This window comes from Paenibacillus sp. MER TA 81-3, from assembly GCF_023713585.1.
GTDB lineage: Bacteria > Bacillota > Bacilli > Paenibacillales > Paenibacillaceae > Paenibacillus_B > Paenibacillus_B profundus.
The window spans coordinates 115,344-173,014 of the sequence record NZ_JAMAWB010000011.1 but is presented as its reverse complement, the minus strand read 5'-3'; the positions used below and the strand labels follow the sequence as shown (position 1 = coordinate 173,014).

General features: G+C 50.1%; 47 protein-coding genes, 1 other RNA gene and 1 pseudogene (1 of these 49 only partly in view). 32 read left to right on the top strand and 17 right to left on the bottom strand.

Annotated features, from left to right (window positions below; genetic code table 11):
* A protein-coding gene (locus M3650_RS17925) for an MFS transporter (RefSeq protein ID WP_019424234.1) crosses the window boundary here: on the bottom strand, positions 1-1,210 show its 5' portion. Its footprint begins 2 nt before the window's first position; 1,210 of the gene's 1,212 nt are visible here — the first part of the coding sequence; it begins with the start codon at positions 1,208-1,210; the stop codon is cut by the window's left edge — 1 of its three bases falls inside, at position 1.
* A 567-nt stretch (positions 1,211-1,777) separates the two neighbouring features.
* On the opposite strand from M3650_RS17925, the gene hemE reads away from it, so the two are divergent.
* The 4 genes from hemE (at position 1,778) to M3650_RS17905 (ending at position 7,105) form a co-directional block, all read left to right on the top strand.
* A complete protein-coding gene (gene hemE, locus M3650_RS17920; RefSeq protein WP_251576773.1) occupies positions 1,778-2,824 on the top strand; it encodes a uroporphyrinogen decarboxylase in 1,047 nt (348 codons plus the stop codon).
* A 36-nt stretch (positions 2,825-2,860) separates the two neighbouring features.
* Complete coding sequence (hemH, locus tag M3650_RS17915; protein WP_251576772.1) at positions 2,861-3,805, top strand: ferrochelatase; 945 nt, start codon at positions 2,861-2,863, stop codon at positions 3,803-3,805.
* Between the two features lie 28 nt (positions 3,806-3,833).
* Positions 3,834-5,300: a protoporphyrinogen oxidase gene (gene hemG, locus M3650_RS17910; RefSeq protein WP_251576771.1), complete on the top strand. Its 1,467-nt coding sequence runs from the start codon at positions 3,834-3,836 to the stop codon at positions 5,298-5,300.
* 524 nt (positions 5,301-5,824) lie between these two features.
* Complete coding sequence (locus M3650_RS17905; RefSeq protein ID WP_019424240.1) at positions 5,825-7,105, top strand: molybdopterin molybdotransferase MoeA; 1,281 nt, start codon at positions 5,825-5,827, stop codon at positions 7,103-7,105.
* 220 nt (positions 7,106-7,325) lie between these two features.
* Here the strand turns inward: M3650_RS17905 and M3650_RS17900 are convergent, their stop codons facing one another.
* Both M3650_RS17900 and M3650_RS17895 read right to left on the bottom strand, forming a co-directional pair.
* Positions 7,326-7,505 (bottom strand): hypothetical protein, encoded by a 180-nt coding sequence (locus tag M3650_RS17900; RefSeq protein ID WP_251576770.1) that lies wholly within the window; start codon positions 7,503-7,505, stop codon positions 7,326-7,328.
* A 454-nt stretch (positions 7,506-7,959) separates the two neighbouring features.
* Positions 7,960-8,205 (bottom strand): annotated as a pseudogene (locus M3650_RS17895) (hypothetical protein); the annotation flags it as partial.
* A 266-nt stretch (positions 8,206-8,471) separates the two neighbouring features.
* Between M3650_RS17895 and M3650_RS17890 the strand changes: the two are divergent.
* Entirely contained in the window at positions 8,472-9,548 is a 1,077-nt protein-coding gene (locus M3650_RS17890; RefSeq protein WP_251576769.1) for a ThiF family adenylyltransferase, read from the top strand.
* On the opposite strand, the gene M3650_RS31995 is transcribed toward M3650_RS17890, so the two are convergent.
* Entirely contained in the window at positions 9,536-10,288 is a 753-nt protein-coding gene (locus M3650_RS31995; protein ID WP_285848521.1) for a molybdenum cofactor biosynthesis protein, read from the bottom strand. The two genes, M3650_RS17890 and M3650_RS31995, sit on opposite strands and share 13 nt — an antisense overlap.
* A 150-nt stretch (positions 10,289-10,438) precedes the next feature.
* On the opposite strand from M3650_RS31995, the gene M3650_RS17875 reads away from it, so the two are divergent.
* The 6 genes from M3650_RS17875 (at position 10,439) to M3650_RS17850 (ending at position 16,671) form a co-directional block, all read left to right on the top strand.
* Entirely contained in the window at positions 10,439-11,698 is a 1,260-nt protein-coding gene (locus tag M3650_RS17875; RefSeq protein ID WP_251576768.1) for a CapA family protein, read from the top strand.
* Positions 11,699-11,727: 29 nt separating this feature from the next.
* Positions 11,728-12,390 carry a fumarylacetoacetate hydrolase family protein gene (locus M3650_RS17870; protein ID WP_251576767.1) on the top strand — a complete coding sequence of 221 codons (663 nt, stop codon included), beginning with the start codon at positions 11,728-11,730 and terminating at the stop codon, positions 12,388-12,390.
* 48 nt (positions 12,391-12,438) lie between these two features.
* The gene (locus M3650_RS17865; protein WP_251576766.1) at positions 12,439-13,290 is read left to right on the top strand and encodes a DUF92 domain-containing protein; all 852 of its coding nucleotides are present in this window, start codon (positions 12,439-12,441) and stop codon (positions 13,288-13,290) included.
* A 91-nt stretch (positions 13,291-13,381) separates the two neighbouring features.
* Positions 13,382-13,972 (top strand): TetR/AcrR family transcriptional regulator, encoded by a 591-nt coding sequence (locus M3650_RS17860; RefSeq protein ID WP_251576765.1) that lies wholly within the window; start codon positions 13,382-13,384, stop codon positions 13,970-13,972.
* Positions 13,973-14,125: 153 nt separating this feature from the next.
* Positions 14,126-16,048, top strand: coding sequence for an ABC-F family ATP-binding cassette domain-containing protein (locus M3650_RS17855; RefSeq protein ID WP_251576764.1), 1,923 nt, complete (start codon positions 14,126-14,128; stop codon positions 16,046-16,048).
* 95 nt (positions 16,049-16,143) lie between these two features.
* Positions 16,144-16,671, top strand: coding sequence for an STM3941 family protein (locus M3650_RS17850; RefSeq protein WP_251576763.1), 528 nt, complete (start codon positions 16,144-16,146; stop codon positions 16,669-16,671).
* A gap of 139 nt (positions 16,672-16,810) precedes the next feature.
* Here the strand turns inward: M3650_RS17850 and M3650_RS17845 are convergent, their stop codons facing one another.
* The 3 genes from M3650_RS17845 to M3650_RS17835 all read right to left on the bottom strand — a co-directional run bounded on the left by M3650_RS17845 (position 16,811) and on the right by M3650_RS17835 (position 19,394).
* Positions 16,811-17,818: an oxidoreductase gene (locus tag M3650_RS17845; RefSeq protein ID WP_251576762.1), complete on the bottom strand. Its 1,008-nt coding sequence runs from the start codon at positions 17,816-17,818 to the stop codon at positions 16,811-16,813.
* An 88-nt stretch (positions 17,819-17,906) separates the two neighbouring features.
* The gene (locus M3650_RS17840) at positions 17,907-18,980 is read right to left on the bottom strand and encodes a M42 family metallopeptidase (protein WP_251576761.1); all 1,074 of its coding nucleotides are present in this window, start codon (positions 18,978-18,980) and stop codon (positions 17,907-17,909) included.
* A 57-nt stretch (positions 18,981-19,037) separates the two neighbouring features.
* The gene (locus M3650_RS17835) at positions 19,038-19,394 is read right to left on the bottom strand and encodes a LapA family protein (protein WP_019424254.1); all 357 of its coding nucleotides are present in this window, start codon (positions 19,392-19,394) and stop codon (positions 19,038-19,040) included.
* A gap of 177 nt (positions 19,395-19,571) precedes the next feature.
* Here M3650_RS17835 and M3650_RS17830 point away from each other — a divergent pair, with 177 nt between their 5' ends.
* On the top strand, positions 19,572-21,155 hold the full coding sequence (locus M3650_RS17830; RefSeq protein WP_251576760.1) for an FAD-dependent oxidoreductase: 1,584 nt from the start codon (positions 19,572-19,574) through the stop codon (positions 21,153-21,155).
* A 61-nt stretch (positions 21,156-21,216) separates the two neighbouring features.
* On the opposite strand, the gene pepF is transcribed toward M3650_RS17830, so the two are convergent.
* The 3 genes from pepF to M3650_RS17815 all read right to left on the bottom strand — a co-directional run bounded on the left by pepF (position 21,217) and on the right by M3650_RS17815 (position 23,729).
* The gene (gene pepF / locus M3650_RS17825) at positions 21,217-23,010 is read right to left on the bottom strand and encodes an oligoendopeptidase F (RefSeq protein WP_251576759.1); all 1,794 of its coding nucleotides are present in this window, start codon (positions 23,008-23,010) and stop codon (positions 21,217-21,219) included.
* A gap of 292 nt (positions 23,011-23,302) precedes the next feature.
* The gene (locus M3650_RS17820; RefSeq protein WP_251576758.1) at positions 23,303-23,482 is read right to left on the bottom strand and encodes a phosphoethanolamine transferase CptA; all 180 of its coding nucleotides are present in this window, start codon (positions 23,480-23,482) and stop codon (positions 23,303-23,305) included.
* Positions 23,483-23,495: 13 nt separating this feature from the next.
* Positions 23,496-23,729 carry a hypothetical protein gene (locus M3650_RS17815; RefSeq protein WP_019424258.1) on the bottom strand — a complete coding sequence of 78 codons (234 nt, stop codon included), beginning with the start codon at positions 23,727-23,729 and terminating at the stop codon, positions 23,496-23,498.
* Between the two features lie 199 nt (positions 23,730-23,928).
* Between M3650_RS17815 and M3650_RS17810 the strand changes: the two genes are divergently transcribed.
* Complete coding sequence (locus M3650_RS17810) at positions 23,929-24,126, top strand: cold shock domain-containing protein (protein WP_019424259.1); 198 nt, start codon at positions 23,929-23,931, stop codon at positions 24,124-24,126.
* A gap of 165 nt (positions 24,127-24,291) precedes the next feature.
* Here M3650_RS17810 and M3650_RS17805 read toward each other — a convergent pair whose 3' ends face one another.
* Positions 24,292-27,504 carry a glycoside hydrolase family 2 TIM barrel-domain containing protein gene (locus tag M3650_RS17805; protein ID WP_251576757.1) on the bottom strand — a complete coding sequence of 1,071 codons (3,213 nt, stop codon included), beginning with the start codon at positions 27,502-27,504 and terminating at the stop codon, positions 24,292-24,294.
* Between the two features lie 198 nt (positions 27,505-27,702).
* Between M3650_RS17805 and M3650_RS17800 the strand changes: the two genes are divergently transcribed.
* Entirely contained in the window at positions 27,703-28,572 is an 870-nt protein-coding gene (locus tag M3650_RS17800) for a helix-turn-helix transcriptional regulator (protein WP_251576756.1), read from the top strand.
* A gap of 236 nt (positions 28,573-28,808) precedes the next feature.
* Here M3650_RS17800 and M3650_RS17795 read toward each other — a convergent pair whose 3' ends face one another.
* Positions 28,809-29,459, bottom strand: a complete 651-nt coding sequence (locus M3650_RS17795; RefSeq protein WP_251576755.1) for a nitroreductase family protein — start codon at positions 29,457-29,459, stop codon at positions 28,809-28,811.
* 197 nt (positions 29,460-29,656) lie between these two features.
* Positions 29,657-30,853, bottom strand: a complete 1,197-nt coding sequence (locus M3650_RS17790) for an MFS transporter (protein WP_251576754.1) — start codon at positions 30,851-30,853, stop codon at positions 29,657-29,659.
* A gap of 397 nt (positions 30,854-31,250) precedes the next feature.
* Between M3650_RS17790 and M3650_RS17785 the strand changes: the two genes are divergently transcribed.
* The 4 genes from M3650_RS17785 (at position 31,251) to M3650_RS17770 (ending at position 38,799) form a co-directional block, all read left to right on the top strand.
* Positions 31,251-31,568, top strand: a complete 318-nt coding sequence (locus tag M3650_RS17785) for a hypothetical protein (RefSeq protein ID WP_019424265.1) — start codon at positions 31,251-31,253, stop codon at positions 31,566-31,568.
* A gap of 106 nt (positions 31,569-31,674) precedes the next feature.
* Positions 31,675-32,757, top strand: a complete 1,083-nt coding sequence (locus tag M3650_RS17780; RefSeq protein WP_483311756.1) for a tetraprenyl-beta-curcumene synthase family protein — start codon at positions 31,675-31,677, stop codon at positions 32,755-32,757.
* Between the two features lie 21 nt (positions 32,758-32,778).
* Positions 32,779-33,750, top strand: coding sequence for a 6-phosphofructokinase (gene pfkA / locus M3650_RS17775; RefSeq protein ID WP_019424267.1), 972 nt, complete (start codon positions 32,779-32,781; stop codon positions 33,748-33,750).
* A 1,422-nt stretch (positions 33,751-35,172) separates the two neighbouring features.
* Positions 35,173-38,799 (top strand): glycosyl hydrolase family 18 protein, encoded by a 3,627-nt coding sequence (locus M3650_RS17770; protein ID WP_251576753.1) that lies wholly within the window; start codon positions 35,173-35,175, stop codon positions 38,797-38,799.
* 129 nt (positions 38,800-38,928) lie between these two features.
* Here M3650_RS17770 and M3650_RS17765 read toward each other — a convergent pair whose 3' ends face one another.
* Positions 38,929-39,312, bottom strand: a complete 384-nt coding sequence (locus M3650_RS17765; protein WP_251576752.1) for a DUF3899 domain-containing protein — start codon at positions 39,310-39,312, stop codon at positions 38,929-38,931.
* A gap of 477 nt (positions 39,313-39,789) precedes the next feature.
* On the opposite strand from M3650_RS17765, the gene M3650_RS17760 reads away from it, so the two are divergent.
* The 8 genes from M3650_RS17760 (at position 39,790) to M3650_RS17725 (ending at position 49,035) form a co-directional block, all read left to right on the top strand.
* Complete coding sequence (locus M3650_RS17760; protein ID WP_251576750.1) at positions 39,790-41,565, top strand: peptide ABC transporter substrate-binding protein; 1,776 nt, start codon at positions 39,790-39,792, stop codon at positions 41,563-41,565.
* Positions 41,566-41,637: 72 nt separating this feature from the next.
* Positions 41,638-42,585 (top strand): ABC transporter permease, encoded by a 948-nt coding sequence (locus M3650_RS17755; RefSeq protein ID WP_251576748.1) that lies wholly within the window; start codon positions 41,638-41,640, stop codon positions 42,583-42,585.
* Complete coding sequence (locus tag M3650_RS17750) at positions 42,585-43,718, top strand: ABC transporter permease (protein WP_233697628.1); 1,134 nt, start codon at positions 42,585-42,587, stop codon at positions 43,716-43,718. The genes M3650_RS17755 and M3650_RS17750 overlap by 1 nt, the downstream gene beginning before the upstream one ends.
* An 18-nt stretch (positions 43,719-43,736) precedes the next feature.
* The gene (locus M3650_RS17745; RefSeq protein WP_019424273.1) at positions 43,737-44,786 is read left to right on the top strand and encodes an ABC transporter ATP-binding protein; all 1,050 of its coding nucleotides are present in this window, start codon (positions 43,737-43,739) and stop codon (positions 44,784-44,786) included.
* A gap of 1 nt (position 44,787) precedes the next feature.
* Positions 44,788-45,741 carry an ABC transporter ATP-binding protein gene (locus M3650_RS17740; RefSeq protein WP_251576746.1) on the top strand — a complete coding sequence of 318 codons (954 nt, stop codon included), beginning with the start codon at positions 44,788-44,790 and terminating at the stop codon, positions 45,739-45,741.
* 978 nt (positions 45,742-46,719) lie between these two features.
* Complete coding sequence (locus tag M3650_RS17735; protein ID WP_251576744.1) at positions 46,720-48,138, top strand: sulfatase family protein; 1,419 nt, start codon at positions 46,720-46,722, stop codon at positions 48,136-48,138.
* 109 nt (positions 48,139-48,247) lie between these two features.
* On the top strand, positions 48,248-48,478 hold the full coding sequence (locus M3650_RS17730; protein WP_019424276.1) for a DUF3906 family protein: 231 nt from the start codon (positions 48,248-48,250) through the stop codon (positions 48,476-48,478).
* A gap of 17 nt (positions 48,479-48,495) precedes the next feature.
* Positions 48,496-49,035, top strand: a complete 540-nt coding sequence (locus M3650_RS17725; protein ID WP_233697623.1) for an NADPH-dependent FMN reductase — start codon at positions 48,496-48,498, stop codon at positions 49,033-49,035.
* Positions 49,036-49,179: 144 nt separating this feature from the next.
* Here M3650_RS17725 and M3650_RS17720 read toward each other — a convergent pair whose 3' ends face one another.
* A complete protein-coding gene (locus M3650_RS17720; protein WP_251576742.1) occupies positions 49,180-50,007 on the bottom strand; it encodes a YitT family protein in 828 nt (275 codons plus the stop codon).
* 271 nt (positions 50,008-50,278) lie between these two features.
* On the opposite strand from M3650_RS17720, the gene cshA reads away from it, so the two are divergent.
* The 4 genes from cshA (at position 50,279) to M3650_RS17700 (ending at position 53,903) form a co-directional block, all read left to right on the top strand.
* Positions 50,279-51,877 carry a degradosome RNA helicase CshA gene (gene cshA / locus M3650_RS17715; RefSeq protein ID WP_251576740.1) on the top strand — a complete coding sequence of 533 codons (1,599 nt, stop codon included), beginning with the start codon at positions 50,279-50,281 and terminating at the stop codon, positions 51,875-51,877.
* A gap of 280 nt (positions 51,878-52,157) precedes the next feature.
* Positions 52,158-52,982, top strand: a complete 825-nt coding sequence (locus M3650_RS17710) for a YesL family protein (protein ID WP_251576738.1) — start codon at positions 52,158-52,160, stop codon at positions 52,980-52,982.
* Between the two features lie 196 nt (positions 52,983-53,178).
* Positions 53,179-53,361, top strand: a non-coding RNA gene (ssrS, locus tag M3650_RS17705) — 6S RNA.
* 146 nt (positions 53,362-53,507) lie between these two features.
* A complete protein-coding gene (locus tag M3650_RS17700) occupies positions 53,508-53,903 on the top strand; it encodes a DUF1499 domain-containing protein (RefSeq protein ID WP_019424281.1) in 396 nt (131 codons plus the stop codon).
* 161 nt (positions 53,904-54,064) lie between these two features.
* Here the strand turns inward: M3650_RS17700 and tpx are convergent, their stop codons facing one another.
* A complete protein-coding gene (gene tpx / locus M3650_RS17695; protein ID WP_233697620.1) occupies positions 54,065-54,583 on the bottom strand; it encodes a thiol peroxidase in 519 nt (172 codons plus the stop codon).
* 168 nt (positions 54,584-54,751) lie between these two features.
* On the opposite strand from tpx, the gene M3650_RS17690 reads away from it, so the two are divergent.
* On the top strand, positions 54,752-55,348 hold the full coding sequence (locus tag M3650_RS17690; RefSeq protein ID WP_019424283.1) for a rhomboid family intramembrane serine protease: 597 nt from the start codon (positions 54,752-54,754) through the stop codon (positions 55,346-55,348).
* A gap of 37 nt (positions 55,349-55,385) precedes the next feature.
* Entirely contained in the window at positions 55,386-56,333 is a 948-nt protein-coding gene (gene gltC / locus M3650_RS17685) for a glutamate biosynthesis transcriptional regulator GltC (protein ID WP_251576736.1), read from the top strand.
* Positions 56,334-56,859: 526 nt separating this feature from the next.
* Here gltC and M3650_RS17680 read toward each other — a convergent pair.
* Positions 56,860-57,540, bottom strand: a complete 681-nt coding sequence (locus tag M3650_RS17680; protein WP_019424285.1) for a zinc metallopeptidase — start codon at positions 57,538-57,540, stop codon at positions 56,860-56,862.
* Positions 57,541-57,671: the final 131 nt, after the last annotated feature.

The following is a 57,671-nucleotide window of genomic DNA, read 5'->3' as shown; positions in this document are numbered from 1 at the left end:
ACGGACGGTGCGTCGCACGGTTCCGACCATATAGAGAGAAGCGGGCCCAAGCTGTATTGATAAGCAGAAATACTCCAGACATAATGAAAATGCCTTGAATGCCAATGAAGCCGGAAACAGCCCCGCCCATAATAGGACCGATCATATTTCCTAGAGCGAGTGTACTGCTGTTAAAGCTATAGGCACGGCTCTCCATCCCGTCAGGCGTATATTTCCGAATGAGCGCGTTGACGGAGGGCAAGAGACCGCCCATAAACATACCCAACATGAACCGTATGGCGACAAGCTGCCATACTTTACTCACGAAGGCTTGCGGAATGAGCGTACACGCAGCCCCGATTAAGCATACCGTTAAGATGCGGTGGGAGCCGATCCGATCGCTGAGCCGGCCCAGTATCGGCGAGCAAATCATGTTCGACATCCCCGCCACTGCACTAACAAAGCCGGCGAGGAGCGCCAAGTTCTGCTGTGATCCATGCAGCTCCTGCACATAAAGCGGCAGCAGGGATGCAGGGCTCATCATCGCGAATTGCAGCAGAAATGTGACCGCAAACAAAGCAAGCAGCTGCGGAATGCCTGCCAGCTGCTTAAATCCGGCCATGACGGACATTTGTGGCGTCTCGGCCGCCTTCTCGCGGTCGAACGGTTCCTTAACCATAAGCATAGTGAGCATGGTCGCGAGGAAGAGCAGCGTACCGGTAATGTAAAATATCGGACGGTAGCCTACCATATCCGCTAGAACCCCGCCGATAAGCGGGCCTAGAATCGTACCAGCGACGACACCGGACTGAAGGATGCCCATCGCGAAGCCCATGCGTTCTTTCGGTGTCGTTGACGACACGAGCGCGACGGCAGCCGGGTTAAAGCCTGAAATGGTTCCGTTCAACATGCGCAGGAGCAATAGATGCATAGGCGTCTGCGCCAATCCCATTAAAGCCGTTACCACCGCCATGCCGAAGCCAGAACGCAAAATCATAATTTTGCGGCCGTATTTATCCGCGAATTTGCCCCATATCGGCTGAAATATGAATGAGGTCAAGAAATTCGCCGCGAAAATTAGGCCCGACCAGACGGCGATTTCATGTTGATTGCTCATTCCAATGTCGTGCTGCAAATAAAGCGCCAAAAATGGCGTTACCATGGTCATGCCTGCCATGGCTAAAAATGACCCGAACCATAGGATGATTAGATTTACTTTCCATTGCTGCATTTCCCTATTCACCACTTTCTCAGGTCACGGTCCGTCCGATGCGCCAGCAACTGGTGTTCATTATATCATACTTTTACTATATCGATTGTGTCATATGACATAAACGGAGGTATGCGCTATAACGTTCAATGTCCTTCTGCAATCCCTTTTATTACCTGAATATGTTGCGTAAATATTGTTTTTTTATGACAGCAACAAAGAAGCTTGTACGGCCGAAGAGCAGCAGGGCAAGGATGACGATCAGGATTATGCCGATATTACCGATACCCATACGCTCACCCCCTTATCATGTGAAGCCGGTCCCTTTTTCCAATGATAATGAAGAAGTTGATCGTGAATGTGTTTAGCTCGTCACTATAAAGGTAAAAGTTACTTGTAAGCGGGGAGATCGGCATTTTAAGAATTTGTGTGATAAAATGTCAGAAGTTGTTCACATCTGGGTGATTTTTGTCAACAGATTGTCATAGCTTCGTAGGAAGGTCCGGTTGTGGCAAGACGAGAAAAGGGGCATAATGGAAGCGGTAGGTTGTAACAAATTGCACAATGCCGTCAAAGTGGGGGTTATTGATGAATTATAATGATCGTTTCTTGCGTGCATGCCGAGGAGAGCAAGTAGATCGGCTGCCTGTGTGGTACATGAGACAAGCTGGACGTACTGATCCTGATTATCGCAAAATTAAAGAGAAATACAGTTTGCTTGAAATATGCCGCCAGCCCGAATTGGCTGCGGAAGTCACCATGATGCCGGTGAACAAGCTTGGCGTCGATGCGGCGATATTGTATTCCGATATTATGAATCCGGTTGCTTCCATTGGTGTTGATTTCGATATCGTAGCCCAAGTCGGGCCTGTTATTCACAATCCGATTCAAAGCGCTGCCGATGTCGAGCGGCTGAAGCCAGTTGATCCGGAAGGGGATCTGGGACATGTTTTGGAGACGATTCGCATTTTGGATGCGGAGCTGAAGGTTCCGCTCATCACGTTTGCGGGAGCTCCATTCACCATCGCCAGCTATCTGATCGAAGGGCGCCCGTCCAAGTCGTATATCCGTACAAAGACAATGATGTATGAAATGCCTGAAGTATGGTTTGCCCTGATGGATAAGTTGGGCGATATGGTCATCACCTATATTCGTGCTCAAGTTAAAAATGGAAGCAAGGCGTTCCAATTGTTTGACAGCTGGGCAGGTTCTTTGTCACCGCGCGATTTTAAGCGCTTTGTGCTGCCGACGATAGAGCGCATTTATGCGGAGCTGTCTGATTTGGCTGTGCCGAAAATTTACTTCCCGGGTGTAAGCTCGGGCGAGCTTCTGCCGTGCTTGCATGAGCTGCAGGCTGATGTGATTGGCTTAGATTGGCGCGTGTCGATACAGGAAGGACGCCGACGTCTGGATGGCCGCTTTGCGGTACAGGGCAACTTAGATCCTTATTTGCTCACAGGACCGATGGATGTCATTAAGCGCGAAGCGGCTCACATCATGGATGAGGGCATGCAGGAGCCGGGGTATATTTTCAACCTCGGTCACGGGCTGTTCCCGGAAGCATCGCTAGATAAATTGAAACAGTTAACGGAGTTCATCCATTCTTATTCCAGCGAAGCACTCGCAAAACAATAGAATAGAACGTATTGGAGACAAGAGGGAGGCGAAGAGATGGGTAAACGCAAAGTAGGAGTTCTCGTGATGTCCTATGGGACACCGCGCAGCATGGAAGAAATCGAGCCGTATTATACGCATATTCGCCGTGGAAATCCGCCTTCAGAAGAGCAACTGCAGGAGCTTACAGAGCGCTATGAAGCGATTGTGGGGGGAGTATTCCCGCTGCGCGAGCATACCGACCGTCAAGTCCAAGGATTGCAGCGCATGCTTGATCGTGCGGCGGAAGGAACGGACGTGCAATATGTGTGCTATCAAGGCTTGAAGCATGTCGATCCGTTTATTGAAGACGGCATTGCAGCGATGGCGCAGGATGGCATTCGTGAAGCGGTCAGTGTGGTGTTGGCGCCGCATTATTCCGTAATGAGCGTGGGAAGCTACAACAAACGCGCGCAGGAAGCGGCGGAGCAGCAGGATATCGTGCTGAAATGCGTGAATAGCTACCATCTGCATCCCGATTTGCTAGATGCGTTGACAGAGCGTGTTCAAGAACAATTAGATGCTTATGTGTCGGAAGGCGCGCCCCGTGAAGAAGTGGAAGTGCTGTTCAGTGCGCACAGCTTGCCGGCACGCATCTTAGAAATGAATGATCCGTATCCGGACGAATTGAATGCGACCGCTTCCGCCATTGCGGAGCGCTGCGAATTGAAGGAAGGACAATGGCGCTTTACCTGGCAGAGCGCCGGACGGACAGCTGCGCCGTGGCTGGGACCTGATATACTGGATACGCTTGATTCGTTGCGTCAAGAAGGTGTGAAGCATGTGCTGTCCGCACCGATCGGATTTGTATCTGATCATCTGGAAGTGCTGTATGACTTGGATATCGAGGCGACTCAGGCGGCAGAGCGTATGAACTTGAATTTTAAACGCATTCGCATGCTGAATGATGATCCGAAATATATGTCAGCGCTTGCGGATGTCGTTATGACATTGGATCAATAGTGAGCTTGACAGAAAGAAGGGGCACATCATGAATGGTTCGCGGGATCTTGTCATTATCGGCGGAGGAATTACGGGACTATCTGCCGCCTATTATGCGGTGAAGCAAGCGGAGGAGCGCGGACAATCGCTGTCCGTCACCATCGTTGAATCTGCTTCGCGCTTGGGCGGTAAGATAGAAACGTTGCGCAAGGAAGGCTGCGTCATTGAGAAAGGACCAGACTCTTTTCTTGCTCGCAAGCTGCCGATGATTGATTTAGCACGCGATTTAGGATTGGAATCGGAGCTCGTGGCGACGAATCCGCATGCCAAAAAAACATATATTGTACGGCGGGGCAAAATGTATCGCATGCCGCCGGGGCTCGTGCTTGGCATTCCGACGGAGTTGGGACCGTTCGCCAAGACGGGCCTTATCTCCGTCTTCGGAAAGATGCGCGCGCTGATGGATTTGGTGAAGAAGCCCCGCACCTCGTCGGATGACGAATCGTTGGGATCGTTTCTGGACCGGCGACTAGGCAAGGAAGTTACCGAGAATGTGGCAGAACCGCTCTTGGCCGGCATTTATGCGGGGGATATGAGCAAGTTGAGCCTGCAGGCGACATTCCCGCAATTCGGGGAAGTGGAGCGCAAGCATGGCAGCTTAATCCGTGGGATGCAGGCGAACCGCAAGGCGGGGCAATCGCTGCCCGGACTGCCGGATGTGGCGAAGGGATCGATGTTCTTGACGTTCCGGAACGGCTTGACTTCGCTTGTCGAGAGATTGGAAGAAGTGCTGAAGGACCGGGTCGAGCTTCGGGTAGGCGTCGGTGCGGAACGGTTCGACAAACTGGAAGATGGCCGCTACCTCATTGCTCTGCAGGATGGCAGCACGCTGGAGGCGTCTTCCATCGTCGTGACGACTCCGTCTTATCATGCGGCATCGTTCCTGAAGGGACATGTGGATGTAAGTGCGCTTCAGGCCATCAATCATGTGTCGGTAGCGAACGTCGTCAGCGTATTCGATCGCAAGCAGATTAAGATGCCAGTGGACGGAACCGGCTTCCTCATTTCCCGTAAGGAACGAAGAGCCATTACCGCGTGTACGTGGACTTCGATCAAATGGCCTCACACGAGCAGCGAGGACAAACTTATCGTTCGCTGCTATATCGGCCGTGCCGGTGATGAAGAACGTGTGGAGTGGCCGGACGATGCATTGAAACGAACGGTGAAAAATGAGCTGCGCGATCTGATGAGTATTGAAGCCGAGCCTGAGTTCGTGGAGATTACCCGCTTAAGGAATTCCATGCCGCAGTATCCGGTTGGACACGTGCAAGCGATTAGCGCGCTGCGCGATGGCGTCCGTCGCGATCTGCCTGGCGTATATTTGGCTGGTCAGCCATATGAAGGAGTCGGTATGCCAGACTGCATTCGCAGTGGCAGAGCGGCGGGAGAAGACGCGTATTCGTACTGTGCAAGCCGTAACAATGAATTGGAGCCCGTCTATACGACAACTGGGTGATATCGAATAGTTTTTTCTAAGAAGGCCGTGCTGCGGCCTTCTTTGTGTTATTAGGGTGCTTGCCTTGACATGTCTGCTAATAACCGTGTATATGTATTTGCAAAGACGATGTTCATTGATGATAATATCCTGTCAATGAGCAGATGCATTTTATGGAGAGAGATGCTGTCCATTTTAATTGAAATAAACGTGTTAGAGCTAGTCCGGAAGGGGGGATGCCGGGAAGCAAACATTGATCGACGGTCATGGGCGTGTGTGCTCACGATTATATGCGAATCTCTGTCACAGATCGTTGCAATCTGCGGTGTGTCTGCGCCTTATTGAGTATATGCTCATGGGCGGGCGGCAAACAGGTCATTCGCACTTATATAGGCAATGAGGCCGCGCTGGCTGAAGCGATGCTCGATCGCTCGATGCGAAGCCGCTCAACCATGAGATGGCGCACGAAATGTCCGGCCAATCGTTATCGCATCAACCGACGGAACGTACGATGTCCCAAATAGGCGGTTAGAAGGAGGGCGCAAATGACGAAGCCCAATACGTATACATCAGATCCAAAATTTAATCGCACAATTATATCCGTGCAGGAAGCGCAATCCATGGTCATGTCGCGAATGAAGGCGGGAGGGGTGGAATACATCCCGCTGGAAGAAGCATACGGCAGACATGCGGCGGCGACCGTGCGCTCAGATGTGCCGGTGCCGCATTTTCGCCGGTCCATCATGGACGGTTATGCCATCCGTGCCGCAGACATTACGCAGGCTTCGCTGGAGAAGCCAGTTCGACTGCGCGTGACGGAGGAGGTAGCGTGCGGCACGGTTGCAAGCCGAGCGTTGCTTCCGGGGGAAGCGGTGCGCATTATGACGGGCGCACAGGTTCCGGAAGGTGCAGATGCGGTCGTCAAGCTGGAGGAGACGACGGAATACGGCACAGCCGACCAGCGGGAGCTGGAGCTGCAGCAGCCGGTGAGGGAAGGCGACAACATTTTGCCTGTCGGCATAGAGATTGCGCAGGGCGAGCTGATGGTTGGCAGCGGCTGCCGTATCGGTGCAGGCGAAATGGCCTTGCTCGCCATGTTTGGCTGCGCGACCGTTCAAGTGCACCGCCGTCCGCGTGTAGCTATCTTGTCCACCGGACACGAGCTGCTCGATGTCTCTGCGCCACTGGAGCCGGGCAAGATTCGCAACAGCAACAGCTTCATGCTGGCCGCTCAGGTTCGGGAAGCAGGTGGAATCCCACACATGCTGCCGCATATTCCCGATGAACTGGAACGGGCGAAGGCAGTCATCATGGAAGCGATAAAGGAATTCGACGCCGTCGTTACGACAGGAGGCGTGTCTGTCGGTGACTACGATGTCATGTACGATCTGACAAACAATTGGTCTGGTGAGTTGTTGTTCAATAAGGTTGCGATGCGTCCAGGCAGTCCGACAACCGTCGGCTTCTTGCACGGCAAGCCGCTCTTCGCCTTATCCGGCAATCCGAGTGCTTGCTATGTCGGGTTCGAAATGTTCGTCCGTCCGGCGCTGCTTCGCATGCAGGGGGCACATGAACCGCTTCCTCATCGCATGACGGCGATGCTTCTTGAGCCGTTTGCGAAGCAGGACCGCTTTGAACGGTTCGTCCGCGGCAATTATGCCGCTGATGAGAATGGCAATCTTACGGTACGGCTGGCTGGGATTGATATGTCCAACGCTACGATTACGATTCGCGATGCGGATTGTCTCATCTGCATTCCGCCGACGAGCGCGGTCATGCCTGCAGGAACACGAGTCAATATCATTCCGCTGCGGCTGAGGCGCTAAGGCGTCTGAAGGCGACATCGCAGTGGCGAAGCCGACAGGTGGATGGATAGCTGCGATGGGATGATTAGAAAACGAACTGAAAATATAAATTTTTGCTTATGGCCAAAGGACACAGGGGAGTTCTTCTGCTGAATGTTCCTTAGACCCATTCTCCCGTACAGTCAGGAAGGGTAGTGCCGTGGCGAAGATAAGGTACATGCCACCTTGTATAGATACCATGTCAAGAAGCTGCCGTGAAGCGGCCAATCAGGATGGGAGTTAGCTTGACGGCGTCCAGAATCGCGAATGGGCGTGCCGCCTTCTGATGGAAGGGGAGAATGATGCAAAGGGGCTGATGAAGCGAATCACCTACAGTCTGAACGCGCCCCTGCACTAACGCAACGTTTTCCCATGGTGTCACTTTACCCTTCCCAGAGAAGGTATGCCCGTTCGATTCTTCGCATCACTCTCCCCTCTATTTAGAACATCAGCAACTCATTCCCTGCAATGAGCATCTTTCATAAGAATAGAAAACGAACTGAAAATATAAATTTTCACCCATCGTTACTCATTCCAGGGCAGCAAGCGCGGATCGGGATCGAGAATCGATTCGTACTGTGCCATTGAACCCCATGTTCCATCTGGATCCAAGCAACGTTAGAGATCGTATTTAGCGCAGCGATCTTCCGCTTGCGGACAATCATGGAAAGTGTTAATCGATATGGTCTGGAACGCATCGTAAATGAGAACCCCCCTTTGTCAGCAAAGGCTTTGAAGTATCTTTGAACGCTTCAAAGGCATGCAAATACCTTGTGATTTGCTTAATTAGGACCATGCTCGCCGCCTTCCGCATAGTGTTGCGATGTGGCGTGCAAATAAGCGTCAACCCCCTGCAGGTTCGAGGGACGATAGATGTGGTAGGCCGAGCGGCGCGTATCGACAAACAATGGAAAGCCAAGAGCTGCCGCACGGATACAGAAGTGCCGATCCTCTCCCCAGAAGGACACGTTGCGAATTTCAGCGAAACGAACACCAGCGCGAATCGCCTGTCGGCTAATTAAGGTGCAGGCACCGAGACCGCCGACTTCATAGATGCCAGGTTCTCTTAGCTGCTGCAGGAAAGCGTGCAGCCGGCGGGTGGATCCGATAAGCACACGCGGGGTGGGCATGGCTTCACCTCAGTAAAATATAATAGGGCTCAAGCGGTCGTTCACCTATATTGTATGAGCGATACGAGACATTCAACACAAGAAGAAAGCGATATTAATGAATGGCCCTCGTATGGAAGAGATGAAGTAGGCTTTTGCATCGCATTCATGTAAAATAGTAGTGATGATATGTAAGAGGTTAGCAAGCAGCTACGCGTAATATTTTAGGAGGCGACGACATGCAGGAAACGACAGCGACGGCTGATTCGGACGTGACAATAGACAATGGTTCGAACCATGATCGCTACTCCCGTCAAGAACGTTTCCAGCCTATCGGCCCGGAAGGGCAGCGTCGGCTGAAGGAGAGCTGTGTTCTCATCGTCGGTGCGGGAGCGCTCGGATCAGGCACTGCCGAAATGCTAGTGCGTGCGGGAGTAGGAACGGTGACGATCGTGGACCGGGATTATGTGGAGTGGAGCAATCTGCAGCGCCAGCAGCTGTACGTCGAAGCGGATGCGCTTGAGCGCCTGCCGAAGGCGGTTGCTGCCGAACGGCGTTTGAAGGCGATTAATAGCGACGCTAACGTGTGCGGGGTCGTCGCTGATGTAACGGTTGACGAATTAGACGCATTAGCGGGCGGGGCGCAGCTGATTATGGATGCGACCGATAATTTCGATACGCGTCTTTTGCTTAACGATTATGCGATGAAAAAAAGCATACCATGGATTTATGGCGCTTGTGTGGGCAGTTACGGCATGTCAATGATGTTCGTGCCGCAGGAGACGCCGTGTCTGCATTGTCTGATGGAAACGGTGCCGCTTGGCGGGGCTACATGTGATACGGCTGGAATTATTGCCCCGGCTGTACAGATGGTGGTCTCTTATCAGACGGCAGAGGCGTTGAAGTGGTTGACAGGACATCGTGAAGCGCTGCGTCATACATTGGTCTCGTTCGACCTGTGGACGAATCAGCATACGGCGATCGGAGTGAAGGACGCGAGACGGGTCGATTGTCCATCTTGCGGGATAAAGGCCACGCATCCGTATCTTAGCGCAGCCCATCACCGCAAGACAGACATTCTGTGCGGACGGGACACCGTTCAAATACGGCCTGCTCATCACATAGAGCTTGATTTGGACGATATCGCCCAGCGATTTCATTCTGCACAGCATGGAGAGGTGCGGGTCAATCCGTATTTAGTATCCTTGCAGGCCGATGCGCACCGCCTGGTCGTCTTCCGTGACGGAAGAGTGCTGGTGCACGGCACAAAAGATCCGGTCGAAGCGCGCATCATACATGACCGTTACTTGGGTTGATAAGGCTCCGTCATCGGATTCCAGAGTTCGGCCCCGAGCTGATGCCCGACCCATTTAGAGCCATCTTCCCATATTTCTTTTTTCCAAATGGGCACGCGCTGCTTCAAGCGTTCGATGGCATATCGGCTCGCATCGTAGCAGCTTGCGCGATGGGGAGAAGATACGGCGATAACGACGCTTGCTTCTCCCACAGGAACTGTGCCTAATCGGTGGGTAATCGCCGTTAACGTGCCAGGCCAGCGTGCGGCGATCTCTTCGCCGATGGATTGGAGCATCTTGAGCGCCATCGGAACGTATGCCTCATAATCGAGCTGGATCGTGCGCTTGCCGTTCGTGTGCTCACGAGTCGTGCCGATGAACAGCAGCGCTGCACCATGGTCTGGATCCGCGACTGCGCTGGAGACGGCTTCGACTGCAATGGAATTATACATAAGCACAAATCGGCCATCATTGGAACGGGCGCCTGTCTCAGTGGAGACCGAAGAGGTACCGTCTCCGCCGGATACCGGCGGGATTAAGGCCAATTCATCCTGCGGCACGATCATGCGGTCGTCAGCGGCATATTGTTGATTGACGGCCATGAAGGCGCGCAGAATCGCTTGCGCCGCATGCGGATATCGGACAGCCATTATACCTTTCAGCTCTGCTACGGAAATGGTGGAACCATGGGCTTCCACCGTTGCGACGGCTTGTCCGATCAATTCGCCCAATCCGGCAAAGCATTGCACATGATATAGCATTTTATAACCTTCTTTCTCCCATTGTTGCGATGAACACATTTTATCTGAACCCATCTTACCATAGGACTCAGGTAACTACCTAGTTTCCTGCAGGCTGGAAAAAGAACGTTAAAATAGAAGTCATTCAGTGACCGAGATTGAGGAGAAACTATGACATTATCGAGAATGGATCGAGCTAAAGAGGAGCGGGAACAACGTAAAAAGAAGAAGCGGCATCGTCTGTGGGGAAATGCCATTCTGGGCATTATCCTCATTGCGGCCGCTATCTACGGCTGGCAAAGCGGATTAATCGGCGGATCGGCGCCTGATGTGAATGAGTTGACTGTCGAGCCGGCAACCGGACCTTCATCGGACGGCGCGGATGCGAATAAGGAGCAGGACGATGCGAGCGGCCAACGTGGCGATGGAGGCGATTCAGAGAGCACCCAGCCCGTGGATCAGGATTCCGCCGGGAAAGAGCCGGTGGTGCGCCTCACATTTGTCGGGGATATGATGATGGCGGGCAAAGTAGAGGGCGTCGTTCAGGAGAAGGGGTACGACTTTCCATTTCAATACGTAAAAGGGTTGTTGCAAGCAGCGGATCTGTCTATCGGAAACTTGGAGACGCCGTTGACGACGGATGGCGTTCCAGCGGAGGAGAAGGACTTCGTCTATAAGACATCTCCGCAGGCGGCTCAAGCCATAGCGAATGCAGGTATTGACATCGTCAATCTGGCCAACAACCATACGATGGATCAAGGCGAAAATGGACTGCTTGATACGTTCGAAGCGCTCAATAAGGCGAAGGTGAAGTATGTCGGGGCAGGGAAGGACAGCAAAGAAGCTTACAGTCCCGTCATTGTAGAACGCCAAGGCATCAAGATGGCAATTCTCGGCTTTACCCGCGTCATTCCTGACTCAAGCTGGTATGCAGGGAAGAATAAGCCGGGGGTCGCAACCACCTATGAAGGTACGAAGGAGCAGGCGGCCGCGGCGATCAAGGAAGCGAAGCAGCAAGCCGATCTCGTAATTGTCATTGCCCATTGGGGCAAAGAGCGGGAGGATTATCCCCTCGAGTATCAAAAAGAATTGGCCCAATTATATGTCGATTCTGGTGCCGATCTGATTGTCGGCGGTCACCCGCACGTGCTGCAAGGCTTTGAGCAATATAAAGATAAGTGGATTGCGTACAGCGTGGGCAATTTTGTGTTCACACTCAATGAACTGCCGAAGACGTGGGATACGATGGTGCTGCAGGCGGAATGCACGAAGAGCGGCAAATGCGAGCTGCAGATGAAGCCGTTCTTTACCGAGCTGGGGCAGCCGGTACCGCTTGAGGGAGAGAAAGGCACCGAGCTGATGAAGCACGTCGAAAGCATCTCCAACCGTGTATCTATTGACGGACAAGGACGTATCGCATCGAAATCATAAATAAGTTGCCATGAGGGGAGACATAAACGATGAACGCAGACCTAAAAGTAAACTTTGACCCATCCGCCGTACGCAATGTGTACTGCATTGGACGCAATTATCGCTTGCATGCGGCAGAGCTCGGCAATGACGTGCCTACGCAGCCGATGGTATTTCTGAAGCCTTCCCATGCTGTATCGCTGATTGCCGATGGGACGCAGCTTCCTCTGCCGCTTCATACCGGTGCGGTTCACCATGAGATTGAGCTTGTGCTTCGCATTGGCCGCAAGGTGACCCCAGGCATGACCGCGGACGAAGCGGTGGATGACTATGCGTTAGGCATAGACTTTACGCTTAGAGACGTGCAGGATGTGCTGAAGCAAAAAGGACATCCGTGGCTTGCGGCAAAAGGAGTGCTGAATAGTGCCCCCATTACGCGCTTTGTGCCGTTTCCGGGAACGGCTGAGCTTGAACGCATCCCTTTTTCGTTAGTGAAAAATGATGAAACCGTACAGATTGGCAGTGCAGAAGAGATGATTTTTTCGCTGAATACGCTCATTTCATACGTCGCTCAGCATTACGGCTTAGGTGAAGGAGACTTGTTGTTTACCGGTACGCCTGCAGGAGTCGGTCCTGTACAGGCGCGGGATCGATTGGCCCTTTGTCTGCGCGAAGAGGTGCTCGGTTCCTGCATTATTACGGAGCAGGGTTAGAATGATCGGAACAGAACTGGCTTGGTGGAGTCTCGAGGAGGGACGAATTTGTTTCAAGAGTGGATGAGGCTATTGGGCAGCATCAGTCCTTGGTTGATTGGCTTCGCGGGAAGTCTGCTGGTGGCAGGCGCAGCGTGGTGGAAGCGATCGCTGACAAAATCGGGTGCCGCTGCAGCTGTTATCATGGGGACGATATATTATGGGAGTGGCGACCTTCTCTGGTTCGGATTGCTGTTGACTTTTTTCGTTACGTCAACTGGCTGGTCCAAGTGGAAAAAGCGAATGAAGGTGCGCTTTGATGAACTGTATGAAAAAACAGGAGAGCGCGATGCAGGGCAAGTGTTGGCGAACGGCGGCATTGGCATGATTCTCTGTCTCTTGAATTACATTGCTCCGAATTCGATATGGATGTGGTTGTTTATCGGGGTAATGGCTACGGTCAATGCGGATACGTGGGCAACGGAAATCGGCAGCCTCAGTCCTAAGCCTCCCCGTTCTATACTGACAGGCCGTATAGTTCCCGCGGGAACATCAGGGGCTGTATCGGTCATAGGCACACTAGCTTCTGTTGCGGGGGCGCTGACCATTGGCATTGCAGCCGTCGTTTTTATGCTCATTTTGAACGAACAGCATAATTGGATTGATTTAGGGGTGATCATTGGCGCAGCAGGAATAGGCGGTGTGGCGGGAGCCATGCTCGATTCCTTATTCGGCGCTACCGTCCAGGCGAGCTACCGCTGCAGCAAGTGCGGCGCGGATACGGAACGAACCGAACATTGCGGCATCCCGACCGTGCTCGTTCGCGGGGCAGGCTGGATGAACAATGATAGAGTCAATATGATTACTTCTTGCGCCGGCGGTGCTGCTTCTTGTCTTGTTTTGTTGTTATATGGAATGTAACAAATCGACAAGCAATCGAACTCGTGATATATTCGAACAAAGAATGTCAGGCATAGGTCATGGCTTGGGCAAATGTGGAGGAGGTGGGCCGATGAGTTACGGTTATGGCGATAAGCTGCACCTCATTTTAGATGCGGCATACGAGCTCTTCGGTTCCGATGGCTTTTACGAGACGAAAATGTCTGATATTGCCGATAAAGCAGGCATTGCCAAAGGAACACTTTATTTATATTTTAAGAGTAAGGAACAATTGTTCACCGCGATGACGGTGCGTGATTTTGAACAATATTTGCGCGAACTGGAATTCGGTCTGAATCAACGCCTTTCGTTGGAGGAACGGCTGCGATTTATTGCTGACCATCATTTGCGCTATTACTATAACCGCAAAGAGTATACGAAGCTGTTCTTCAAGACACCGAATAATGACCCGGACATGATGGCTGCGCTTCGAAACTTCATGCACAGCTATATGCGTCTTATTTCGGAGACGATGGAGGCTTACGGGTTGCCGGAAGCGACACTTCATGCCAAATCGTACGCAGGGATGTTGGATATGATCAAGATGGATATTTTGTTCTCGCCTACATTTACGGAACGAGATTTGCAGCAGCGCATTCGATTTGTTGCCGATTTGTTCATGAATGGGTGTGCCGCGAGTCATGAAGAAGCCGCCGGGCAGTAAGAGGAGCGACTTAGCCAAAGGTGCCGCCGGGCAGTAAGAGGAGCGACTTAGCCAAAGGTGCCGAAAGTGTATAAAAGCAAGGGGAGAACCTCGGGTTCTCCCTTTTTGGGCAAATTATGCGAATTTGCTTGCGAACCGAATGGAGGATTTATGATGCATTTAATGACGATAGATCAGCTTGGCAAAAGCTACGGAGAGAAGACGCTGTTCAAGGAGGTAACCTTCGGAATTGAAGCTGGGGACCGCTTGGGCATTGTCGGTGTAAACGGTACGGGGAAATCAACGTTTTTGCGCACTATCGCTGGAGTGGAACCATTGGAAGAAGGGCAAGTGCTTATCGGAAATCGGGTGACCCTGCAGTATGTGTCGCAGGAGCCAGTCTTTGATCCGGAGGCTGCCGTTCTCGATCAAGTGCTTGGCGGAAATGCGCCCGAGATGGTCGCTGTCAGGAAATATACGGAATGCTTGGAAGAAGCTCGCCGCAAGCCTGACGATGAAGCCGTACAGATGAAGCTTGTGCGCGCAAGCGATGATATGGAGCGGCTGCAAGCATGGCAGCTCGAAAGCGAGGCGAAGACGATTCTGTCCAAGCTTGGCATTCAACAGTTCGACGCCAAGATGGGAACCTTGTCCGGCGGACAGCGCAAGCGTGTTGCACTCGCCTCTGCGCTCATTCATCCGTCAGATATTTTGCTGCTGGATGAGCCGACGAACCATATCGATAACGATACTGTCGCATGGCTGGAGACGCTGCTGCAGAAGCGATCGGGTGCACTGCTTATGATTACGCACGATCGTTATTTTCTCGATCGGGTTGCCAACCGCATGATGGAGCTTGATCGAGGATGCGCTTTCTTCTATGAAGCGAACTATACCCGTTTTTTGGAGCTGAAGGCGGACCGTGAAGCAAGGGAAGCGGCAACCGAAGATAAACGACAGAACCTGCTGCGTCAGGAGTTGGCTTGGATCCGGCGTGGTGCGAAAGCGCGGTCGACGAAGCAGAAGGCGCGCATTCAACGGTTCGAAGATCTGCAAGCGGACGGACCGCTTGCAAAAGGCGATCAGGTGGACGTCTCGACCTTATCTGCCCGGTTGGGCAAGAAGATAATGGAGCTTGAGCATGTCGGTTGCTCCATTAACGGCCAAGCGCTGTTCCAGGATGTGAATTATATTGCGGTTCCCGAAGATCGCATCGGCATAATCGGACCGAATGGAAGCGGGAAATCAACGCTGTTGCGCATCATTGCTGGACTGCGAGAGCCTGACGAAGGGTCGATCGTGCTGGGGCCGACGGTCCGCATTGGCTTCTTCACGCAGGAGCATGAGGAAATGGATGAGTCGATGCGGGTAATCGAATACGTGCGCGAAGGAGCGGAAACGGTTCGTACGTCGGAAGGGCAGACCATTACCGCAGCGCAAATGCTGGAGCGGTTCTTGTTCTCTCCGGCGATGCAGTGGACCTTAATCGGCAAGCTGTCTGGTGGAGAGAAGAGACGGCTGCAGCTCCTGCGCATGCTGCTGGAAGCGCCGAACGTCCTGCTGCTCGATGAGCCTACGAACGATTTGGACGTGCAGACACTAGCTGTGCTTGAGGATTATTTGGACGATTTCCCGGGCGTAGTCATTACCGTGTCCCATGATCGCTATTTCCTGGATCGTGTGGTGGAACGTATCTGGTCGTTCGAAGATGGAGCGATAGAACAGCATGTAGGCAACTATTCGGAATATATGGAGTGGAAGGCAAAATACGGCGGAACAGCGAGCGCGGAGTCCGATCAAGCGGCTAAGGCGGCTACAGCAGTTGATAAATCCGAACGTCTCGAGCGTAAGACTAAGCTGAAAATGTCTTATAAAGAAGAGCGTGAATATGAGCAAATCGAGGATCGAATTGCAGAGGCGGAAGAAAATATGGAGCGCATCCAGAAGGAAATGGAGCAAGCATTCAATGACTCCGCCCGTCTGCAGGAGCTCATGAAGGAAGATAGCGCTGCCCAGACACAGTTGAGTGATTTAATGGAGCGATGGACCTATTTAAGCGAGTTAGCAGAACAGATTGAGGCAGAGAAACAGAAATAACATCGGTACGGACGGGATAGAGTGCAACATGAGGTTACGTGCTCCTTCATCGGTTTATATAAGAATAGGTAGGATGAAAGGAGAGATGCTCTGTCGTGACAGCATATAAAGCGGAGTCGAATGCATATGTCATTTATCCAGGCAAGCGCAAATTGATATTAACTTTGTTGGGGTCGCTTGTGTTCGTCGTCATCGGTATTGTATTGATGCTTGACAGTGAAGGAGTATCCATTGTCGTTGGCGGAATTTGTTCATTATTTTTTGCGGTAACATTGGCATACTCCCTCTTTCGCCTGATGGTGCCGAAGCCGGCGCTAGTTGTTTCTAATGAAGGCTTCATCGATAATGCCTCCTTGAGTGCGGCAGGTGAAGTGACATGGGATGAAGTAAAAGACATTTTTATTTATGAATTCATGGGCCAGCATTTTATCGGCATCCAAGTAGTGAATCCGGATCGGCTTATGGCGCGGATTCCATCGTGGAAGCAATCGATTGCAAAGGCGAACAAGCATTTAGTGAAAGCTCAAGTAAATATTCCAAAGGTCGCCATCAGCGTGCCATTGGAACAGGTGGTCAACGAAATGCTCGCGCGTTGGAAACGATCCGAACCAACAATGGGATAGTCATAACCAAACGAATACAAAGAGCAGGCGCCGACCTTATGAATCGGCGCCTGCTCTATTTAGATAATATGGTAACACTGACATGCGCAGCTGGCGTTTGTACGTTCGCGCAGCGTCATTGTTTCATTCACGATCATTTCTAATCTTCCGCAGCTACGTGGACGAGCGCGCGGCCCCATGTCTGCCCTTCGAGCATACGAGCGGTATATTCCGGCACATCTTGAAGGGATATCTCATGGATCCATTCATTGTCTTGTGCAATGAACTTCCATTCATCAGCCATTCTTGACCAGAGTCGAGTCCTGTGAGCGGCTGAAGCATAGACCGAGTCAATTCCGTATAGGGCTATGCCTCTCAAGATGAACGGATAGACCGATGTCGGCAGCTGTCCTCCCGCAGTCAGTCCGGCAGCCGCAACGGCTCCGCCATACCGGGTAGAAGCGAGCGCTGCTGCAAGAATGTCGCCGCCACATACATCGATTACTGCCGCCCAGCGCTGCTTATCCAACGCACGCGGCCGTTCAGGCTGCCACCCCTGCCGCGATACGACATGAGCGGCACCTAAATTCCGCAGTGTATCGGATAATTGACTCTTACCGCTCGCGGCGGTTACTTCGTAACCGAGCTTGGCCAGCATAGCGACGGAAATGGAGCCGACTCCGCCGCTTGCTCCGGTTACAAGAACCGGGCCATCATCTGGACGAATGCCGTGCTGTTCGAGGCGTTCTACGGCTAATGCCGCCGTAAATCCTGCCGTTCCGAACACCATCGCCTCCCGCAAGCTGAGTGACTCGGGTACAGGCACGACCCAATCTCCAGGGACGCGAACGATTTCGGACAGACCGCCGAAATGAGTCACCCCTAGCTCATAACCGGTAACCAGCACTGGCTGACCGGCAGTAAAGCGCGGATCATGACTTGTCATTACGATACCCGACAGATCGATTCCGGGGATGAATGGGTACGATTTAACGATGCCGCCGTTCGGTGCGCAAGCTAATGCATCTTTATAATTTAAGCTGGAATAAGCAACACGGATCGTTACACTGCCCTCCGGCAGATCGGACAAGCCGAGCTCCTGAACGGACACGTCCATTATATCGCCGTCTGACTTGCGCACGACTAATGCTCGAAAGCGCTCCGTCATATTTCTTCCTCCTTCTCATCGATGCAAGTTGTCGTTTTGAGTGATAGAGTCCTGATAACTATCATGTCCCTACTTCCGTCAGGTAAGTTTACTCTGTAATGTAAGCGGAGAGAAGCCGCGCCGTATTGATGACTGCCTTCTGATGGGTACGTTCCATCGCATGGGATGCATGCACGCCCGGTCCGATGAGCGCGGCGCGAATATTATGACCTCCCCGTAAAGCGGCGGAAGCATCCGAGCCGTAATGAGGATAAATGTCTACCGCATACTCGACGCCTTCCCGCTCGGCCAATGCGATCAATTGTCCGGTCATCATGTAATCGTAAGGACCGGAGGAATCTTTGGCACATATAGATACATCGGTCTCTTTACATGACAAATCGTCCCCCATTGCGCCCATATCGACGGCGATCATTTCCGTTATTTCCTGGGGAATGTATGATGCGCCGTGACCGATTTCCTCATAGTTCGTAATGAAAATGACGATATCGTGCAGCGGTTGCCAAGATGTGCGCTTTATGCTCTCCAATACGCCGAAGAGTGCTGCAACGCTCGCTTTGTCATCCAAGTGACGCGATTTGATCAAGCCGTTATGCAGATGGACTGGGCGCGCATCGAAGGACACGTAATCGCCCGTACGGATGCCAAGCGCTTCGGTATCCTGCTTGGAGTGGACAAGCTCATCGATGCGCACCATCATATTTTTCTCTTCACGCGCGTAGTCGCGTGCGTCGCTATATACGTGTACAGACGGGTGATTGGTCATAATTGTGCCAGTATAGACTCGTCCGTCCCGAATATGTATTTGGCAGTACTCGTTCTCCATTGAATGAGACATGTATCCGCCTAACGAAGTGAGTCGCAGCGTCCCGTCTGCGTTGATGGAACGGACCATTGCGCCAAGCGTATCCACATGCGCTGATAAGCCGATGACTTTCTCGGCATTGCCTTTTGCGCCGTTCACTTTGATCACGCCGCATCCTTTTTGCGTAAGCTCAAATGAATATCCGAGACGTTTCGCTTCTTCGCCAATTCGCTTCATTATGTGATGAGTATAGCCGGTTGGGCTTGGGGTCTGAAGCAGTTCCATTAAAAACGAAGTTACATAATTCTCATCTATCGCCGCATGAAACGGCTCCGATGTTATGACAGGTTGATTCATTATATAGCCTCCTCATCTTTGCATCCGTTTAATTCCATATAGATAGTGGTAGTTATGCTACTCGGCGTGCTTCCGATCAGCGGAAGCGTTGGAGGTATCGCTCAGATCCTCAGTGCCTTGCAAAGCTGGCTCTTCTACAGTGTCCGGAATGACATACCCCGTCGCGTCCATCACTTGAGCAAGCTGCTGTTCCAGCCCTTTCAGCTTCTTCTGGGATTTGTACTGCAAATAAATGCTGTAGGAACCCACAATGATGGCTCCTAATAGGGTGCAGCCAAGGATGAGCAAAATAAGAGGTACGTCAAATGTACCGAATAACAAATTGACTTGGACCGGATTGACGTTAATGACGGCGAAGATGGCCGTAATCAACGCGAAAAAGAGCCCTGCCAGCAAAGACCATTGAATACGCATCGAGTTATCCTCCTCATGGTTCTATATATCTACCTCTCAGTATAATGTTCGACCGCTTTCGTCACAAGTTGAATGCATTATCCAAAAATAAATTTAATTAAGGTGAAAATATTCAAAACGTTCTTGAAGCATGATATGCTCATAACAGGTGGGTTAATGTGGAAAAGGAGGATCGCGATGAAAAACATGAAAGCGGATGCAGTTGTTATCGGTGGGGGGCTTGGAGGTACGCTTGCAGCATGGACATTGGCAAAGCGGGGGTATCAAGTTGTGTTGACGGAAGAGACGGATTGGGTGGGCGGGCAGCTAACGAGTCAGGCCGTGCCGCCCGATGAGCATCCTTGGATAGAACAGACGGGATGTACAGGCTCCTATCGGGAATTCCGCCAACAGGTTCGACGATATTACCGCCAACGGGTGCAGCCTGATCAAGTGCGCGGCGAGGCGTACTTCGACGAACATTTCAATCCAGGCAATGCATGGGTCAGCCGTCTTAGTCATGAACCGAACGTAGCGCATGGCATTTTGCAGAAGTGGTTGCGGCCGTTTGTGGAGGAGGGGCGCCTTCATATTTTGTATGACACGATACCGATCCAGGCACAGGCGGAAGGAGATAAGGTGCAGCAAGTGACAGTCCGGCACTTGACGACGATTGCCGGGGATTACTTCGTGGATGCAACGGAATGCGGCGACTTGCTTCCGCTCACTGGCGTGGAGTATAATGTCGGGGCTGAGTCGCAGCAGAATACTGGAGAGCCGCATGCGCTCCTTGAAGCGAATCAAGAGGATACACAGGCGTTCACGGTCGTGATGGCGGTTGAGATGCTGCCGGAGCATGCAGCTCATCTCGCCCCTTCGATCCCACAACCAGAGATGTACGAGTTCTGGCGCAGCTTCTATCATGAGGGATCGCCCTATCCGCTGCTGAGCTGGTGGGATATGAAGCCGAACGCTGATGATGAATATCGCAGCTTTACATTCCTGCCAGGAAGCAGCGATCTGCCGCTGTGGACATATCGCCGTGTCGTGGATGCAGCCCAGTTCAAGGAAGGGGAGTCGGAGGGCGACATCTCGCTTATCAATTGGCCGCAGAACGATTACTCCTTAGCATCGATTATTGAAATGCCATATGAAGAACGGATGCAGCATGTAGAAATGGCAAAACAATTAAGCTTATCATTATTATATTGGCTGCAGACTGAAGCTCCTCGGGAGGACGGGGGAACGGGCTATCCTGGACTCCGGCTGTGCGGCAAAGCGGTCGGAACGGAGGACGGATTGGCGAAATCTCCATATATTCGTGAATCGAGACGAATTCAGGCGCTTTATACGATTACCGAAGCGGATGTAAATAAGGAATTGCGGCAAGACAAAGGCGAGGGAATACGCTGTTATGAGGATAGTGTCGGTGTAGGGCATTATTTCTTGGATTTACATATGACGGCCAAGAGCCGCCGCAGTATGTTCATTCCAGCCTATCCGTATGAGATTCCGCTCGGTGCGCTCATACCGAGGCGGGTCCAGAATGTGCTTCCCGCCAGCAAAAATATCGGTACAACACAAATTACGAATGGCTGCTACCGTCTCCACCCGACCGAATGGAACATTGGGGAGTCGGTCGGTCATCTCATTGCGTACGCTCTGGATCATGGCGTGACGCCTCGCGAGGTGCATGGTCATTCACTTCACCTGAAGGCTTATCAAAAAGAACTCGATGAGGCAGGGATTCAGCGCAGCTGGCCATTCGAGGGAATGAACTAGGGTGTCTCAACAGCAAGAAAGCGGTGCCCAGAGGGGCCCCGCTTTCTTATTCCATGGCATCTTATTTTGCAGCCATTTGCTCCATTTCTTCAATGAGCGATTCCAGAAGGCTCATGCCTTCCTCGATTGGAGTAGGCGTGGACATGTCTACTCCAGCTTTCTTCAAAATGTTGATGGAGTAGTCGCTGCCACCACTCTTCAGGAAGCCCAAGTAGCGTTCAACGGCCGGCTGGCCATCATCCAGTATTTGCTTGGCAAAGCTTTGTGCGGCAGAGAAGCCTGTCGCGTATTTGTACACATAGAAGCTAGTATAGAAGTGTGGAATGCGAGCCCATTCCATTTCGATATCTTTGTCAACGATCATGTCGTCTCCGTAATACTTTTTGTTCAGATCATAGTACACTTCGCACAGCAGCTGTGGAGTCAATGCTTCACCTTTCTCGGCGCGCTCGTGAATGATCATCTCGAACTCCGCGAACATCGTCTGACGGAACACCGTTGTACGGAATTGGTCGATGTAGTAGGCGAGCAGATACATCTTCTCTTTCTTATCGTTCGTCTTCTTCAGCATATAATCCATAAGCAGCGCCTCGTTCAATGTCGACGCCACTTCTGCCAAGAAAATCGTATATTGCGCATCACGATATGGCAGGTTGTTATCGGAATGATACGAATGCAGCGCGTGGCCCATTTCGTGGGTCAACGTGAACATGCTGTTCAAGTTATCCTTGTGATTCAACAGCACGTAAGGATGCGTGCCATATGCGCCCCAACTGTAAGCCCCTGTACGCTTTCCTTCGTTCTCGTACACATCGATCCAGCCATTATTGAAGCCTTCCTGCAGCGCCTCTAAATATTTCTCGCCAAGCGGCTTTAAGCTCTCTTTGACGGTTGCTTTTGCTTCGTCGAACGTGATGTTCATGTCGAACTCATCCACGACAGGAGCGAACAAATCGTACATATGCAGCTCATCAACATTCAGGAGCTGCTTGCGGAGCTTCATGTAGCGATGCATTAGCGGCAAGTGCTTATGAATCGTATTAATCAGGTTCGTATATACTTCCTTCGGAATGTTATCTCCGTAAAGGTACATTTCTAGTGTGGAAGGATATTTGCGTGCACGCGCGTAGAACAGATTCTTCGTCACGTTGGCATTCAGTGTCGCGGCAATCGTGTTGCGTTGGCCACGGTACGTGCCGTATACGGCTTCGAATGCTGCTTTGCGCACGTCGGCGTTGCGGCTTTCGAGAAATTGAATGTAACGTCCGTGCGTCAACTCTACTTCTTCGCCTTTTTCATTTTTGATCTTCGGAAACTTCATATCCGCATTGTTCAGCATGCTGTAGATGCTTTCAGGAGCTTTCGACATGCTTCCGACTTGAGCAAGCAACGCTTCCTCTTGCTTCGACAGCACATGGGCCTTCTGGCGCTTCATTTCTGTCAACGTAAAGCTGTAGCTTGCAAGCGCAGGATCCGCAATCAGCTTATCGAGCTGCTCATCAGAGAGAGCTAGAATCTCCGGAGTCATAAAGGAGAGCGCTTCTCCTACTGTAACTGTCAGTTGCTTCGACTTCTCAGACAGCGATTGATATTGTGGTTCAGCAGTATCTTCGTGATGGCGCATATTGGCATATACGTATAAGCGTTCAGTATGTAAGGAAATATCATCTTCCAGTTCGAAGCAAGCGCTCAACGTCTTAGCGTCGCTTAGCTTGCCATGGTATTGCTTCATCTTCTCCAACAATTGAAGCACGAGCTCGTACTCTCGCTCCCATTCTGCCTTGGAGCCGAATAGATCCTCCAGCTTCCAACGGTCCTCTTGCGGTACTTCCGAGCGTTTCATTACTTGTTGCATATGTACCCTCCTCATGAAATGTTCTTGAAATCGCGGTTGCCAAGCTGAATCGGCTGCTTGAGCCGGCAATGCTGGAGCAGGGATTAGCGTGACACCTAATAAAGATCCTACGACGAGTAAGATTATAGCGCGGCGCTGTGCGGTCATATCTATCCTCCTGTCGTTCAGGCGAGACTTGAATCTGAAGGCTAGTATGACCGAAGTGCCGTAAAACTATTGAAAGAGGTTGTTCAAAAAGCTCCCTTATTGATCACGAAGCATCCCAAGATGTGATTCGACATCGAATCTTGTCTTAGGTGCCCAGCGTGACAGACGAGTACACAATCAGGAAAAAAGCGAATGCGATTAAGAGAAGCGCCACAAGAGCCATCGGTCGGCGCATCGGAGCAGGCACGGTTTCTTTTTTCCATATCAGGACGGCTCCGAGTGAGAAAGCCAAAATAATGAAGATTAGGTTCGTTGACGAATTCATGGATTACCTGCCTTTACACTTGCTTGAAAGCGTCCATAATCTGATTCCATTCTTCTTCCTTGCCGACATAGTCTTCTTTAGGGAAGCGCTGCTTGGCCCAATGCATAAGTGCCGGGCGGCTTAAAAAGTTGTGGCATTCTTCGCCCCATTGGTCTGATATTTCTCGCAATATGATATAGCGGCCCTGCACTTCAACCGTCATCATATTCCAATTGTCCGTCTTGTAAATGACATGCTTTTTTATCATATAAAAACCCCGTTTCCATGGTGCAGGACACCGTGAATCTTGCGTACTGTCTCACTGAGACAGTCTTATCGATCATGATAACCCAGCCCATACTTGAAATCAAATAATTGTTCAATAAAAAAAGTTGCGTTCTCAAATGTCCTCAATTATAATGTAAATATTCGCCTGTAAGGGTGGATTATGTGAGGAGGTTTTTAACTTGAAAGGTATTGTAAAATGGTTTAACGCAGAGAAAGGCTACGGATTTATTCAAGTGGAGAACGGTGAAGATGTATTCGTTCACTATTCCGCAATCCAAGGCGACGGATTCAAAGCTTTGGACGAAGGTCAAGAGGTTGAATTCGAAATTACCCAAGGAAACCGTGGTCCACAAGCTGCTAATGTCATTAAATTATAATGAGATTACCCGGCTAGGGGATCGTCATCTATAAATAGTGTACAATAGCAAAGCCAAGCAGCCTTGTTCCGTTCATTCGGCGAGGCTGCTTTTTTGCTGTTTATTTTTAGAAGCACAGTGAGGCGCGGTCAACCGGGCCTCACTGTGCTTCTGATGATGTCTCAGCTACTCAGCCGCTGGACATGTCTGGCGAGCCAGTTGCCCCGGTGACACGCCGTCCCGGCTGAAAGGGACAAGACGAACCTTGAATGATATCGGTTCGCACTTCAGCTCGTGCTGCGGCAGTGCTTTCGGACCGCAGCTGTTGCTGCCAAGCCCATGCTGCGCCTTATCGAGATGCACGATGATCTCATTTCTTGGCAGCAGGTCCGCATGATGCGCCGCACGCTCAAGGTCTTGTACGGCGTAACGATGCGCACTGAAGTCGAATAGTGTGTCGCTATGGGCCAGCAGGCCAAACCCGCGCTGATTCGTGAAGGCAACCCAGCGTGTATCCGTACGGTTCCCATTCTCTTGCGGCTTTTCGTAGGCGACCATCAGATCATCCACATTCGCATCGTACCAGCCTATGGCAGCAGCCTGCTTGCTGTCAATGTAGCTCTCGCCGGGACCGCGTCCATACCACGAGCAGTGACTCAACGTGTGCGGAAGGCTAAGTTCATAGCCAAAGCGCGGCAGCACATCTGGATGCTCGCCTTCTGGTACAGCACGAACCTGTAAAGTAAGCGAGCCGTCATGATGTATTGTAATCCGGTGATGGCAGCGAATTCCCCATTTGACAGTCGGGGCACTCATCCGAATGTTGACATTCAAATGAATCAAGCCTTGTACTGCTTCCGATGAATTGACTTGAATGGATTCAAGCCGTTCTGTCATCTGGTGCAAGCCGAAGCGGCGCCAATCCTTGACTGTATAGCGATCGTTGTCAATAACTGCACGCCATAATTGGATGTGAGGGCTTCCTGCTAGAAGATCGATGCCTTGCGATTGCCATGTCACGATGGCGCCATTACGGCGATCGATGCGAATCGTAAAATCGCGGCCTAACACGACGAATATATTTCCGACCTCTTGCACTTCGAGCGGCGCTATGGCACTACACGCGGTGGAGGAGGGAGCTGCATCAATGGCAGCATCGGCTTCGGTAATGCCGTTCTCCGCGCTGCTCTTACCGCTGCATGGTTCGATCTGGAACTGGGCCCAAGCCAACTCATGTCCGGACTGCGCCCAATCTTCGCTGCGGCACGTGCGGAACGACAGCCGCAGCCATACGTCTTTGCCGTGTAATCGATGAGCGGAGCTGCCCAGCACCTGCCATGCGTCCCACGTCCAAGGCTCGCTTTCGCGCGGCGCTACATCTGGCACATCGAACGGGCCTCTTGCGACAACTGCTCCGTCTGCCACAATCGTATACACTCCGGCAAGCGCAGAGAGCGGGATGAAGTCGAATCGGTTCTCGATCACAAATTGCCCTGCAGCGATATCTGATACGTAGACTTTCACCGGCTCAATCGCCTTCTTATATTCATGCAGTGCAGGCCATGGCTTGCGATCGCCATCGACCAAGCCGTTCAGGCAGAAGTTGCCGTCGTGCACCACTTCGCCAAATTCACCGCCGTACGCCATGAAGGAACGGCCGTCTTCCCGAATTTGCCGTATGCCTTGGTCCACCCAATCCCATACGAATGCTCCTTGCAGCTTCGGATACCGATAGAACAATTCGACATACTCCGTGAACCCGCCTGGACCGTTGCCCATGGCATGGGCGAATTCGCATAGGATGAACGGACGCTGGTCGCCATTCTGCGCAATGGTCTCCACTTCATCGACCGCCGTATACATTCTTGAGACGATATCGAGGCCGAGTATATCCTCCCAGTCTCCTTCATAATGCACGACGCGGGTCGGATCGTATCCGCTTGCCCATTCCGCCATCGCGGCATGATTCGGACCGCAGCCTGATTCGTTGCCGAGCGACCACATGATGACGCTTGCAAAGTTTTTGTCCCGCATGACCATGCGCTGCATACGTTCGACATACGCTTGCCGCCAGCTCGGCTCATTGCTGAGCTGTGCCCAGTATCCGACAGGTTGGAACCCATGCGTTTCCAGATCGGCTTCGTCGATCACATAGAGCCCCGCCTGATCACAGAGCTCATAGAAGCGCGGATCGTTCGGATAGTGCGCTGTCCGGACCGCATTAATATTGAACGACTTCATAACGCGGATATCTTTCATCATCGTCGCCAACGGGATGGCCCGGCCGAGGTCAGGATGAAACTCGTGGCGGTTGACCCCTTTCAACATAATGGCTTTCCCGTTAACAAGCAGGTTCCCATCCGTTATCTTCACTTCACGGAATCCGACTCTCTGGGCGGTGATTTGCTGAATCTCGCCGTGTTCATCCCGAAGTTCGAGCAGCAGGTGATACAGATACGGAGTCTCGGCCGTCCATAGCTGCGGCGCTTCGATTTCAACAGCAAAGTTGACTGTGCTTGCAGTGCCAGCGGTAATGGCGGTAATGGCAGTTGACGACGCACGGGCGACAGGCTGCAGATCAGCATCCAGCAACGTAAGCAGCAGTTGGTTGTTGGCAGAAGACACTGTGCGATCATTGCGCAGGGAAGCATCTACCTCAAGCACGGCCCGCCGGTAATTGTCTGACAGCGGTGTCCGTACCGTGAAATCCCACAAGTGTGTGCCTGGAAAAGCAAGCAAGTACACATCGCGGAATATGCCGCTTAGCCACCACATATCCTGATCTTCCAAGTAGGTGCCGTCACACCATTGGTACACTTGTACGGCAATATGGTTTCTGCCCGGACGAACAAGCGCAGTAATATCGAATTCGGCGGGGATGCGGCTGCCTTGGCTATAACCGGCATGTTCTCCGTTAACCCACACGTGGAATGCGCTGTCGACCCCTTCAAAGCGCAGGACGATCCGTTTGTCGGACCACTGCTCGTCTATCCAGAAGGTACGGCGGTAGGATCCGGTCGGGTTATGATCAGGCACATACGGCGGATCGACGGGAAACGGATACAGCACATTGGTATATTCCGGCTTGCCGTAGCCCTCCATCTGCCAATTCGAAGGCACCGGGATGCGTTCCCATGAGATGTCATCGTAATCGAGCTCGAAAAAGTGCTGCGGTGCGTCTCCCGGGCACTCTGCATAGTGGAACTTCCATTCGCCATTAAGCAGCTGAAAGCAAGGGGAAGCTCCGCGTTCATATGTGAGCGCTTCAGTCGCATTCTCATGCGGGATAAAGTAAGCACGGGGCTCCAAGCGATTCAGATGCAGCACAGTTTCGTCTTGCCAAATCGGTGCGGCCGAAGATGGTTGTGCAGGATGTGCGTTCGAATGAGAGGTAGTCATCTTCATCTTCCTTTCCTATGAACGTGTCATTTTAATAGATACGGGCACAGATATATAACGATTTGAACATGATTTTGTATCTATTCATATGATAGGACGGGATTCTGATGCTTTTCAATCTAACGATTTTATAGTACATATAAGGATATGAAACAAATGCAACTGGAATGTTGACGGCGAAGGAAAGGGGCGATACCCATGGACAGCTTGCACTTCCCTATGCTTACCGACAAGGAGCGAACATTGCCGCTCATCGTCACTACGGTTGGGAGCTGGAGTCATCAGACCGAAATTGATCGGCCGCATGGCTATCCTGATTACCAATGGCTGCAATGCACTTCCGGCAGGGGAATATTCCGTTGGGAAGGGCACGAGGAGACAATTGAGATAAGTTCGGGGCAAGGCGTCCTCCTGTTTCCCGATGTTCCGCATGAATACAAGCCCGTGGAAGAACCGTGGGGAATATATTGGTTCGGCTTTCAAGGTGCACTGGCGCAAGAACTGCTGTGTACGGTGAACATCCGCCAATCGTTGCATATGACGTTGAGATCGCCCGATATTACAATGGATCCGATCCGGCGCGCACTTGCGCTGCTAAGCGATTCTGCTTACGGTCAAGGGACTGTATTATCTTCGCTCGCGTATGAGCTGGTAATGGCATGGGGGCGATGCGGTTGGGCGGATACCGGTAAAGCTGGACGACAGCCGAAGCAGGGGATCGAATCGCTAGCCCCTTTGTTAGACTGGATTCATGAACATTATATGAAGGAAGTGACGTTGCAGCAGATGGCGGATCGAATCAATATCTCTCCGCAGTATGTATGCACGTTATTTCGCCGCTCGATGGGGTTTCGCCCCCTTCAATATGTGAACCGGCTTCGTATCCGCAAATCAATGCAATTGTTAATGAGCCAGCCTGAACTGTTCGTCAGTGAAATCGGCAATGAGGTCGGATTTCAGCATGCCAGCTATTTTATTCAACGTTTCAAGCAGCAGGAAGGAATGACGCCCGCTCAATTCCGCCAGCTTCATGGAGGAATTGCGGCAAGGGAGGAATCGTTGGAGTGATGTCACTTCCCTTCTTTTTGACCGGAAAGCGGACCAAGTGAAGAACAACCAGTGGGTGGAGGCGAGAATGCGGAGAAGCTGATGAAAATGATGGATTCTTTCGAAGATAATGACGATGTGCGGCAAGTTGTAATTATAGACAAGCCCCTCTGCTCTTTCCTGCTGGAAAGGAAGAAGGGGCTTGTGTCGTGAGTGGGATAAGTTCCCGTACTCGCGCGTGTCCAAATGGGGCTTCTTTATTCGATAATACGTAAAATGTCTTCTACCGGCCTGCGGGGCAGCTTCGCTGGCGTATCCGAAGGGTATCCGAGCGCAAGCACCATGTTAACCTGACGATCTTCAGGAATGTCCAGCAGATCCTTGATTTGTTGGTCAGCCAAGAGCACGGGACCGGTCATCGGACAGGTCGCCAAACCGCGGGCATGCGCTGCGAGCATGAAGTTCTGAATCGCCAAGCAGCTGCTCTTGATGCCTTCCTCATCCCACACCGTGGGTGGCACGAGCCCAATCGGGTCGAAGATGCGCTCGCGGAATTTGGACGTATACGGGGACGCCAGACATATAATAAGCGCAGGCGCATTGGAAAAAGCGGTTGCGTACGGGCCGAACGATTTGACGAGCAATCGAGCTTCCTTCGCTAAGCCTTGGGCTTCTGCCTGCTTCGCGCGTGTATGCAGGGCATCCCATGTAAGCTGTTCGATCCGAGCGATCAATTCGGGGTTCAAGATCGCGATGAATTCCCATGTCTGAGAGTTCGTGTCGCTCGGCGCATATCGCGCACAATCGATCAGCTCCCTCACATCTTCCACCGTTACTGGACGGTCCTCATAACGTCGCACGCTGCGGCGTTCATGAATGACTTCTTTCATGATTTCATACGTTGTCATATCTGATCCCTCCGCCGAGGTTGCCCTTAGGCAGCCTAAGCTATCGTAAAATGATGGTTTGTACAATTGCAGACTGCAAATAATTAAGATTAAGACCTTGTACTAAGACCTACCCTTATTATACGGCACGGATGGAAAATTGCAACGAAACCGTGTTGAGCTTGGAAGCATGATTAATGTTCCCGTATCGAATTCATTCAACGTCTGCGTCGAATTGGCCAACGCGATCCCGTTTCTGCATAATGCGATTGAAGCGCAAGCATCATGAACCCGAGACAAGCGGCGAATGCGAATATCGCACCGACGTGATAGACGGTATCTTTGCCGTATGCTTCCAGCAGCACGCCGCCAAGCGTTCCGCTCAACAACCCGGCGATGCTCGACCAGACGATCGTATAGAGCGCTAGCCCTGTCGAACGGTATTCGTCTGGAATGATGCGGCTAATATAGCGTACGGCTACAAAATAAAATATGCCGAACGAAATGCTGTGCATTATCTGGGTGGAGACAATCCACACCGGGTTCTGCATATACGCAACGAGAAGCAATCGGATAGCGTAAGTTAATCCGGAGAAGGCAAGCAGCGGCAGCTCCTTGAACTTGTCCCCGAACGCATTTAATAGGAAGAAGATGGGGATTTCACTCAACGCAGAAAGCATCCATGCCCAGCCGATCAATGATTCATCTGCTCCTAATTGGGAGAGCGATAAGCCAAGAAATGCTTCGTTCAGACGATGCGCTATTGCAAGCAGCAGTACAAACAGAAAGAACAGCAAGACTTCCCGTTGTTTCAAAACAGCCCATAACCCTGAAAACTCCATTTTCTTCAACGTAGCGCGTTTATCGGTCAAGAAGAAGGCCAGCACAAGGGAAAGGATGCCTAACATTACGACGACCCATACGCTATAATGAGCGCCTACAGAACGCAGCACCATGCCGAAGATGATCGCTGATACGGCAAAGCCGATAGAACCGAAGACACGGATCCCGATGAAGCTCTTGCCTTGAGATTGGGCCGTAATAATTGCGAAGCTGTCGCTTAGCGGGTAAATCGGAAAGTAAAAGAAGTAAAAGCAAATCAACATGGCAACAACCGCGCCAAAGGAAGTGAATTGGCTCAATACGACAGACAGCACAATTTGAGCTGCGAGCAGCACGATAAGCACTTTTTTTACGGTACCGAGCTTGTCGCTTGTTACGCCCCAGAACAGGTTGGATACAATGGATACGAGTGGCCCGATGGAATAGAGCATTCCAATCTGCACGCTCGAAAAGCCAAGCGCTTTGTAGTACAGCGGAAAATAGGAGACGACTACCGAGGTCGTCATAAATATCGTAAATGTAAAAGCGCGCAGCCAATGCGCTTCATTATTTCTCTGCGCTGTGTGTAGCATTGTGAGCTCCTCCTATGCAGTCTTGACCAGCTGGTATGAAATGATGATTTCGTAAAAGTTCGTGATCAATAGGTGACTTTTTGAACAACCTCTAAAAAGATTACGGTCTAGTATAGCATGCTTCTGGCAGGAGGTAAGCTTCTTTCCTTGAATAATAAGGGACAAGATTCATGTTATAATAAGTTTACTTATTCCTGTTGAGGTTATTTAGTTGTCATGAACGGCACGCTGATCCGTGTGAGCAGCGTGCGCGATGTCGTTTACTTTATCCATGGTCAATGATACATTACTGCTAAGTTTGCTCTAACCTGGCATCGTTCAGGCACATCTTACCGACATATCCACGAATCGGGTCAGCGTCAGCTGGTCCTTCATTTTAAGAGAGAGGGTTGTCAGCATGGGGAGTTTTGTATTTGAACGGGACGGCCGGTTAGGCATACAAGTACCGGTTCTGCATGTCGCTTGGGAATCGCTCCATTGGGATGAACGATCGGCTATTTTGGCAAAATGGGAAGAGATTCGAGGGTTGATACCGGATCGGATAAAAGCGCTGGAGCGGGATATCATAGGCAAGCAGAACGCTCTGTATGACGAGGAGCAATTCGAAGTCTCCTGCCGTCTCAATTCGGAGATTGCCGAGCTGGCCAGCATCATCAACGATTTGCATCTGTGGTACAACAGCCATCAAGAGATGGATGCCAAAATCCACCACTAATATAGAAGCCATCAGAAGGTTTGTGCAAACTGTCACTTCGTAATATAATAGTTGTGGCTAAAATGAGTGCATTCACAGCTAGACCGATGGAGAACGGAGGTTATCCTTGAACCAGCAAAGCCAACGTCGTACATCTGCTCCGAAAGAACCGATCGGGCTCATGTACCGCGTATATAAATACATACTGCCGGAAGTTCGTTCCGCATTGTCGGCATGGCAGAAGCGGGCGGAACTTATACCGAATGAGGAATTGCGCAAGCAGGCGCTGGCGAGCATTGCTAGCAAGCAATTTCACTGTGAAGGCGGTGCGGTGTATGCTGCAGCTCGGTTAGAGGTGCGTGATGTGTTAATTCCGCTCATTGTAGCATTTCAGACTATTAGCGATTATTTGGACAATTTATGTGATCGCAGCACCTCTATGGATCCGGATGATTTTCGATTGCTGCACCAGTCAATGCTGGATGCGGTTCAGCCGGAGGAGCCGCTTAAGGATTATTATGCGTTAAGAGAAGATAAGGACGATGGCGGCTACTTGCATGCGTTAGTGGAACAATGCCGTGCCAGTATTGCAAGATTGCCGGGATATTCAACCGCACAGTCAAGTATTGTGCGTCTCGTCGGGCTTTATACTGACCTGCAAGTCTATAAGCATATTCATCCAGACAAGCGGGAAGACGCGCTGCTCACGTGGTGGCAATCCTACGAGGCTGAATATCCAGAACTGGCATGGAATGAGTTCGCGGCGGCAACAGGGTCCACACTCGGTGTGTTTCAGTTGTTTTTAGCTGCGGCGGACGAGCATTTGACGAGTCGAGAAGTGGAGCAAATTCGCGAGGCCTATTTTCCATACGTATGCGGATTGCATATTCTGCTTGATTACTTGATTGACCAAGAAGAAGACAGAGTCGGCGGGGATTTGAACTTCTGCAATTATTACGATGGGCAGGGCAAGGTAGTGGAGCGGATCGGCCATATTGCAGAAATTGCTACGGTGCGAATTAGTTCACTGCCGGAAGGACGCTTTCATCGTATGATCATCGAAGGGCTCCTTGCTCTATATTTATCCGACTCAAAAGTGAGAGAACAAGAAGAAGTGAAAAACGTATCCAAGCGATTAATGAGAAATAGTCCGTTGATGCGATTGTTTTTTTGGCTGAACAGCCGCTGGATACGTAAACATATGTATTGAGGATTAGAGGGAGGAAACAACATGACTGCTGTAAAAAAGATTGCCGTATTGACAAGCGGCGGAGACTCTCAAGGAATGAATGCTGCTATCCGTGCGGTGGTTCGCACGGCACTGTACAATGGAATTGAAGTGTATGGAGTTCAACGCGGTTATCAAGGGCTTATCAATCAAGATATTCGCCCAATGGATATTCGCAGCGTCGGTGATATTATCCAACGCGGCGGAACGATATTGCAATCGGCACGCTGCCAAGAGTTCAGAACGGCGGAAGGCCAGCAAAAAGGCGCGGAAATTTTGCGTGCTCACGGCATCGACGGCCTTATCGTCATCGGTGGAGACGGTTCCTACCAAGGCGCTAACAAATTGAGCAAGCTCGGCATTAAGACAATGGGGCTGCCAGGTACGATTGATAATGATATTTCCTTCACGGACTACACAATCGGCTTCGATACAGCGGTTAGCGTTGTCGTCGATGCGGTCAACAAGCTTCGCGATACGATGAGCTCGCACGAACGCTCTTCCGTCGTGGAAGTGATGGGACGCCATTGCGGCGATATCGCGCTGTATGCCGGGCTGGCAAGCGGTGCGGAGTCGATTCTTGTGCCGGAAGTGGCATTCAGTATCGATGAAGTGGCGCAGCGCATGAAGGAGAACTTCGAATGCGGCAAACGCCACAGCATCGTCATTGTGGCCGAAGGTGTAGGTCGTGGAGAAGATGTCGCGCAAGGCATTATTGAACGCTGCCCGACTGTCGAACCGCGCGTAACGGTTCTCGGACATATTCAACGCGGCGGCGCGCCTACTGCGGTTGACCGCATTTTGGCAAGCCGTCTCGGCGACTTCGCGGTTCGTAAGCTGATGGAAGGCGAGTCTGGCAAAGGCTGCGGTATTATCAAAGGAGAGCTTGTGGCGACGGATATCGATCTGGTCGTCAACACGAAGAAGGAATTCAACATGGGGCTATACGATCTGGCTACCCGCCTCTCTCAGTAAGTGAAGCGGGCTTGCCGGCAACTCGGACAAGCGCTGTGAGAGCCCGGCTGACTGCATGAATGCGGTTGGCCGGGCTTTTGTTGTGTCGTGCAGTGGTAATGATTGGATTCTGCCCAATGATTTGGCGGTTTGGGCGCGATTGCATGTTAATCGATTGGAAATGATCCAGCAGAATCTTGCTTAAACGGCGCTGTACAGTGGGAATCCCGGTTTTGATTGGAAGATTTCCAACGGAAAGGCGATCTTGCCCTGAAACCCTGGCAGAAGACTGTATATTTTCCAATGGAACGAACGGTGACTGAAGTAAGAATCAAGGGACAAGGTATGCTGTTTGTCTGCTTTGCATCAAATGGTATGTTTCCCCCTATCATCCTTTGATTCACTCTCCCAATGATTCAGATACTGCCAGAAAAACGTTGTATAGCAAGCTTAACCTCCGTGACTCCCACATTCTGTACCCGAAGTCGTAACACGAGAGCGGTTACGGGCTTTTTGCTGTGCCGTTATTAGGTGGCGACTGAAGAGAGAAGCAAGAGGCATGAGGAAATGGTCCGCTGTTTGCCTGCATCATCAAATGGTATGTTTCCCCCTATCATCCTTTGCTTTACTCTCCCAATGGTTCAGATACTGCGAAAAAATCGTGTACACGCAAATAATACCCCCGTGGAACCCACATTCTGTACCTGAAAGTAGTTAACATGGAGTGAAGAGAAGAGGAACATCGAGGGTGATAGTGGCCTTGCGCTGGAATGGTGCGCTCGATTTGTATGGTCTCTTTACACCATGATGGTGTACTAGCTCTGGAGTAAATGTCCTTACAGTTATGGTACTTGCTCTGAATGGTGTCTTGCACTGGAAGGTTTGACGGGCGGCAGAAGCCAATGGCAGGCTGGTTCATATCCAGAGGGGATGTCGCTTCCACATAGTGAGATTCAAGTTCCTGGGGAAGAGGCTGAATTGGGATGCCTCAACTCAAAGGCGATCATCAGGTCTCTACGAGGCCCCCCCTCTACCTCTAATTATTTCATTTCAGCATTAATAGGATTGCTTGATAGCCCGGACTGCTACGAAGTTTTTGAATGCTGTGGAGTAATCTCCCCCTCATAGTAAAATGTTATCCCTTTAACAACAGCTTGTATTCTAAGTAAATTAGTTGTGTTATCAACTTTGTTTCAACATTCGGAAACGCTTCTAACCGCAGCCCTCTTCACGCACTCTCCCTTACTTCTCTTATTTGCAGCTTCTATCGTAACGTACGCCTTTTATTTTAAGCGGTTTTCCTTTTACTCTCATTGCAAGGAGGTGATGCCAAGCATCCAATCTCTGTTTTTGCCTGTGCAGCCAGTTCGGCGGCAATCAGCCGACTTATGGTCTGTATTGGTGAACAAGTTATTTTACTTATAGAAGAGGAGGAATTGATGAATGCATTTGCAGATGGCTGTGGTGCGTAAGTTCACTACTATTGCGCTTGCAGTAATGATGTTGTTTACACCGTTTACGGCAATGGATTCGGGAATCGTCAAAGCGGAGGAGGCCGCTGCAGGGGCGGGGTATAAGGTCGTTGGCTACTATCCTTCCTGGGGGGCATACGGCCGCAATTATCAAGTCAGCGATATGGATGTGTCCAAGGTGACGCACGTTAACTATGCGTTCGCGGATATTTGCTGGAATGGAATTCACGGCAACCCAGAGCCGACGGGACCGAATCCGCAAACGTGGACGTGCCAGGATGCGAATGGAACTATAAATGTTCCGAACGGCACTATCGTCCTGGGCGATCCGTGGATCGATGTTCAGAAGAACTATCCCGGCGATACGTGGGATGAGCCAATACGGGGAAACATCAAGCAGTTGAACAAATTAAAGCTAACGAATCCCCACTTGAAAACGATCATTTCAGTTGGCGGCTGGTCATGGTCCAACCGTTTCTCCGACGTGGCGGCGAGTGCGGCTGCGCGTGAGACTTTTGCTAACTCGGCCGTTGATTTCCTGCGAAAATATCAATTCGACGGTGTCGATCTTGATTGGGAGTATCCGGTTGGCGGCGGTTTGAAGGGCAACAGCGCCCGCCCAGAGGACAAACACAATTATACGCTGCTGCTGCAGGCGATCCGCGATAAGCTGGATGCGGCCGGAGCGGTCGATGGCAAAACCTATTTGCTAACGATTGCATCCGGAGCGAGTCCGACATATGCCAACAACACGGAGCTCGGCGAAATCGCCAAAGTCGTCGACTGGATTAACATCATGACGTATGACTTCAACGGCGGCTGGCAAACCATCAGCGCGCATAATTCACCGCTCTACTACGATCCGGCGGCTGCGTCGACAGGTGTCCCGGCAGCAGCCGAGTTCAATATTGAAGCTGGTGTGCAGGGACATATCAATGCTGGCGTTCCAGCTGGGAAAATCGTGCTGGGCACCCCGTTCTACGGCCGCGGCTGGGGCGGATGCGCAAATACGGGCAATGGGCAATATCAGCAATGTGCAGGTGCGCCAAATGTAGGGACATGGGAGAAGGGCGTCTTCGACTATAGCGACTTGGAGAGCAATTATATTAATCGTAACGGTTATACACGCTATTGGAACGACGTTGCCAAAGTCCCTTATTTGTATAATTCTTCGAATGGTATCTTCATTACGTATGATGACGTCGAATCGTTCGGACATAAAACAGCGTTCATCAAGTCGAAGCAGCTGGGCGGCGCCATGTTCTGGGATTACAGCAGCGATCGCAAAAAGGTGCTGCTGAACAAATTGACCAGCGATCTGCAAAGCGGAAACCCAGGTGGCGGCAACGACACGACACCGCCAAGCGCGCCGACGAATGTAATCGTGACCGCAAAAACCGCTACGAGCGTGAGTCTGAGTTGGACGGCATCCACGGATAACGTTGGAGTTACGGGATATACGATAACTTACTCATCCGGCAGCAAGAATACACCGGGCACGACCGCAACCATTACTGGACTGACGTCGGGCACGGCGTATACATTCACCATTACTGCAAGAGATGCGGCCGGCAACGTCTCGCCCGGAACGAGCATACAAGTGACGACCGATTCGGGTGGCGGAACGCCCTGCTCCGCTCCGAGCTGGGGGGAAAACACCGTCTATACGGGCGGGCAGCGCGTATCTTACAGCGGGAAAATATATGAAGCCAAGTGGTGGACCCAGGGCGATCGACCGGATCAAAGCGGCGAGTGGGGTGTATGGAAAGTAATCGGTGATTGCGCCGCTGCTGCCTCTGAAGTTACTGTAGACGATACCGGGGGCGGCAATGCGCCGCCTGCGGCCATTGAACCGACTGAATCGGAATCGGAAGCGGAACAGCATTCCGCTCCGCTTCCGGCAGACAAAAAAATAATCGTCGGCTATTGGCACAACTTCGACAACGGTTCTGGCTTCATCCGCCTGCGTGACGTGTCGCCTAATTTTGACGTTATCAACGTGGCGTTCGCGGAGCCGGCCAACGGGCCAAAAGGCGGCTCAATAGGCTTTACGCCTTACAATTACACGGACTCTGATTTCAAGGCGGACGTGAAATACTTACAGAGCCAAGGCAAAAAAGTAATCATCTCGATTGGCGGGGCGAATGGTCAGGTGCAGTTGGAGACGGATCAGGCGCGCAATAACTTTGTCACATCGATGAAAAGCATTATTTCCACTTACCGCTTTGACGGGTTGGACATCGACTTCGAAGGCCACTCTCTCTATTTGAACCCGGGCGATTCCGATTTCCGTCATCCGACGACACCCGTCATTACCAATCTGATTGCAGCCGTGCGTGACTTGCATAGTCACTTCGGCGATTCGTTCATGGTGACGATGGCTCCGGAAACGTTCTTCGTGCAGGTAGGCTATAGCTTCTACGGCGGGAACGCAACGGGCGCAGATAATCGGGCAGGCGCTTATTTGCCGGTCATTGAGGGATTGCGCGACATACTGGATTGGGTGCAGGTGCAGCATTACAATTCGGGCTCTATTACGGCGCTCGATGATACGTATTATGCAATGGGCGATGCTGATTTTCATGTGGCGATGGTTGATATGGTGCTGACAGGATTCCCGGTGGCGAAAAAACAGGATCGTTTTTTTGCGCCGCTTCGACCGGATCAAATAGTCATCGGACTCCCTGCGAATGTGAATTCAGGCGGCGGATTTACGCCGGTGTCCGAAGTCCATAAGGCGCTTGATTACGCAATGAAGGGACAATCGTTCGGAGGACGCTACAAGCTGCGCAACGCAGCGGGGTATCCTGGATTAAGAGGTTTGATGACTTGGTCCATCAATTGGGACCGCTTCAATAAGTTCGAGTTTTCCGAGAAGCACCGGGCGTATCTGGATGGAACGAAGCCAAACCCGCCAATTCCGCCGGCGCCAGGGCATCTGCGCGCTGCCAAGGTAACGGCGAACAGCGTGTCGCTTGAGTGGGATGCATCGACGAAAGCAGTGACCTACGAGGTGTACAACGGCGGAAGCTATTTGACGTCCGTTCAGCCGACACATCATGTCGTCGCAGAGCTAACTCCAGGCAAGACATATACGTTTACGGTTAAAGCCAAGAATGCAGCAGGTCTTTTGTCGGATTCGAGCAATGCAGTGACGGTCACAACGGCGGCAGATGCTGACAACACGCCTCCAACCGCGCCCTCGCAATTGCAGGTGACGGGGAAATCATCGACCAGCGTGAGCTTGAGCTGGACTGCCTCCACCGATAACGTCGGGGTCGTTGCTTATACCGCAGCGTACGGCTCCAAAAGCGCAAAAGTGACCGTTCCATCTGCGGACATCACGGGATTGAACCCGAATACGGCGTATCATTTCACCGTGACTGCGTATGATGCCGCAGGCAACGTATCGGAAGGCGCGTCCATCGAGGTGACGACGGATGAACAGTCCGGACCGGAAGCTTGGTCAGCAGGAACCGCCTATCAATTGAATGATGAAGTGACCCACAACGGCACAGTGTATAAATGTGTGCAAAGCCATACCTCGCTGCAAGGCTGGGAGCCGCCGAACGTGCCGGCGCTGTGGAAGCTCAAATAGCAGCGCAGCGTAAGCAGGGCGGTCTGATGATACGCGGCCGTCTATAAAAGTCCATAACAAAGTCTCCGGCCCTGCTGATGGCAGCAGGTACTCCGGAGACTTCTATATCGTTATCTCTGCAAAGTTGGATTACATCGAAGCGAATGCCAAAACGCACGAACAGAGCAACAACGGAATCGAGAACAAATAAAATAATTTGTTTGACCATTTACTTTTGCCGAGCTGAGCGGTGTATTCATGCAATTCAATCTTTTTCTGATGATGCTGCTCTGATGTGCCTCCTGCGGCATTGAGGGCGTCATCCTGCTTGTCGGCCTGTCTTTTTCGGTACAGATGGTAGCTTAAAGTCTTGAAAAACCCGATATTTCTCACATAACTGAACAACGCAATAAATAAATAGATAAGTCCGCTAATAAAAAACGAATTCGATAGATTTAGAATAATCGGGGCGTGGCTGTTATAAGCCGTATAAGCAACTGTAAACAAAACGGTAATGAGCAATAGACGTTTCATTTTCCGGCTCCTCTATCGGCACTTGGTTCTCGCTCTATCGATGATGTCACATCTTTAGATTGTCGTGGCGAATAAGCGCTTATTTTTTTGATACATTTCGAATACATTCGCCAAATAGATACAATATTCCTGCCAGACCTCATATTTAGGAATATCCCCCTGCCTGCACACATATTTATATCTTGACTACTATTAGGGACTTTGATAGGATTTTAATAATTGCGTTCCAAATATTCCCTCAAGAGAATACTTCATGAGACTTGCAATGGCTTGTTTTCGACAGTTTTCTCCCACTTCTCAGCTATTGACCTATCATCTCAACTAGACAATTAACATGATGGCTACAGATTGGCATCAACTGACGCATTTTGACGATTATTAACACCTTGTCAATTTATGCGATTGTCCGTATGTTCATTTCCATTGTTACTCACACAAATTTACATAAAATAACAATATTATCAGGAGGGGATATTTATGAAGCAGCCAAAAAAACCGTTCTTGGTTATTTTGGCCATGATGATGGTGCTGACGTTTACCGGTTGCACCAGCGGAAATGGAAATAACGCCAACCAAGAAAGCAAGGAGGACAAGGATAAGGTTGTTACCGAACAAAAGCAGCCTTCGGACAAGCCAACCGTAGTAAGATTTTCGGGGATGTCCGCAGAGACGTTCAACCAACATACGAGTGAAAGCGCTGAAACGTCCATATTACTAGAATATATAAATGGGAATTTGTTAGATCTCATTTACGATGAGACTTCAGATAATATTAAATTTGTAAGCAATCACGCCGTAGATTTGCCAACAACCACCGACAACAAGGTGTGGACCTTTAAATTGAAAGAGGGCCTCAAGTGGACGGATGGCACGCCGATTACGGCGCGAGATTATGAATACTCGTATCAAATGCTGCTCGATCCGAAGCTGACCAACCGAAATGCGTTTGAACTGTTTGACAACATCCCCATTGTAAGCGCTAACAAGTATTTTAAAGGTGAAGCGAAGTGGGAAGAGGTCGGCATTAAAGCGAAAGATGATTTGACGCTAGAGATTGCGTTGGAGACAGAAATGCCGGAAATTGACGTTTACTCCGTCTTTGCGCAAGGCGGCAGCACGTCTCCCATTCATAAGCAGCTGTACGAAGCGGGGATGAAGCCAGACCACAGCGAGACGACCTACGGGACCACGTTGGAGCAGGTTCCCTCAAGTGGCACGTATCGTTTAAGCGAATGGGTTCGTGATCAATACCGCGTGTTCGAGAAAAATCAAGATGCACCGATGAGTGCGGTATATACACCTGACCGCATTGAGAGCAGAGTCGTCTCGGAGAGCTCCACCCGCATGCAGTTGTGGGAGAAGGGCGAAATCGAAAATGTCTCGATAAGCGGGGAGCAATTTGACAAATACGGCGAAGATCCAAGGGTCGTATACACCGAAGCGGAATCCGTGTGGGGATTTTATGTAAATACCGAATCAAAGAAAAATCCTATTTTGGGCAACAACGATCTGCGCAAGGCGCTGTATTACGGGATCGACCGTGACAAAATAACAAAAGGCATTTTTAAAACCTTTAAATCGGCACCGTATTACATTTCGACCATTTGCATGGTCGGTGACTATGCAGATGGACAGAGATACCGCGAAACGGAAGCGGCCAAAGCAAATATTCCACCGGGAACCGGGTATGAGCCGGAGAAGGCCAAGGAATATTTCGAAAAGGCATACCAAGCGAATGGCAACAAAAAGATTACAATTGAGCTCACTTATTTCGACTCGCAGGAAACGATGAAGCGCACGGCGGAAGTGGCAGAAGAACTGTACGAGAACCTGTTCGGTAAAGATAAGCTCGATATTACATTAAGAGCGATGCCGCCTTCGGCAGCCTATGATGCCTATAGAGATGGCAACTTCGAATTGGGCATCGGGGCCATCACGCAGAATGCCTTTAATCCATGGTCAAGCATGAAGGCATGGAGAACAGACTTCCCGAACCGTTCGCACCGCTTCAGCAGCGCCGAATTCGATGAGCTGCAGAAGAGAACGGTGACCGGTGATCTGCTGCTGAAGCCGGAGGAAAGATTAGACGCATTGGTGCAAATGGAAAAAATGCTGCTGGACTACGTTCCGCAAATTCCATTATTCCAAAATAACAACGCGGTGCTGTTTCAAGACCGGATGGATTTAAAAGGGAAAGGGAAGTACTTCCCTGTCGTCAAATTTGCACCGCTGCAAGTGAACATTTTGGAATAATGACAGTCAGAGACCTTGTGCGTGCTTCAGCCGCGCAAGGTCTCCGAATTTGCGAAAAGGAGCTTCAGGCCCATGCTACGATACATATCGCAAAGACTGATTGCCATGGCAATCACCTTATTTTTGATTATTAGCCTGCTTTTCTTTTTGATTCATTCCATGCCTGGCAGCATAGTGAACGATCCGATGCTGCCGATAGACATTAAGGAACGTATTGAAGCGAAGTACCATTTGGATAAGCCGTTAGTCGTGCAGTATGTATATTTTTTAGGGGACTTTCTAACCTTTAATTTCGGTGATTCCATTAAGGTGCAGCCGAAGGTGCCTGTATTCGATATCATCAAGGACAAGCTTCCGATTACGATTCAGCTCAATATTTTAGCGCTTTTATTTACGCTGCCGATAGGGGTCATATGCGGGATTATGGCGGCCTTGAAGAAGAATACCGCGACGGATCACGGGCTCAATATGATGGTTGTTTTGTTTATATCCGTACCCTCCTTCGTTATTGCGGCTTTGCTTCAGTATATCGTGGCGTTCAAGTGGGAGCTGGTTCCGATTTTGCTTTCAGCCGAACAGGCACTGACATGGACGAAATTCAAATCGATGATTTTGCCGATTCTAGCCCTGTCCTTCGGAGAAATCGCGATCGTTACCCGCTATTTGCGTGCCGAATTATGCGAAACGCTGAATTCAGATTATATGCTGTTGGCTAGGACGAAAGGGCTATCACAAATGCAGGCGACGCTGCGGCATGCGATCCGCAACTCTTTCATTCCATTGGCCAACATCTTTATACCGATGATTTTCACGATTTTATCGGGTGCGATCGTCATTGAGAATATATTTAGCGTGCCGGGTCTCGGTTCCTTATCTATTAACGCTATCAATGCTTTGGATCATCCGCTTACGATTGCCGTCATGTTCTTTTATTCCTTAATCGGTCTGATCAGTATTTTAGTCGTCGACTTGTCTTACGGCATCATTGATCCACGGATCCGCATGGGAGGGAAGAAGTGATGAAATTGGAAACGGACAACAACAGGGAGCAGAACCCCTTTGAGTTTGTACAGCGTGAAAAGCAGCTTGCGGACGAGAAGTTCGAAGGGAAGGCCATCGGCTTCTTCAAAGACGCTATGCTGCGATTCCGGAAGAACAATGCGTCCTTCGTCGCCGCCTTCTTCATCGGATTGATTATTTTGATGGCAATTATCGCTCCGTTATTGAGCTCATTTTCGTATCGGGAGCAGCATATTGAATGGGCTTTGCTGCCGCCGCGCGTGCCGGGCATAGAGAAGATCGGAATTTGGGATGGCACGAAAGTGATGGACATTAAGAAGACAAGTCTGGATGAGAAATATAAAGGCAGTATCGTCAAAGTGATGGAAGAATACGACATGGATTACCGCGGCCGGAAAATACCGATGGTGAAAGCCAAAGTCGATATGTATGAATTAAAAGGGGCGAAAGATACTTATTTTTGGATGGGAACGGATGCCCTGGGACGGGATCAATGGACGCGTTTGTGGAAAGGAACGCGCATTTCCTTGTTGATCGGGTTCATGGCTGTAACGATAAACGTGCTGATTGGGGTCACATACGGTTCGATATCTGGATACTATGGCGGAACTGTTGACATGGTAATGCAGCGCATTATCGAAATTTTGAGCGGGGTTCCACCGCTGGTGTTAGTTATCCTATTCGTCATGTATTTGGGCGCGGGCATACTTCCCTTCATATTGGCGATGATTGTTACCGGATGGATAGGCATGAGCCGTATGATCAGGGCCCAGTTCTACAAATACAAAGGGCAGGAATATGTATTGGCATCCAGAACGATGGGGGCCAAAGATCGGTTGCTCATTTTCCGGCACATCTTGCCGAACGCCATTGGACCGATCATTACGCAAGCTACTTTTGCCGTACCGGGAGCCATCTTTATCGAGTCATTTCTCTCTTATTTGGGATTAGGACTTGGCGCGCCTGAGCCTTCGATTGGGGTATTGTTGGCGGAAGGACAGAAGGTGCTGTTGGAGCATCCCCATTTGACGCTATTCCCGGCGATCGTCATCTCGATATTGATGCTGTCGTTTAACTTGTTCGGCAATGGCTTGCGAGATGCCTTCGATCCGACATTACGAGGCCAAGAATAAGAGCGGGGTGGGGGAAAGATGACAACTAACAACGAAGCAATCTTGCAGGTGAACGACTTGCATATTACGTTCAATACGTTCTCCGGAAAGGTGCATGCGGTGCGGGGCGTTCAATTCGATCTGCGCAAAGGGGAAACGTTGGCTATTGTTGGCGAGTCGGGATCGGGGAAATCTGTAACCAACAAAGCAATTGTGGGTATTTTATCTAAAAACGCAAACATTGAACGCGGGAACATCATTTATCGCGGCGCGGATCTGACCCAATATTCGGAGCGCCAGTTTACGCAAATTAGAGGCTCCAAAATTTCAATGATTTTTCAGGATCCGATGTCATCTTTAAACCCGATCATGAAAGTCGGAAAACAAATTATGGAAGCTTTGAGAGTACGCAACATCAGCAAGGCAGAAGCCAGACAAAGAGCGATCGAGTTAATGATTGCGGTCGGTATTCCCGATCCAGAGAAGCGCTTCGAGCAATATCCGTTTCAATTCTCCGGTGGCATGAGACAACGAATAGTCATTGCCATTGCTCTTGCCTGCGATCCGGAAGTGTTAATCTGTGATGAACCAACGACTGCTCTGGATGTGACCATTCAGGCGCAAATCTTGGACTTAATCAAGCAGATTCAGAAGGAACGTGATCTGTCGGTCATTTTCATCACTCATGATCTGGGCGTAGTCGCTAATGTGGCTGACCGGGTGGCTGTTATGTATGCGGGGAAGATCGTAGAATACGGTACGGTGGATGAGATTTTTTACAATCCGAAGCATCCGTATACGTGGAGCTTGTTAGTATCGATGCCTGATCTGGATACGAGCTCTTCAGACGAACTGCTCGTCATTCCGGGCACGCCTCCGAACATGCTGTATCCGCCCAAGGGAGATGCATTTGCGCCGCGCAACCGTTACGCCATGCGAATCGACTACGAGGAGGATCCGCCGATGTACAGAGTGAGCGATACGCATTACGCTGCCACCTGGCTCCTCCATCCGAATGCGCCCAAAGTGGAAATTCCCGACGTGCTGAAGAGGAGAATTGCGCAGCAAACCGAAAGGCTGGTGCGTTGAAATGATAAATTCGACATTACAGCCAGTGTTGGAAGTGAAAAATCTGAAACAGTACTTCTCAAGCGGCCGCGGACGCAGAAAAACGGTAATGAAGGCTGTTGATGATATCAGCTTCACGATCTACAAGGGGGAAACGTTCGGTCTGGTCGGCGAATCCGGCTGCGGCAAAACAACGACCGGCAGAACGATTATCCGGTTGTATGAGCCGACGGACGGGGAGATCTATTTTAACGGAACGCTAATCTCCGGAGAGTTGACCAAAGAAATAAAAAAAGAAGTCACGCGCGGCATGCAAATGATATTCCAGGACCCGATCGCTTCTTTGAATCCGCGCATGACGGTAAAGGAGATTATCGGAGAAGGTCTGAAAATCAACAAGCTATGCAGAAATGAAGAAGAAATGCTCGATATGGTATATGACATATTGGAAACGGTCGGTCTGACAAGAGAGCATGCAGGCCGTTACCCTCATGAATTTTCCGGGGGCCAACGCCAGCGGATCGGCATTGCGCGTGCGTTGATTACGAGCCCGGATTTGGTTATCGCAGATGAGCCGATATCTGCTCTTGACGTATCCATTCAGGCTCAGGTATTGAATTTGCTGAACAGATTGCGGAAGAAGCTGGGGTTAACGATTTTGTTCATTGCGCATGATCTGTCGGTCGTTAAATATTTTTCCGATCGGATCGGCGTGATGTACAACGGGAAAATTGTGGAGCTGGCCAAGGCCGACGAGCTGTACAAACAACCGCTGCACCCATATACGAAGTCGCTGCTGTCCGCAATACCGCTGCCTGACCCGCATCACGAACGGAACCGCAAGCGGATTTACTATAATCCGAAAATTCATAACTACGAGGCAGAGCAGCCTGAATTAGTTCAAATCAGACCTGGACATTTCGTCTATGCATCTCCTACGGAAGTCGAGAAGTACGAGAAAGGCATACCGCTTTAAGTAAACAGAAATACACCCTGTTTCAGATGATGTTGTCTGAAATGGCGGTGTATTTTTTTAAAAATAAGAAAGTATAGATTTTTGGGCACGAAAGCGTTGGTGTATCTCCAATTTATCTTGCGTGTTCCTTTCAACGCTGTCTCGATATGCTCTTTTATCCACTCTCCCATTGCGTCAGATTGCGTAAATAAATGCTTGGTATTAAAGTGATTGACTCATACATGTAATGAATGACTAGAGAGCTGCAGAGAGTGATTCAGATGTGTAATAATTCTTAAGGTACTGCAGAGAGTGATTCAGATGTGTAATAATTCTTAAGGTACTGCAGAGAGTGATTCAGATGTGTAATAATTCTTAAGGTACTGCAGAGAGTGATTCAGATGTGTAATTAATCCTTAAGGAACTGCAGAGAGTGATTCAGCTGTGTAATGAATTCTTAAGGAATTGCAGAAAGTGATTTATATGTGCAATCAATGACCAAGGAAACGGCAATGAGTAATTCAGATTCTGCAATGAATAGTTCAGCAACTGACAGAAGGTAAGGTAATTGGTTATTGGGATGGGAGATTGAATATCTTTTCTTTCTGATGGGTCGAGGTTCACTGGTGTTGCATGAAATTGCAGTGCGAGCGATATTAGGCACCGGAAAGACATATTGCAGATATATTGCGTACCTGAATTGAACATTAGAATTGGATATTGCGCTCATTTTCTGAATAATTGGGATAGTGGACAAAAGGACTTTTTGGTGAAACCTCCTTAGAGGAGAGAGGTTTCACATGATTGTTGGAGCAAGCCAGGGTAGGGAGAGGCATTCGTAATCTGCAGGAGGCGGCATTCTCATTGTTCCGGCAAAAAGCTAAACTATACCCGAGTATATAGTAGCGGATGAGAAACAGGTATATTACAATAGAACAATGAACGGTTGCAAACGATTACAAGAAGAGTCTAAACCTGATTCCTTAGGAGTGGAGCCCAATGACAACAAGAGCTGAGCTGCGAAGACCGAATATTTTGTTTGTTATGTCCGACGACCATGCATCACATGCGATGAGCTGTTATGGCAGCCGCATCAACAATACTCCGAATATCGATCGGATTGCCAATGAAGGCATTCGATTCGATCATTGCTTCTGTACGAATTCGATCTGTTCCCCGAGCCGGGCATCTATTCTGACTGGCCAATACAACCATCTGAATGGGGTCAAATCGATTGATGATCACTTTGACGGGAGGAAGCAGACATTCCCGAAGCTGCTGCAGGCTGATGGATATCAGACGGCTATTATCGGGAAATGGCATTTGGGACATGGCGGCTTTGCCGATCCGACTGGATTTGATTATTGGAGCGTGCTGGATGGTCAAGGAGATTATTTCAACTCTGAGTTTATCGAAGAGGGCGGCAGACAGCGAATTGCAGGTTATGTAACGGATGTGATTGCCGATAAGTCGCTAGAGTGGCTGCGGAAGCGGGACAAGGATCGGCCATTCATGCTGATGTGTCATCACAAAGCGCCGCACCGGCCATGGCAGCCGGACGAGCGTCATAGCCGCATGTACGAAGACGTGGAAATTCCCTATCCGGAAACATTCGATGACGATTACGCAAATCGAGCGCAAGCGGCAGTTCAAGCGAAGATGCGGATCGGCCGGGATATGGTCGTTACCGATACGAAGGGGAGTCCGCCTGAGGGGCTTAGCGATGAGCAAGCGAAGCGTTGGAAGTATCAACGCTATATTAAAGACTATTTGCGGTGTGTCGCTTCGATTGATGACAATGTGGGACGGCTGCTGGACTATTTGGAAGCAGAAGGAATTGCGGAGGATACGATTGTCATCTACACCTCGGATCAAGGGTTTTTCCTGGGCGACCATGGATGGTTCGATAAGCGTTTTATGTATGAGGAATCGCTGCGCATGCCATTCGTAGTGCGGTACCCGCGCGAAATCGCACCGGGAAGCGTGACAGAGTCGATTGCGTTAAACGTAGATTTTGCGCAGACATTTTTGGATTATGCTCACATCGAAGCGCCGGCGGATATGCAAGGCCGTTCGTTGCGGCCTCTGCTGCAGGGCACAACACCGGATGATTGGCGAACCGCGATGTATTACCGTTACTGGATGCATCTCGATGAGCATCATCATGTGTATTCCCATTACGGCATTCGGACAGACCGTTACAAGCTGATATACTATTATGCGCAAGCGCTTGGCACTCCGGGATCGCTTGACGAAAATCGGCCGCCTGAATGGGAGCTGTTTGACCTGAATAAAGACCCTTATGAACTGAAGAACGTATATGGACTTCCAGAATATGAAGCCGTCACTAGCGAACTGAAGGAAGAGCTGCACAGATTGCAAGCGGAGGTGTCGGATCTTCCGGTAGATGAAATATAAGCGAAAAGGCTGCTAAAAGATACGGTTCGGACACGACGCATAAACGCCTTGGTATCTTGACGATTTCTTCCTGTTTTTGTATGATGACCGAAGGGGAGGGATGGTACAGATGTACATATTTCGGTTGGAAGCGTCCATAGAACAAGGTTCGTTCGTGTGTGTTCTCTTAGCGGAGACGGAAGAGCAAGCGTTCATCCATGCGGAAGCGCATTTCGAGCAGACCATGCCCGGCCAAGCGGTGCAGGAACTGACATTATTAGAGAAGAAACGCTGTCAGATCGGCAGCGGATATATCATTCCATCCCGTGACATGAATGAATGCTTTTTAACTGCAACATGATGAAGGGAGAGTGCGTCATGCGAATCGTACTCATTGCAGGCAGCAATCGCAAAGAAGCGACAAGCACGAAGCTTGTTCGTTATATGGCTACACAGTTAGAAGAGAAGGGGCACGAAGCAATCGTTATTGATTTATATCAATTGCAGCTGCCGCTTTATTGTCCGGATTCGAACGAAGATGATGCGAATGTCATTCGACTGAAGGAGAGCGCGTCATCGGCGGATGCAATCGTGCTGGCAACACCGGAATATCACGGAAGTATGTCAGGCGTGCTGAAAAATGCGCTGGATTACTTAAGCTTTGAATACGTCAACAACAAAGTCGTGTTATCGGCAAGCTCAGCGGGAGGAGCCGTTGGCGTCAGCTCCTTAACGCATTTACAAACGATTGTCCGCAATCTGCATGGAATCAACTGTCCGGAGTGGGTGTCTATTGGCGGAGATTTCCGTCAGTTTACGGAAGAAAACCAGCCGCAGCATGCCAATGTCATTCAGCGCGTCAATAAGACGCTTGATTATTTCTTGACACTTGCAGAACAGACACGTCCGTTAACATAGGACAGCGAAGCGAGGACATCGTTTAATGATTTGGTGATTCCGTTCGACAGAAAAGAGCCCGTCCATTTAGAGGACGGGCTCCTTCAAATATCCAACATTTTAGGATAAAGCTTGCGGCTTGATTTCACGAATACATGCAAAAGGTCACATGCTTTTCGGACGGCGGAAATTCCCGATGACGCCTACTGTTTCCACGATATTGACGAAGGCCTTCGGGTCGATTTCCATAATCGTTCGCTTCAGCTCCGACAGCTCGTAGCGCGTCGTGACCGTCATAAGCATGTCCTTTTCGATGTCCGTAAAGGCCCCTCTCGTCTTAATGACCGTAACCCCGTGCGGGAGACAGAGCAGTTTATTTATCAAGGTATCTTTTTCCCGCGTAATAATAAATACGGTCACTTTGTAATGGTTAATATATATGGTGCCGATCACTTTTCCCGTAGTAAAGATGGACACCATGGAGTAAAGCACCAATTCCCACTCTTGAGAAATGTATCCATGCGATACGATGACGACCGCATTAAGAGCAACCAGAATGTTGGAAATGGAAAAATCATGGTAACGAGTCACGATAGAACCAATAATATCAAATCCGCCGGACGAGCCTCCGATGCGCAGGGATATTCCGCTTCCGATTCCGGCAAGCGTTCCACCGAATACCGCCGCAAGCAGCGGTTCATTCGTGACCATCTTCACCGGAACAATGGAAATGAAGCACGTCGTAGCCACGACGCTAATAATGCTGTATACGATAAATCGTTTACCGAGAATGAACCATCCCCAGACGATAATCGGCAGATTAAAAGCGAAATATAAAACCGACGGATTCCATTTTGTTATGTAATTGGTTACGAGCGACAGGCCTGATACTCCACCGCTTAACAAATGGTGCGGCATGAGGAACAGATTGAAAGATACGGCGATGCACGCTGCGCCGATAATTAAAATAAAGGCGTGTAAAATTCGTTTCAAGCAAATTCACCTCAAAACGTAGTATTTGGTCATATCTCTGCTGGTATTCTTTAAGGCGTTTGTGTTATAATATGCTGGATATTCTTGAGTAGGCTATTGCTATCCACGATGTTCATGATAAATCCGCGGAGTTAAGCGTTACAAGTGAGGATCACCTCCGCATTGTATATGAGAAGACGGTCGGCTGAATGTGCCATTCGTCACCATTGTCGCGCTACTTAAGAATACAGACAAGGCTGTGGATTGTCCACAACGAAGGAGTATGAATATATTGAAGACATTTGCAGAATTTGGCTTGGAGACGAAAGTGCTGCAAGCAATTACGGAATTAGGGTTTGAAGAAGCGACTCCGATCCAAGAGAAAGCGATCCCTGTAGCGATGACAGGACGTGACCTTATTGGACAAGCGCAGACGGGTACAGGGAAGACGGCCGCCTTCGGTATTCCGTTGATTCAGAAGATTGACCCTACAGATGAGCGCGTGCTAGCTCTCATCATGACGCCGACACGTGAATTGGCGATTCAAGTTGCCGAGGAAATCGGAAAATTGACTCGATTCAAAGGCGTTCGTTCGCTGCCGATATACGGTGGTCAAGATATCGGAAGACAAATTCGCGCTTTGAAAAAGCACCCTCAAATTATTATCGGAACGCCTGGACGTCTTTTGGATCATATTAACCGGAAGACGATCCGACTGAATGATGTAACAACGGTCGTTCTGGATGAAGCTGATGAAATGCTGGATATGGGCTTCATGGAAGATATCACGTCGATTCTGAGCCTGGTACCAGATGAACGCCAGACAATGCTCTTCTCCGCTACAATGCCACCGAACATTCAGAAGCTTGCTAATCAATTCCTGCGTGAGCCTGAGCATGTATCGGTAATGCCGAAGCAAGTTAGTGCGCCGCTTATCGCTCAAGCATACATCGAAGTGCCTGAACGTGTTAAGTTTGATGCATTAAGCCGTCTTTTGGACATGGAATCTCCTGAGCTTGCTATCGTCTTCGGACGTACGAAGCGTCGGGTTGATGAATTGGCTGAAGCGCTGCAGAAGCGTGGGTATTCTGCTGACGGGCTGCATGGCGACTTATCTCAGAACCAACGCGATAACGTTATGCGCAAATTCCGTGACGGCAGCATTGACGTGCTCGTCGCAACGGACGTAGCAGCGCGCGGCTTGGACGTATCCGGCGTAACGCATGTCATCAACTTTGACTTGCCGCAGGATCCGGAATCATACGTGCACCGTATTGGTCGTACGGGTCGTGCAGGTAAGGAAGGTAGCGCTTGGTCCTTCGTCACTCCGCGTGAGATCGACCACCTGCACTTTATCGAACGCGTCACGCGCCATCGCATTCCTCGCAAGCCGGTGCCAAGCATGGCGGAGGCGATTGAGGGCAAACAGCGCATTATCGCGGAACGCATGCTCGAAGTGCTGCAAGACGGTGATTTGACCGAGTACAAAGGCATTGCGATTCAATTGCTTGAGCAATTCGATTCCGTCCATTTGTTGTCGGCTGCATTTAAGCTGATGACAGGTGAGAAGAAAGATGTTGAAATTTCCTTGACGCCTGAGGATCCGATTCGTGCGAAGCGTCGCAAGCCAGATGTGCGCACAAGCGGGCGCAAGTTGTCTGCACCTTACAATCGTGGCGGACGCTCTGGCGGTTCCGGCGGATCCGGTGGTTCGCGCAGCGGCGGACGCGATAACCGTGGAGGATACGGCGGCAACCGCGACCGTGACAACCGTGGAGGAAGCAGCAGCAGCAGCAACCGTAGTGGTGAATGGCGTGACCGCAGCGGAAGTGGAGATCGTCGTCCGCGCCGCAGCAATGATGAAGGACGCCGCAGCCGCGATAACGAATAGTACAGGTGTACAGGTTTTAGAATAGATGCAACATGTACCTTGACATAAGCCTATTCGACAGAGACAAAGAGACCGCCTGTGGCGGTCTCTTTGCTTCATGAATGAAATACGCCCATGCGCAACCCCCTTAGAACAAGCGTGGATTTATATTAAGGCAACATCAAATGCCATAAGGTGAGCACCTCTTAAACGGTGCCCAGCAGTAAGAAAATAGGCACTGGCATTACATGACCCATTTGTATTATAGTTATAGGACAGGATGCATGAGGGGGAATGACCTTTGGAATTTCGAGGGATAATGGGCGGTTTTTACCGAATTTCGGAATGGATTATGCGATTTTCGGTTACGAACGTGCTGTGGCTGCTCTGTTCGTCTCCGTTTTTCTTTTTTTTATTGATGAAATTGCTTGTTATGCAGCAGAACTTCTTGAACGAATCCATTACGATGAACTGGGCGATGGGGATTGTGGCACCGTTTACACTGTTCCCGGCCACAGCAGCGATGTTCTCCGTTGCGCGGAAATGGGTGATGGGGGAAACGGACGTGAAGCTGCTGAGTACGTTCTTCAAATCATATAAAGAGAACTACAAGCAGGCTATGATCGGCGGTATCTTCTATACGTTCTTGTTCGTCATTATGTATGTAGACTATACCGTATACATGACTCAGTTGAAGTCTTTCCAAGCGATTGGATTCGTCATGCTCGGATTTCTAATCGTGCTGTTCGTATCGTTGTTTAACTTTTTCTCGATGGTGTCGCACTATCATATGAAGACGGTGCAATTGGTGAAGAACAGCATCTTGCTCACGCTTCTCAGACCGCTGCGCATCATTATGACGACGGTTGTAAGCGGAGCTATTTTATATTTCAGCTTGTTCAAATGGCCGTTCCTCATCATTTTCTTCTCAGGAGCCGTTATTGCCTACTATGCGTTCTTTAACTTTTATGCTGTGTTCCAGAAGATGCAGGACCAGCAGGAGCGCGCACAAGAGCAGACGGATGAGGGGGAGGAAGCGGATCCGGATGCGGAAGTGCCATTTGATGAAGTGGATAACGCTCCGGTCAAAGAAAGTGTGGAAGAGAACAGATACACATCCAAGTAAGTGCTCAAAAAGGTCAGTCCGCACCGAGAAGGTTGCAAGAACGCGAAATGTGTTGAACAAATCGTGCGGAGGTACTTGAATTCGTAGCTGGTCCTGTGTTATGATGAGTTCCCAAAGCATACGGACCGTGTCAGGGACGGCTGAATTGGGCTTGAAGCTAGGTTTACTTTTGGATATGAAAACATTATAATAAGAATACATCCTGCGATGTGCGTGTAGGCTTTCGTTGTTTTGAACCAATGGTTGTTTCTTGGGAGTTCAATATCGAAGCACGGCTGACAGGCCCTCTCCGAAGGGAAGTCATAAGTACTTTTGCGGACACCCACCTGCGAGAGCAGGTTCAGAAACATAGAAGCCAAACGGCATAGGCGGGTATACAACAACCGAATCACCTTCAAAGCGTACCTTGGTCCGCCCTGAAGGTGTTTTTCTTTTTCTCTATGAAATCCTCTTTCGTTAACCTTCGAACAGTGTTAGACTATAGATTAGTGAGCAACGGCTGTCATGAAAAGGAGGAACACGCTTTTGTCACTCAAACGTGTGTTGGTTGGCATCGTTCGCAGCTTTGAATCGAGCGGCGATCGGGCAAAGGACCCTAAATTGAAAACGCATTACTACCAGATGTCTCGGGATAAAGTCTGGGAAGAAGTCGCATCGACTTTGAAGAAGATACAAGGATACAAAGTGTTGCATGAAGTGCCTTCGGTAGGCGAGATTACTCTGGAGAAACGTACGATGACAGGACGAACGATGGATATTACCGTTTCCGTCATCAACGTTGGACCGATGAGAACGGCAGTCGATATTTACTCGGCTTCTCGCGGAGGAATGGGAGACTTCGGAGCAAACTACCGGGTCATATTGGATCTGTATGCCGTCTTGGATAAGAAGATGGCAGCAGTTAAAGTTAATAATAATTAAAGTGCGTGTTCAAAAAGACTTCTTGGAATGCTTCGTGATCGAAGGGGCTTTTTGAATTACCTCTTAAGCGGCTGCCGATGAGGCACAGTAATAAGCTCGTACATATAAAAGCGAGAGAGGAGCCGAAACTCTTCTCTCGCTTTTACTCTATGCGCAGAGGATTACAGCAGAGATTTGACTGCTTCAATCGCTTGCTCGTAGTTCGGATGCTCTGTCATTTCGCTTAAATATTCGACATACTGGACTGTGTCGTTGACATCCAGTACGAAGATAGAGCGCATGTCGAGGCGCAGCTCTTTAATGAGCACGCCATAAGCTTCGCCGAAGCTGTTGTCTTTGTAGTCGGACAGCATGACGACGTTCTCCACACCAGCAGCTCCGCACCAGCGCGCTTGTGCCATTGGAAGGTCTACGCTTACCGTTAATACGGCTACGTTGTCACCAAGCTTAGCGGCTTCTTCATTGAAGCGGCGCGTCTGCGCATCGCATACACCAGTATCGATGGATGGAATAACGCTAATGAGTTTCACTTTTCCTGCGAGATCTTTCAGGCTGACAGCTTCGACAAGCGATTTGTTTAATTGAAAATCAGGCGCTTTATCGCCTACTTTAAGTTCTGGACCCAGCAATGTGATGGGATTGCCTTTAAGTGTTGCCACACCTGTACGTTCTACGGACATGGTTGGAACCTCCTTCTTACATAACGGTCTAATATTTGGTAAACCTAATTTCCATTATAATGTTTAACTCGCACAGTTGTCCAATGTCGCTTCGTGATAGGTTGCGTGCATCATTGAGAATGATTGAGCGAGAAGTAAGATATAAGGTGAGAAAGCGAGGGATAGCGTATGATTTTTATTCGTTACGAGAATTGGCGCAGCTATGTGAAAAACTATCCAGTAACGACCCTCCTTATTATCGCTAACTTGGTGATGTTCGCCGTGTTAGCCGTAAGCGGCGGTTCGCAGAATGGAGAAAATCTGTTCCGTTTCGGTGCGATCTGGAAAGAAGAACCATACATCCATGAAACGTGGCGCATGGCGACGGCGATGTTTCTTCATTCCGGCTTTGAGCATCTCCTGTTCAATATGTTCGCGTTGTTCGTATTTGCACCGCCGCTGGAAAAAATATTGGGTTCTTTTAAATATGCCTTACTGTATGTGGCAAGCGGGCTGCTTGGGAATGGAGCTGCGCTTATGCTGTCGGAATGGGGCACGCTTGCTGTCGGCGCTTCTGGGGCGATATACGGCTTATACGGAGCATATTTGTTCATTGCAATATTTCAACGCTGGACGCTGGATGACGCTTCGCGCAAGACCCTCTTAATCATTCTAGGGATTGGTATTGCACAGTCGTTCATCATCAGCGGGATTAGCTGGAGCGCCCATATCGGCGGGTTGGTGGCCGGGTTTGCGGTGTACAGCATTCTGCGGTTAATTCGATAATTATACAAGCATAAATCGAGATCGGAGCGAAGGAGTCGTGGAACTTAGGCAATTGCACTACTTTGTTAAGGTGGCGCAAAAAGAGCATGTGACGCAAGCGGCGGAGGAACTGCACGTCGCTCAGTCAGCGGTAAGTCGGCAAATTCATCAATTGGAAGAAGAGCTTGGAGTGAAGTTGTTTTTGCAAAAAGGCCGCAACCTTCAGTTGACTCCAGTCGGTCAGCTGTTCTGCAAGCGGGCAGAAGTGATTTTGAAAGAGCTGGAACGAGCAGTCCAAGAGGTGCAGGAGTTTATGGATCCGGAGCTTGGTGAAGTTCGAATCGGATTTCCCCACAGCTTGGGAGTTCATCTAATTCCGAAGATGGTGGCTGAATTTCGCAAAAGGCATCCTAATGTCAAATTTCGTTTTAAACAGGGAATGTATCCGTCTTTAATTCGAGATGTGGTATCGGGTGAAGTGGATTTGGCTTTTATCTCGCCGTATCCGAAAGAATGTGATCAAGTCACCGGTGAAATCGTGTTGACGGAGGAGCTGCTTGCCATTCTGCCACCGAATCATGCGTTGGCAGGGGAAGAGTCCATTTCATTGAAGCAGTTGAAGGATGAGACCTTTGTAATGTTCAGTCCAGGATATTCGCTGCGTCCCATTGTGTGGGATGCTTGCATTGAAGCTGGATTTACCCCTCGCATCAGCTTCGAAGGGGAAGAGACGGAGACGATACGAGGGCTCGTCGCTGCGGGGATGGGAGTCAGCTTGCTGCCGGATATGGCGCTCAAGCATACGTCCGAGCTAGAGCCGGCCCGTGTTCGTGTCGTTGATCCGGCCGTCACGAGAACGATTGGATTGATTCGCCGGGTGGATGAGAAGCTGCCGCTCGTCGCACACACGTTCCATGCGTTTCTGCTGCGATATTTCGAGCAGCACGATCTGTATGAGCTTGCGCGTTCGAATAAGACTTCTTCTAACGCTTCACCAACGCAATAATAAAGTGTGTAGCGGCAAAAGGCGCATGTTAAGTACTCGGTAATAAAGAAGGGGGTGTCCAAAAGGTCTGAATGACCTGAAGGACACCCCCTGTTTTTTAATTAAGGTCGGGGTGCTTCTGTCGCTTCTTGCTGCATTGGATTTTGTACAATGGAATAGCAGCGTAGATCTCTGTACGGTAGGTTCCGTTGGAATTCATACAGTGGTTTGACACTCTTTCCGCAGCAATAGCTTAAAAGCAGCTAGATCCACTGTACAAAATACAGCTAAGTGCCGTAGAGCCGCCTAAATCGTACATTCTGCTGTATATTTCCAATAGCGCTTGCAGGGGTATAGTTGAGTTGCCTAGAGGCGGGTGGCGTACGCTACCTTGGCAGAACGAAAAATGGTGAAGCAGAAATAATCCTTGCCCCACCATTTTTGTCTTCACACTATAATTTTAATGAACTGAGCTGCTCCTCCATAGGTAGATTTATCTACTGCTAGGGCAGCTCCTTTGTTATACGCTAGTTAAGATAAGCCGGTCTTAGTCGTCGCGGCTTGTAAAAATCATAATGTACTTCAGCAGCTCGAGGACGGAGATAAGTGCGGCGGCGACATAAGTGAGTGCAGCTGCATTCAGAACCTTAGCCACACCGCGTTCCTCGTCATTCGTGATGAAGCCTTCTGAAATCATGATGTCTCTTGCCCGGTTGCTCGCGTTAAACTCCACCGGCAGCGTCACCAGCTGGAAGAAGACGGCTGCAGAGAAGAAGATAATACCAGCAAGCAGCATTCCAGACCACGCGAACAGAAAACCGGCAATGATGAGAAACGGTGCAAACCCAGAAGCGAAGTTGACAACCGGGAAGATGCGGTGACGGAGCACAAGCATCGGATACGATTGCTGATGTTGGATCGCGTGACCGACTTCGTGGCAGGCAACTGAGACCGCCGAAATGGAGTTCTCATAGTACACTGGCTCAGATAGTCGAACGACACGGTGAATCGGGTCGTAGTGGTCTGTCAGTGCGCCTTGCACCGGTTCGACCGGCACATCGTACAGGCCGTTGTTGTCCAGCATGCGGCGGGCGGCTTCGTAGCCAGTCATCCCGCTTGATATAGGCACTTGTGAGAAGCGACTAAACGTACCTTTAACACGGAATTGTGCCCACAGAGAGAGTCCAAAAGCGATGATGATTAAAAAATCCATTGGGTGAAAAAACATGTGGCTTACCTCCTATTAGTTCGTGTTCAAAATTTCGCTTTTTGAACAACCGCTATTACGATTTGATCTTGAAAATAGTAATGAGTATAGCTTTAGCTAGGCGACTGTGGAAGGTCATTTCATGATACGTA

Bases quoted from the DNA above. Each gene is read 5' to 3' on its own strand.
- M3650_RS17745 (WP_019424273.1), top strand. From the start codon at position 43,737: ATGACAACTAACAACGAAGCAATCTTGCAGGTGAACGACTTGCATATT.
- M3650_RS17725 (WP_233697623.1), top strand. From the start codon at position 48,496: ATGCGAATCGTACTCATTGCAGGCAGCAATCGCAAAGAAGCGACAAGC.
- M3650_RS17860 (WP_251576765.1), top strand. From the start codon at position 13,382: ATGAGTTACGGTTATGGCGATAAGCTGCACCTCATTTTAGATGCGGCA.
- pfkA (WP_019424267.1), top strand. From the start codon at position 32,779: ATGACTGCTGTAAAAAAGATTGCCGTATTGACAAGCGGCGGAGACTCT.
- M3650_RS17785 (WP_019424265.1), top strand. From the start codon at position 31,251: ATGGGGAGTTTTGTATTTGAACGGGACGGCCGGTTAGGCATACAAGTA.
- M3650_RS17815 (WP_019424258.1), bottom strand. From the start codon at position 23,729: ATGATAAAAAAGCATGTCATTTACAAGACGGACAATTGGAATATGATG.
- tpx (WP_233697620.1), bottom strand. From the start codon at position 54,583: ATGTCCGTAGAACGTACAGGTGTGGCAACACTTAAAGGCAATCCCATC.
- M3650_RS17905 (WP_019424240.1), top strand. From the start codon at position 5,825: ATGACGAAGCCCAATACGTATACATCAGATCCAAAATTTAATCGCACA.
- M3650_RS17690 (WP_019424283.1), top strand. From the start codon at position 54,752: ATGATTTTTATTCGTTACGAGAATTGGCGCAGCTATGTGAAAAACTAT.
- M3650_RS31995 (WP_285848521.1), bottom strand. From the start codon at position 10,288: ATGCTATATCATGTGCAATGCTTTGCCGGATTGGGCGAATTGATCGGA.
- M3650_RS17830 (WP_251576760.1), top strand. From the start codon at position 19,572: ATGAAAAACATGAAAGCGGATGCAGTTGTTATCGGTGGGGGGCTTGGA.
- M3650_RS17750 (WP_233697628.1), top strand. From the start codon at position 42,585: ATGAAATTGGAAACGGACAACAACAGGGAGCAGAACCCCTTTGAGTTT.
- M3650_RS17800 (WP_251576756.1), top strand. From the start codon at position 27,703: ATGGACAGCTTGCACTTCCCTATGCTTACCGACAAGGAGCGAACATTG.
- hemE (WP_251576773.1), top strand. From the start codon at position 1,778: ATGAATTATAATGATCGTTTCTTGCGTGCATGCCGAGGAGAGCAAGTA.
- M3650_RS17795 (WP_251576755.1), bottom strand. From the start codon at position 29,459: ATGACAACGTATGAAATCATGAAAGAAGTCATTCATGAACGCCGCAGC.
- M3650_RS17755 (WP_251576748.1), top strand. From the start codon at position 41,638: ATGCTACGATACATATCGCAAAGACTGATTGCCATGGCAATCACCTTA.
- M3650_RS17730 (WP_019424276.1), top strand. From the start codon at position 48,248: ATGTACATATTTCGGTTGGAAGCGTCCATAGAACAAGGTTCGTTCGTG.
- M3650_RS17735 (WP_251576744.1), top strand. From the start codon at position 46,720: ATGACAACAAGAGCTGAGCTGCGAAGACCGAATATTTTGTTTGTTATG.
- M3650_RS17870 (WP_251576767.1), top strand. From the start codon at position 11,728: ATGAACGCAGACCTAAAAGTAAACTTTGACCCATCCGCCGTACGCAAT.
- M3650_RS17835 (WP_019424254.1), bottom strand. From the start codon at position 19,394: ATGCGTATTCAATGGTCTTTGCTGGCAGGGCTCTTTTTCGCGTTGATT.
- M3650_RS17840 (WP_251576761.1), bottom strand. From the start codon at position 18,980: ATGAATCAACCTGTCATAACATCGGAGCCGTTTCATGCGGCGATAGAT.
- M3650_RS17765 (WP_251576752.1), bottom strand. From the start codon at position 39,312: ATGAAACGTCTATTGCTCATTACCGTTTTGTTTACAGTTGCTTATACG.
- M3650_RS17845 (WP_251576762.1), bottom strand. From the start codon at position 17,818: ATGACGGAGCGCTTTCGAGCATTAGTCGTGCGCAAGTCAGACGGCGAT.
- M3650_RS17760 (WP_251576750.1), top strand. From the start codon at position 39,790: ATGAAGCAGCCAAAAAAACCGTTCTTGGTTATTTTGGCCATGATGATG.
- M3650_RS17890 (WP_251576769.1), top strand. From the start codon at position 8,472: ATGCAGGAAACGACAGCGACGGCTGATTCGGACGTGACAATAGACAAT.
- M3650_RS17875 (WP_251576768.1), top strand. From the start codon at position 10,439: ATGACATTATCGAGAATGGATCGAGCTAAAGAGGAGCGGGAACAACGT.
- M3650_RS17740 (WP_251576746.1), top strand. From the start codon at position 44,788: ATGATAAATTCGACATTACAGCCAGTGTTGGAAGTGAAAAATCTGAAA.
- hemH (WP_251576772.1), top strand. From the start codon at position 2,861: ATGGGTAAACGCAAAGTAGGAGTTCTCGTGATGTCCTATGGGACACCG.
- M3650_RS17820 (WP_251576758.1), bottom strand. From the start codon at position 23,482: ATGAATTCGTCAACGAACCTAATCTTCATTATTTTGGCTTTCTCACTC.
- pepF (WP_251576759.1), bottom strand. From the start codon at position 23,010: ATGCAACAAGTAATGAAACGCTCGGAAGTACCGCAAGAGGACCGTTGG.
- M3650_RS17770 (WP_251576753.1), top strand. From the start codon at position 35,173: ATGCATTTGCAGATGGCTGTGGTGCGTAAGTTCACTACTATTGCGCTT.
- M3650_RS17680 (WP_019424285.1), bottom strand. From the start codon at position 57,540: ATGTTTTTTCACCCAATGGATTTTTTAATCATCATCGCTTTTGGACTC.
- M3650_RS17855 (WP_251576764.1), top strand. From the start codon at position 14,126: ATGCATTTAATGACGATAGATCAGCTTGGCAAAAGCTACGGAGAGAAG.
- hemG (WP_251576771.1), top strand. From the start codon at position 3,834: ATGAATGGTTCGCGGGATCTTGTCATTATCGGCGGAGGAATTACGGGA.
- M3650_RS17790 (WP_251576754.1), bottom strand. From the start codon at position 30,853: ATGCTACACACAGCGCAGAGAAATAATGAAGCGCATTGGCTGCGCGCT.
- M3650_RS17805 (WP_251576757.1), bottom strand. From the start codon at position 27,504: ATGACTACCTCTCATTCGAACGCACATCCTGCACAACCATCTTCGGCC.